The organism is Streptomyces sp. PA03-3a (assembly GCF_033792735.1).
Lineage (GTDB): Bacteria > Actinomycetota > Actinomycetes > Streptomycetales > Streptomycetaceae > Actinacidiphila.
Genome location: NZ_JARAVM010000040.1, coordinates 1 through 57,671 on the forward strand (window position 1 = coordinate 1; position 57,671 = coordinate 57,671).

Genomic DNA, 57,671 nt, shown 5'->3' on the forward strand with positions numbered 1-57,671 from the left:
CAACAACTGGATCGCCGAGTACAACGCCGGCCTGCCGCGCTACAACGAGTACAAGAAGGCCGACGAGAACCACCTGCTGGAGACCACCGGCAAGAAGCTGCGCAAGCTCATGAGCTGGGTCGAGAACGGTGACTGATCCTTCCCTGCGGGTTCCGGCTGCGTACGACCTGAGCCGGGATCCGCGCTTCGCCGCTCTCCTCGTGGGCAGCCACCGCCGTCTGGTGGGCGCCGATCTGTGCCCGCCGGTGTGGGGGTCGGACGCCGAGGCGGCGCGGTGGCTCTACGAGGAGGCGCCCTTCGGGTTGCTGGCGCACGACGGATCGGACGACCCGCTGTTCGTCTACGCCAACCGGACCGCCCAGCGGTGCTTCGAGTACGGTCGGCGCGAATTCATCGGGCTGCCCTCGCGGCTGTCAGCGGAACCAGCCGCCCAGGAGGACCGCGACGCCCTGCTGCACCAGGTCGCCGTCCACCGCCACGTCACCGGATACCAGGGCGTTCGCGTCGCCAAGTCAGGCCGCCGCTTCTGGATTCGGGACGTCACGATGTGGGAGCTCATCGACGACGACACCTTCCATGGCCAGGCAGCCGTCTTCCGCTCCTGGTCAGCCGCCTGACCCGGCGGACCGCCCGCGTGTCGCACTCTATGACGGGCGGGCGGTCCGACCCGCCGGACCGGACACGCTCACCCGCGTGCCGGCGGTGCCCGTGGGCAGTGGGGCCTCGCCCGCGGACTTCGACGCACCGCACCACGACCGACCACCGAGATTGCCGATCACGCACTGAGCCGGCCGGCCGGCCTCCTCCTGCGGCGCGGTTGCCGCCACTGGTGCTCCACACGCCGCGGCGACCGTACTCGCGCTGCCCGGCCTGCGCCCACCGCACCAGGTCCGTCGCGCCGTAGCCTCTGGGGCCGGGCAGGCGGCATTCAGCCGCGGATCCCTGCCACCAGCTGGGGCGGACAGTCGGGAGGTGCCTTCCACCGGATGGATCCCGTCGCCTGGCCGGGCTCAGTCCTGGGAGCCTCGGATCTCCCGGCGAAAGGCCAGCGGGCTCTTGCCGGTGTGTCGATGGAAGAACTTGCTGAAGTCGGTCGCACTCGAGAATCCGAGCTGGGCGGCGATGTGAGCCGCGCTCTGCTCGCTGTGGGCGAGCAACCGCTTGGCCTCCAGCAGGATGCGGCGGTCGATGAACTCCTTCGCGGTCACGCCGTCGGCCGTGAGTGTGGCGCGGGTCAGCGTGCGGGCCGAGTAGCCGAGGGTGCGGGCGTAGTCCTCGACCCGGCGAACTCGCCTGTAGTCGCGGTCCACGGCCCTGAGCTGTCCGTACGGCTCACTGTGGCCTGCGGCCCGGCTGCCCGGGGACTGGATGTGGGCGACGCGCAAGATCAGCGCACCGAGCACTTGGCGCAGGATGAGCACATGGGCTTCCAGCGGCACGCTTCCCCGATCGTGCCATTCGCCTTCCAGATGCGCTGCCGCGGTCCTGAGTGCGACGCGGTCTTCGCCCACTGGTGTGAGGAGGGGGGAGGGGCTGGGCTCGTCCAGGCGGGACAGCGTGACCGTGGGCAGGTCGAGGAAGTCCCGCTCGAAGAGGATCAAGGTGCCTTCGGCTTGTTCGATGTCCCCCCACTGCTGCACCTGGCCGGGGCGCACCCACAGCCACGAGCCCGGTTCGAGGGTGTAGCCGGTGAAGTCGACCATGTGCCGCAGATGGCCTTCGGACAGGGTGAGCAGGTGATGGAAGTCCGGGCGCTGGGGGAGGGTGAGCCGTCCCTTGCCGAGGCGGACCGGCGCCCGCTCGCGCAGGTCCGCCAGGGAGAGCACTTCCACTCCGGCCGGGGTGCCCACAGGGCGGACAAAGCCGACATTGCTGATCGGTTTCCCTGAGGGATGTCCAGTTCCGACCATCATGAGTCGCCAGCGTACCTGGGATGCCCCGACAGTCGCTCTTAGCGTTCTGGGGTAACCGCTGCGCTGTCCCCCCACCCGGTACGGCCGGAACCGAGGGGCCGACCGCGCCCGAACGACAGGACGACGCATCCGATGAACACCGTGAGGCGGGAACACGCATCCGCCCGAGCGCAACTGACCTACGCCTTCGACGCATACTGCGGCTGGTGCTACGGCTTCAGCCTCGCGATGCAGGCATTCACCGAGGCCAACGCCCACCGGATCGAGGTGCGTGTGCTGTCCGGCGGCCTGTTCACCGGTCCACGTGCGCTTCCGGTCGCGGCCTACCCGCACATACCGTCCGCCGACCAGCGCATCGCCCGACTGACCGGCGTGACGTTCGGTGACGGCTACCGGCGAGAGCTGGCCGCAGGGGCCGCCGTCCTGGACTCTTTCGCCGCCGCGACCGGCTTGGTCGCCCTGCGGAGCCAGCCGGGAGCGGACGCCCTCCGTGCCGCGAGGGCCATGCAGCGCGCGTGGTACGTCGAGGGCCGCAGCCTCTCCGACGTTCAGGTGTACCGGGACATCGCCGTGGAACAGGGACTGGATCCCGACAGTGTGTCTTCCGCCTGGGCCTCGCCGGCCAGTCGCGACGAGGCCGAGGCCGACTTCCGCGCGGTGCGTCGACTGGGCGTCGACGGCTATCCGACCCTGCTGCTGCACACTCCCCACGGCACCGATCGCATCGGTGGCCCCGTGTCCTCCGCCGATGCCCTCACCCGGGCCCTGGACCAGCACCTGGCCGCTGCGGTCGACTGATCCGGGAGAACATCTCCGCCTTGGCGACCGCCCCGGCAGGGTGTTCGGGCCGTGCGAGGTGGCATGGCCCGCGTCTTCCGTGATCCGCCGGCTGCTGTACTTGCGGCCGGGCGGGCCGAGGGCCGAGCGCTCCGTGGACGCGGTCCCATCCGCCGCTGGGCGTCCACGCGGCCGAAGCGGGCTGCGAGGGCGACGAGAGTTCTTCGAGTTCCGCGGCTCAGGCGTTCCCGAAGCCCTGCTCGAGTGCCCGGTCCGCCCTCGCGCTCGCCTTTACTGAATATGCGCGCCTCGCGATGAGACGCGAGTGCCACGTTCCGAAGCCTTGGGTGCATTTGCGGTATCCCGTGGCGGGACACTGATGGACAGGGTCGGCTTCGCCCCCCTAAGCTGCGAGGGCGATGGGTGGCGGGTCCCGGAAAGAATTGCGTGTGTCACGAATGGGCAATCATCGCACGCGAGAAAGCTGGGTTTCTCGCGACCACGTAATGTCTTGGCGTACTTGTCGAACCCCGCGACGCCGGTAGCACCCACATAAATGTGGGCGCATTTGTTTCCGATATCCGGCGGGTCGGTTCGCGTTGCCCTCGGTACCCCGATCGACGCTGTCCAAGTCGCGTTGCCGCAGGGTGTCATGGTGGAGCCGTCGCCCACTCGCTGCCCCGGTGAGAGCGGTCCCGGCGGCTCGGGAGAGCCGCCGGAACCGGCCCTTTCGGCGCTTTCGTCAGCAGATTGCGCAGGTCGTGCAGGTGCGGAAACCGGTCTCTCCGGTGATGCCGCTCTCGGTCGCGACGTCCTCGATGGCGGTCTCGGTGAGGTCGATGTCGAACAGGTCCTGCGTCATGTTCTCGGACATGGGATTCCTTTCTGTGTTAACTGTCGAATCGCCGCCGGCGGCGACGGAGACGGAATCTATATACTGGTCGATGAAGCAGTCAAGGGGGTAAGGTTTTCGCGGCTGGTGGGGGATTCCCGCGAAATGAGTCAGCGAAGTTATCGGTTGGTTTCAAGTTCAGGGGCGTGGCAGGGATGAGGCGTGGTCACAGCACGGAACCGTTGTTTCGCTGCGCGGATGGGCTGCTGCTGAGGGCGCCGCTCCTGACCCGGCGGGAGGTCCGCAAAACGTGGGGGGACGGTGCCCGGACCGAGCCGGACGAGACCGGTACGGACCGGGGGGAACCGCGTGCCGACCTGGTGGCGTGGCTCGCCGACGCGCGCTTCCGGGAGGCACTGGAGGTCTCCAGCTCCTCACTCACTCGCACCGTGGACGCCCTTCTCGCCGACATGCCCGTACCCCCAGCCGATCTGCGCAAGGCCCATCGGGCCGTGACCCGCTATCTGCTCAGAGCCGCGTCGCGGCCCACCCCCTTCGGGCTGCTGGCCGGCGTGATGTGGGGCTCCTTCGGCGCGGTCACGAAAGGTGAGCTCACCGGGGCGGGGCACAAGGCTGCACGGCCGGACGCCGGTTGGCTGGCACGCCTGATCACCCAGTGGGAGCGCGAGCCGGCCGTGCACCTGGGGCTGAGTGTCGTGGTGAACGGGCTGTGCTTCGTACGCGGCGGCCGCCTGGTCCTGCCGTTCGCCCCGGCCGGATCAGGTTTCGGCGCCGACACCGCGTCAGGAGGGGCGGAGGAGAAGCGCCCCTCGTCCCGGACGCTCCGCTGCACCCCGGTCGTGCGGGCCGTGGTCGAGGTCGCCGCTCGCCCCGTCCGTTGCGGCGACCTGGTCCGGGAGGTCGAAGCACGTTTTCCCGGCGCGCCCGAAGGCGCGGTGGCCGGCCTCGTCGCTCAGCTGATCGGGGCGGAGGTGCTGCTGACGGAGCTGCGCCCGCCGCTTGATGCTCCCGATCCGCTTGCACACGTCGAGGCGCTGCTCCCGGCCGGCATGCCGGCCGCCCAATGGATCGCCGAACTGCGCGCGACGCTGACCGCCTACAGTCGCACACCACTGGGGGAGGGAAGCGCTGCCTGGCGTACCGTACTCGACTGCGCCGCCGCCGGCCCCGACGCGGTGGTCGCCTCCGGCTCGACCCCAGAGCGCTCGGCAGGCCTGGGCCACGCCGTCCAGGTGGATCTGCGACTGGAAGGCACCGCCACGCTCTCGCGCGTGGTTGCCGAGGAACTGGAGCGCGCCGCCACGGCGTTGTGGCGCCTCTCGCCCCCAGGGCCCGGCCGATTGAACTCCTACCACCAGGAATTCGTGGAGCGGTACGGTCTTGGCCGCTACGTGCCGGTCAAGGAGCTCCTCGACCCCGACGTCGGACTGGGCGCCCCGGCCGGATACCGACTGCCCCGGAGTCACCGCCCGGACTCGGGCCCCGCACCCCTCGGAGGGGCCCGCCAGCGCCTGCTGCTGAGGCTCGCGGCCGAGGCACAGGCTCGTGGGGCACACGAAGTCGTCCTGGACGAAGGGTGGCTGCGCAGGTTCGAGGCGGCAGACCGGGACGAGTCCACCGACACCGTGCGGCCACCGTCGCTCGAACTCGTCGTGCAGATCGCGGCGGAGTCGGCAGCCGCGGTGGACTCCGGTGACTTCACCGTCGTAGTGGGCGGTGCGGCCACCACGTCCGGTGGTCTCATGGGCCGGTTCGCTCATCTCTTCCCGCCCGCACAGACCGATGAGATCCGGCGCACGGTGCAGGCCGCGCGTCGGACCCCGGGCCGGCTGGCCGTCCAGATCCACCACCAGGCGACCAACCACCGGCATGCCAACGTCGCGCAGGTTCCCACCTGGCTCAACGGCCGCCTGGCCATCGGCGTCCACCCCGGCGCCTCCACGCCGGGCATCACCGACCTCACGCTCGACTCGATTGCCGTCTGCGCGGATACCGAGGGCTTCCGCATCTTTTCCACGGAGCTGGGGCGGGAACTGAACCCGTCGGCGCTCCATGTGCTCAACCGGGAACTGACCGCGCCCAACGCGGTGCGCTTCCTCATCGAGGCCGCGGCGTTCAACCGCAGGCAGTGGCAACTGTGGACGTGGGGCGCCGCAGAGGACCTGCCGTTCCTGCCCACCGTGCGCACCGGCCGTACTGTCCTCAGCCCGGCCCGCTGGCGACTGGACGCGACGGATCGTCCCCTCGACGAGTGGCGTGACCTGTGGCGCGTCCCGGACCACGTGCAGCTCAGCATCGGCGACCACCGCATCCCCCTCAACCTCGCCGTCCCGACGCACCAGGACCTCCTGCGCCGAGAGTGCGAGCGCGCGGGCTCCGCCGTCGTCCACGCACTGCCTCGGGGCCGGGACACCGACGGCGGGTGGTTGCACGGGCCAGGCGGAGCCCACGAAGCGGAAGCCGTCGTGACACTGATGCCACGGCAGCCCCACACGGACGAGCCGCCCGCGCGCACCAGGCGGCCGTTCGTGCGGCGCGGCACCGACGAGATCGCACCGGGCGGGCCATGGCTGTATGCAAAGCTGTACACCTCTGCCGAGCGTCAGGACGAGCTCCTGACCGGGCCGCTGCGCCGTTTCCTGACCGAGCTGGATACCGCGTCCGCCCGGCAGGGGGGCGTCGACCGCTGGTTCTTCATCCGATACGCGGATCCCGACCCACACCTGCGGCTGCGCGTGCACGGTGACCCAGGGGTGCTCAACGGCGTCATCCTGCCCCGACTCCACGACACGGCAGGGCAATTGGCAGCCGACGGCCTCGCCCGCGGGCTGTGCCTCGACAGCTATGTCCCGGAGACCGATCGCTACGGCGGCCCGGCGCTGCTGGGCCCGGCCGAGGAACTGTTCCACGCGGACAGCCAACTGGTACTGGAGCGGCTCGCGGCCTCCACCGATGACCGAATCCTGTCGACCGCATACGACGTGGTCGAGCTGATACGGGCCTTCCACCGGGGTTACGGCGGCGACTGGCAGAGCTGGGTCACCCGTACGTACGCCAAGCAGGAGCAGCACCACAAGGCCTTTGCGGCCCGCAGGCGGGCGGCACTCGCGAGGATCACTCCGGATGGTCCGCCCGACCCCGTGGTGCGGCCGCAACTCGCCGTACCGGAACGCTTCGGGCGGTCGGTACGCGAGGTGGAGGAGCGGGGCGCTCTGGGCGTCTCCGCGGACTCGGTGCTCGCCTCACTTGTCCACATGCACTGCAACCGGCGCTTGGGCGCGGACCGTACCGCCGAGGCACAGACCATGGCGGTGGCTCGTGGCGCGGCCCAGGCACACCTCGACCGAGCAAGGGCGCGATCATGACCGAGAACCTCGTGGGACAACTCGCCGAGCGCCTGGCCGACCCGTCAGCGCTGGCCGCACGGGTGACGGCAGCCCAAACCCCCGAGCTGGCCGAGACCCACTCTGTGTGGCACCCCCAGTCCCTAGCGGACGGGCATGCCGGGGTGGCGCTCCTTTTCGGGGCCCTCACTCACGGTGAGCCCGCGTACGGCGGCGCGGCGCACGCCCATCTGTCGGCGGCGGTCACCGGAGTCCGCCGGCACGCGCGGGAGGGACTGTACGCAGGTCTGCCCGCGGTCGCCTTCGCCGCCAGGACTGCCGTCACGCGAGCCGGCGAGTACCAGACGCTCCTCACCCAACTGGACACTCACGTCGCCTCGCTGGCACGGAGACTGGTGGACGAGGACGCCCCCCGGGTGGCGGCCGGAACGGGCGGGGCCAGGATGGCCGGATACGACGTGGTCGCCGGGCTTTCCGGCATCGGCCGCCTGCTCCTGGCGGCTGGGCCCGAGCATCGGAGGACCACCGAGGCGGTACTGACCCACCTCGTCGCGCTCACCCGCCCGGTCGTCGAGCCGGGTGGAAGGACCGTGCCCGGGTGGTGGACCGACGATCCGATCCTGCTCAGCGAGCCGAACGGGCTCCCTGGCGGTCACTTCAATGCCGGTCTGGCCCATGGGATTCCCGGCCCCCTCGCGCTGCTGTCCCTTGCCCACCGTGCGGGCGTCCGCGTACCGGGCCAGCGGCAGGCGATCCGGACGATCACCGAGTGGCTGCTGGCCCGTCGCAGCCCGAACGGCACCGGCTGGCCCAATGTCGTTCCGCTGGAGGCCGAGGTGGCGGCCGCTTCCGGTGCGTGTCCCACACTGGCCGAGGCCCGCACCGGCTGGTGCTACGGCACACCTGGCGTCGCCCGTGCCCTGCAACTGGCCGCGCTGGCCCTGGAGGAACCGGAGTGGAACCGTCAGGCGGTGGCCGCAGTCGCCGCGGTCTGCGACCGGCCGGGTGGAACTCCCGCATTCCATGACCCCACCTTGTGCCACGGTCTGGCGGGGCTGACCACGATCGTGACTTTGATGGCCCGCGAGCCCGGGGGAGCGGAACTGACGGCGCGGATACCGAAACTGGCCGATGCCCTGGCACGGGCGGCCGATCCGGCGCATCCCTTCATCTGGCCTGCCGCCGTACCAGGCGGGCCCGCTGTCGTGCACCGCCCCGGATTCCTCGACGGGGCGGCTGGCTCCGCCCTTGCCCTGCGCTTCGCGACGGACCCGGACGCGCCGCTCGGTAGCCTGCCCTGGCCTGCCGCTCTCCTGCTCTGCTAGCCCTCAACCCCGTTGGTTCCACGAGATCCTGTTGTCGGCACGGCATGGGCCCTTCCCGGTGCCCGGGAGGCGGACCGTTTCGGGCCGGCACGCGATCTCCGCGCACAGGCCACCGTCCGCCTCACCGCGTAGGAGGCGCCCTGCAGGGGTGGCGCGTAGGGGTCGGCAGTCCTGTCGGCATTCCACGAATGACCGCCATAAGGCCAAAGTTGGCACGTGAATTCTATGCAGGCCGGCTTGTGTCGAGTACCTGGAATGCGGCGGTGTCACCTTCCGGAATCCCAAGTGCTCGTGGAATGCGGCGTGTGCAGGGACGGTGTCGCCGGGGTGTGTCCGATCGGTGAACCATGTGATATCAGCGCATGAACTGGTGAGGCCCGGCAACGAGTGCGAAGTACGCTTTCACACGGTGAGCCTGGAGGTCGGCATGAATGACGGAGAGCTTCGGGGAGGCCCGGCGGAATCGCGGTGGCGGTTCGTCCCCAGGGGCCGGTGGGCGGCCGTATGGGGCCTTTTGGCCGGGGCCTTGCTGGTGCTGCAGATGGTGATCGTGCTGATAGCCGGTGATTCCGCCGGGCGTACGGCCTTCGGCGTGGTCCTCGGCCTGGTGGGCTGCGCTCTTCTCATCTCCAGCGCAGTCGGCCTGCGTATGCTGAACCGCCGCGAACGCCGCTGATCTCCCGTCACGCGCGGCTGCAGTTAATTGTGCGGCACAGGCCCCGGGGTGGGGGCGCTTTCGGTATCCACCCCGGTAGCCGTGCAAGTGCACGGGCCAAGTCACGGATTCGGCCTGCGGTTCAACCTCGTCGTGCGGCACGGAGACCCGAGGCGGAGATCGCCGTGTCTTGGGGTTGATTCGTTGGGTGGGACGTATCGCCGTGCGCGACCTGGGCCCGATCCGTTTCATCGAGGGGATGTCCGCCATGGAGAGCATGGGCAATAAAGCCAGGCTCTCTTCGCCGCTCGTTCCCACCGGAATGCAAGGCCGACCGGGCTTCGTCGGATCACCGACCACGACGGCCGGACGCGCCGCGGGCGGGAACGCAGCGCAGTGTGGCCTCTTACGGCACTGCCCTGGGACGGCGAGCGCACGTATACCCCGGTGGCCTACGTGCCGTGGCTCGTGGTCCTCGGGTGCGCCCTTGCGGGCCGCTGGCCATGGGCACGGATCGCCGCGGCCGTGGCCGCGATCAGCGCAGGGGTGTCGGTGCCCGCCGCCTACTGGTCCGGCGGGGCGTCGGGGTTGTCGCAGAATCTTCCGACCCTGGTGGGTCTCGCGCTGGCCGCGGCGGCGGTGCTGGCGGCGCCGCCCGACCTCCCACCGGTCGATCACCGTTCGCGCCGCGCCGCCGCGCTGACCGCGCTGGCTCTGGGTGTACCGATGGTCGTCGGGTCGGTCACCGTGTTCGAGGTACCGGCAGGCGGTCTGGAGCTGACCGCGTCCGCGCGGCCGGACCCGATGTTCCTGCTCGCGATGTTCGCTCCCCTCGTGCTGGCCTTCCCGGCCGCCGTCGGCCTGGCCCGCTTCCGATACGGGGCGTTCCTCGCCGTGGCACTCGGCGCCACCTCGTTCGGCCTGCAGTTGTACCCGTACCCCTTGTACGAGTTCCCGTACGACATGGGCGGGCACATGGCGTGGACCAGGACGATGACGGTTGCCGCCGCACTCGTGATCCGCCTCGGACTGCGCCTACGCCTGGCCTGGCACCGCCGGCAGACGTCCTGAGCAAGCCTGCAGTACGCTGCGCCGGGGTCGGCACGAGAGCGATGCCCGCCCCCGGCGCCGTGTACGCCGGAGTGGTGACCTGCTCCCTGATCCGGAGTCCAGGGATTCCGGCCTGTGCCGTCCGACCCTTCCGGGCGCTTCCTCGCTTCTTTGCGCTGTGCGGCCACGAGTGCCCGTCTCACCAGTGCTTCACCGGCGATTGCCGTCTCCACCCGTCGACATCCGCACGCCGACGCTCGCCAAGCCGCCCGACCTGCCGCCGGTGCCTCCTGGTGAGGCCGGGGCGGGCGGCGGCACCGGGACGGGCGGCGGCGAGCACGGGTTCCCCGCCGATCTGCGGCCTGACCGGGCGAGGCGCGGTGTCGTGGTCTGTCGCCTGCACTGCGACGGCGGACGTCCCCGGTCCGGGGCACATCGGGCGACCGGACGGGATTCGTCCACTCAGCGTGTTTGGAGGGCCGCCCTTTCATGCGCGATGGTGGCCCTTCCGCGGGACGCTCTGGCGGCCCCACTCCCGAAGGGCATCGCATGAAGCGCATCATCGCCGGGGCTTGGCGGCTCATCCGGGGGCCCTTGCAGTGGCGGGTCCTGTGGCTGGCGAACAGCAAGTACATGGTCGGCGTGACCGGCGTCGTCCGCGACAGCGAGGGCCGCGTGCTGCTGCTGCGCCACCGCCTGTGGCCCGAAGGCCGCCAGTGGGGCCTGCCCACCGGTTACGCCAAAGCGGGCGAGGACTTCCGCGACACCGTCGCCCGCGAGGTCCGTGAGGAGACCGGCCTCGACGTCGAGGCCGGAGAGGTGGTCCACCTCAAGAGCGGCTACAAACTGCGCGTTGAGGTGGCGTATGCCGCCAAGCTCGTCGGCGGCTCCCTGAACATCGACTCGTTCGAGGTCCTGGAAGCCAGGTGGGTATGGCCGACCGACCTGCCGCCGGGATTGCAGGAAGCGCACCGACTCCTGATCCTGGGCGGGCCCAACGACTGACCGCCAGGTCGCGTTCGCGCTACAGCCCCGTTGCTCGAGCTGCCGCCTTCGTCGCTGGGGGAGGTGGACCCGCAGCACCTCCCCAGCGACGAAGGCGGGCCGCCCCAGACGCGCCGAGGCGCCGGGCCCGGTGCCGATCGGCAGAGTCTGCGCCTCCGGCGGGGCCGGGGAGCCACCGCCCGGGAGCTGAGCGTGCCCCGGCTCGTACCGGTCCCCGACCTGGAGAAATGAGCGCGACGGCGCGAAGGAGCGGGAATCAATCGTTGCCTTCGAACGCTGGGCATTGGGTGAAGAAGATCGGATTCCTTTCCTTCGGTCATTGGTCGCCCAGCGAGCACTCCCGGGCCCGGTCGGCCGCGGACGTTCTGCGGCAGTCGATCGACCTCGCGGTCGCCGCCGAGGAGATCGGCGTGGACGGTGCGTACTTCCGGGTACACCACTTCGCCCGGCAGGCGGCCAGCCCGTTCCCGCTGCTCGCGGCGATAGGTGCGCGGACCTCGAGGATCGAGATCGGCACCGGCGTGATCGACATGCGCTACGAGAACCCGCTGTACATGGCCGAGGACGCGGGTGCCGCCGACCTCATCTCGGGCGGTCGGCTGCAACTGGGCGTCAGCCGCGGTTCACCGGAGCAGGTGATCGACGGCTGGCGCCTGTTCGGCTACGAACCCGCTCCTGGCGAGTCGGCCGCCGACATGGCCCGCCGCCACACCGAGGCACTGCTCAAGGTCCTCGACGGCGAGGGTTTCGCCCAGCCCAACCCGCGGCCCATGTTCCCCAACCCGCCCGGGCTCCTGCGGATCGAACCGCACTCCGAGGGGCTGCGCGACCGGATCTGGTGGGGCTCCGCATCCAACGCGACCGCGGTCTGGGCCGCCGAGCTGGGGATGAACCTGCAGAGTTCGACGCTCAAGGACGACGAGACGGGCGAGCCGCTGCATGTCCAGCAGCGCAAGCAGATCGAGGCGTACCGCGAGGCGTACAAGAAGGCGGGCCACACCCGGGAGCCCCGGGTGTCGGTCAGCCGCAGCATCTTCGCGCTGACCAACGACCTCGACCGGGCCTACTTCGGCCGCGACCGCAACTCGCGGGACCAGGTCGGCATGATCGACGACACGACCCGGGCCGTCTTCGGGCGCTCCTACGCCGCGGAGCCGGAGGAACTGGTGAAGCTGCTGCGGGACGACGAGGCGATCCAGGCCGCGGACACCCTCCTGCTGACCATCCCGAACCAGCTCGGGGTGGACTACAACACACACGTGCTGGAGAGCATCCTCACCCATGTGGCACCGGAACTCGGCTGGCGCTGAACGCCGATCACCGGGCGGGGGCCGACGGCCCCCGCCCGGGCGGTGCCTCCGCCGGTGCCGGCGTCCCGTCAGGTCAAGGCGGGCCTGGCAGCCGATCTTGCCACCCTGCACCCCCAGTTGGCGGCCTGACGCGGCTGTTGTGCGCATGGTCTCAGCGCCTGCGCGGCGGGGGTTCGCCTGCTCGGGAACCGGGCGCCGCGACCACGCGTCCCCTCACGACAACTCGGGCGCACTTTCCCGGGCCGGGTCCTCGGATGCCTGGTGATCCTGACCGCCTGCCGGGGCGGCGGCACGCAGCGCCGCTTCGACCCGGCGGTTGTTGGTCATGCTCGCCGTGACGGCCGTCATCGCCAGGAGGAGGACGGCCGCGGCGTAGAGCGGGGTGCGGATGTCGTAGGTGGTGGCCAGCCAGCCGCCGAGGAAGGCTCCGACGGGGGCGGCACCCATGGACAGCATGCGGGAGGTGGAGGCGACCCGGCCCATGAGGTGGGCCGGGACGATCGCCTGCCGGAGGGAGGGCCCGAGCACCATCGTGGCGCCCATGCCGGCACCGCAGACGGCGAGCGCCAGCCCGGCCACGTAGGGGTTCGGGGCGGCCGCCAGGCCGAGGATGGCAAGCCCTTCGAGTGCGGCCGTGCAGGTCAGTGCCGTGCCGGTGCCGAGTCGTCGGCCAAGGTGGGAGGCGATGCCCGCACCGAGCAGACCGCCGGTGGCCTCCGCGGTGAGGAGCAGGCCGAAGCCGTAGGTGTCGATGCCGAGGCGGTCGTGCGCGAAGAGGGCGAGCACGGTCTCCACGGCGAGGAACGCGATGTTCCCGACCGCCGGGCGGAGCGCGAGGCCGAGCAGCAGCCTGTCCCGGAAGACGTACGAGGCCCCGGCCCGCGCCTGCCGGAGCAGCGACTCGCGGATCTCCGGAACGGGCCGGGGGGTGGCGGGAAGCGACCGGACGAGCAGTGCGGAGAGCAGGAACGACACAGCGTCGGCGAGCAGCGGAACCGCACGCCCGAGCGCGAGCAGCGCGCTGCCCGCGGGCGGCCCCGCGAAGCCGGACATGGCGGTCTGGGCGCCGCGCAAGCGGGAGTTGGCTCGCTCAAGGAGTGCGGGGTCCCGGCCGAGGAGATCCGGCAGATAGGCCGTGGCGGCGGTGTCGAAGAAGAGTCCGCCGAGGCTGAGCAGGAAGGCGACGGCCGCGAGCAGCGGAATGCTCAGCACGTCGAGCGTTGCCGCTGCCGCCGGTATGGCGAGCAGCACCGCACGCGCCGCGTCCATGACCCACATCGTGCGCCGCCGGTCCCAGCGGTCCACCAGCGCACCGCCGAGCACTCCGAAGAGCAGCCACGGCAGCGTCCCGGCGGCCGTGACGACGGCGAGCGCCATCGGATCCCGCGTCAACGTCAACGCGAGCAGCGGCAGCGCGGCATGGGACACTCCGTCACCGAGCGAGGACACTGTCTGCGCAGTCCACAGCCGTCCGAACCCAGCTGGCAACTTCCCGGTGCGTGAGGTCACTTGGCGCCCCCTTCGGCCTGCTGGCGCGGTGCCGGGTGGAACAGCGCGAAGACGAGTGACGCGTCCGGCAGCGACGGATCGGAAAGCTCCCGGTACTCGTCCGCCAGTGCCTGCAGCCGTGCCCCCAGCTGCGCGAACTGCTCCTCGGTGAGCCGCAGATGCGTCATCCGTACGTGCCGTTCGCCATCCACCGGCGACGCCTCCAGGTCCGCCACCGCATGCCGCATCAGCACATCCGGGCCTCCCTCGCCCGGATCCGGCAGCACGATCCCCTTCGCGGCCATCGCGTAGTACCGCTCGGTGACACCCCGCACCTTGCGCGTCCGTACCACCTTCACCAGGCCGGCACGCTCCAGCAGCCGCACGTGGTAGCTGGAACTCCCCTTCGCGAGGCCCACTCGCTCGGCGATCTGGGTGATCGTCGCCGGTTCGAAGCGGAGTACGGCCATGATCCGGTGGCGCGTGAGATTGGAGACGGCGCGCAGCTGCTCGTCCGTGGTGACGTGAAACGTCTCGGGAAGATCCTCGGTTGGCATGCGAACAATGGTCAACAGTTCTTGACCATTGCGCAAGGGGATTTCGCGCGCGGACCTCCGGCATCCGTGTCCTGCACCTGAGGGCCTGTCAGCCCCCCACCGGCCGCGGTGGACGGCGCCCCGGAGCCTGGAAGGCGGCTCGGTCCGGCTGTACGACTACGGGGTCACGGAAGGCAGATCATCGCGGTGCCGCCGAGCAGATGGACGACGAAGCACCCGGCGACGCAGGAGCGGAAGGGACACCAGGGCGTGGTGACACGGAAGCGGCGGCCGGTCCGCCGCCGGGCCGGGCAGTGCCGTGGCTGCGACCACCGCCCGGCCCGGGGTCAGGTGCGCCGAATGACCAGCACGGCCACATCGTCGAGGTGGTCCACGGCGACGACGGCGTCGAGGATCAAGTCCGCCATGGCCTCGACATCGAGTCGGTCGTGGAGGGCGCGGCCGGCCAGGGTCCCCGCTCGCTCCAGTCCGTCCTCCAGCGTCAGGCCCGGCCCTTCGACCACGCCGTCGGTGACCATGACGAGCGCGGTGCCCTCTTCCAAAATGAAGGTCTCCTCGGGGTAGTCGATATCGGGCAGGACTCCCAGGACCGGCCCACCGGGGAGTGTGCGGATGCGGTGGCTGCCGTCGTCGCGTGCGTGGAGCAGCGGAACGTGGCCGGCACTGGTGCCGATGACCTGACCGTCGCGTGGATCGATGTGCAGCATCGTGCAGCTGGCGAAGCGTGGTGCGTCCATCGTGGTGAGCAACTCGTTGGTGCGTGTCAGCACTGTTCCCGGCTCGGGCTCGTGGGCGGCGATCGCGCGCATCGACGAGCGGACCTGACCCATGAAGACCGCGGCGTCGACGTCGTGCCCCTGGGCGTCGCCGATCTCCAGTGCGACCGCACCGTCGGGCAGGAAGAACGCGTCGTACCAGTCTCCGCCGATGTCCAGGCCGTCCCGGCTGGGCTGGTAGCGGACGGCGACCTCCAGACCCGGGAGGTGCTCGGGCAGTGTGGGGAGCATGCTCTGCTGGACCGCCGTGGACAGCTCGACGTGGGCCTGCTGCAGCCTGATGCGCCTCAAAGCCTGGCCGGCCAGATCGGCCAGAGTGGTCATGAAGGCGAGCTTCTCCAGCGACGGAGGGCGCTTGCTGTCGTACGTCACCGCCCAGGCCCCGAGTGGCCGGTCGCCCGGCGGGCTGAGAGGAGTGATCGACATGGCGACGTCAGGTCCGGGCGGTGCCTGGGCGCCGCTGGTGTCACTCGGCCAACACCGCGAGAGTTCCTCCTGGTTGGCGATGAACTGCGGCTCACCGGTACGGATCGCACGTGGCAGGGGCCGGTCCTCGTCCAGCGGCAGACCGAGCAGGGCGTCGGCCTGCCACATGGGGATCCCGGCGTCCGAGGAGACGCGCAGGCGCCCGTCGTCGACGAGTGCGAAGAGGGCGCCGAAACCGCCGAATGCGGCGGCGAGCCGGGTCAGGACGACCTGCTGCAACTCCTGCTCGGTGGCCGCACTGAACAGGGCCGAGGAGAACGCGGCGATCTCATCGGCGCGTTGCCGCTCAGCACTCACCGCGGCCAGCATGTCCTTCCGGTGCGCCTCCACGGTGGACTCGTCGCGGATCACCCCGAAGACCCGTTCGGGGCCGCCGTATCCCAGCCTGATCCGGCGGGTTTGGCCGGCCAGCATGCGCCAGCCGTCGTGCTCGGTATGGAACCGCGACCTGATCCACGGGGACTGGCCGACGGACGAGCGCACAAGCCGCTGCACGTCCTTCCGGTCATCAGGGTGCACCCGCCGGATCACCATGGGCAGGGACATCGACGCCTGCGGGAAGAGCGTGGCCAGGGCGGGCTCGCCACCCAGCCACTCGATCTGGTGCTCATCGGGTGAACACATGTACAGGCCGAGGCCGGCGGCCTTGGCCGCAAGGTCGAACGGGATCAGCAGGGCACCCAGGTCATGTCGCGCGTCCAACGAGTGCAGCCACACGAGCCGCTCGCCGACTGCTGGGTCGGTTACGGGCCGCGCTTCGACAAGGCAGACCACGGACGCGTCGCCCGACCCGGGGAATTCCAGCACCCGCATGGCGAGCCTCTTCGTCGTGGCCCCGTGTGCCAGCAGGCTTCGAGCCGGGATGCGCTGATCTTCGGAGAGCAGATCAATGAAGCAGCGGCCTACGCACTGTTCCCCGGATGTGCCCAGCGCAACGCCCATCGCGGCGTTGAGACGACGGATGACGCCTTCCAGGGTCAAGAGAGCCGACGGTGTAGCCCTCTGCAGGAGTTCGTCCGAGGCGTCCATCTGCCGCTCCCTGACCGTCATCGAGCGATTTGACCCCGATAGGCGTAACAATCCTATCTGCCGCAGAGCAGGCCGCGCGTCCACTGGGGGCGGGAGCTGAGCAGCGGCCCAGCCGACAGCGGGATTGCCCGTGAGGAGAGCCCCGATGAGGCGGAATCCGTCACCTGCGGTCCCTGGCGTCGTCGAGAGACATGGTCTGCGTGCCCCGAGCGTCGCGCGTCGTCTGCCCGCCATGCGTGTGGCGTCCGGTACCGCCGCGTGCAGGCCTCCCCTGCGGGTTGCAGCGCACTCAAGGGGCGGGCTGGCGCGGACCAAAACTGGACTGTTTCGTCCACTTCTCTTAGACTGGCACGCGCTGCTCCCGAGCCGGGGCGGATGGGTTCCCCCGCCGGTTCGGTCCGGAGTCGGGCCTCCTTCCGGAAGCCGCCGATCGACTTCCGGCAACTTTCCCGCCGAGGGGCTCTCGCGATGGACTGGAGGTCCGAGATGCTTGACGTCATGTTTTCAGACGAGGAATCCTCTGTGGTGGTGAGGAACAACGAGAAGGAGCATCGCTACGAGATATCCGTAGCCGGTCGGACGGCCGGGCACATGGGTTATCGGGTCATTGGCGACCGACGCGTGCTGATGCACACGGTCATCTACGACGCATTTCGAGGGCGCGGCCTCTCCAACGTCCTCATCAAGAGCACATTGGACTTTCTGTGCGCCCGCGGAAGTACTATTTCAAATTATTGTCCGGTCGTCGACAGGTTCATACGCAAGAATCCTGGATACATCAGCCTGATCGACGCGGAACATTCAGGTACCTGGGTCTCGCCCTCATCGAGCTGACCGACGGCCGACCGCCCGCCTGCCCGCCTGCCCGCCTGCCCCGGCACCGAGCCGAGGATTGGGCTCAGTCCACGACGTAGGAGCGTACGTAGTCCAACGCCATCTGCATGGAGATGCGCATCGGCTCGACGTTCCGGGCGGTCTGGGCCAGTAGATAGCCACCCTGCAAGGCGGCCATGACAGCGGTGGCGAGCTGCTCCGGGTCCGCCTCTTCGCGCAGCGAGCCGTTCTCCCGCATACGCTTCAAGCCTGCGGAGATGAGTTCCTGCCACTCGGCGAACGTCTCGGCAAGCTTGTTCCTCGACGTCGGGTCCTGCGCCGCCCGCGCGCTGACGAGGGAGCCCAAGGCGCACCCGTAGGCACCGTCCTGCAAAGAGTTGAGATGGATGAGCTTGTCACTCCATCGCTCGAGCGCGCGAATGGAATTCATCCGCTCCAGCATCTGGCGATCGCGGTTCAGGACCTGATCGGTCCGCAGTTCGATGACACTGTGGACAAGCTGGTCCTTGTCCGCGAAGTGGCGATAAAGCTGGGATTTGCTCGTACCGCTTGATGCCCGTACGTCGTCGAGTGAGACCGCGTTGACGCCCCTCACATAGAAAAGGTCGGCAGCGGCCTGAACAATGCGGTCGCGGGTGACAGCCCCACGCGAGGTCAGGCGCCGCTCTTGCCTGGGAGCATCATCGACGGACATGTGCCCGATATTACTACGCGCGATCACCGGGTCCGCGGGAGAGTCAGAGAGCGGTGCCGACCCGCGCTTGGGGGTATCGGTCGACTGCTCCCCGTCCGCCGGGGCGTCGGGCGTACGAGGTGCGGCCTTCGCAGGTGCGCCTGACGTGCTTGTCACATGGACCACCTCCTCCTCTCACCGGATGCGAACCGTCGGAACCTTCGAATCCGACTCCCGGGCGGCAGCCCCCGCCCGCACGCATCACCTCCCCGTGAGCACGTGAGGGTCCCAGTGGTCGCCACCTTCACAGGCGTCGACCACATGGACTACATGGTCCTCTCGTTTGGGTTATAACGGAAGAGGACCGCGAAATCAGTGCCAAATGGAGTCGATAACCGACGATTTTCGGTGGCGTTCTGGGCGTGGCAACTCTTGCGGTCCGAGGTCCGAGAGGCCGCGCAGTCCGACCGCCTGCCGTTGCGCCGCATCGACGAATGCGCGTCCTGACGGCTCGGCCACCGTGATCGACTCTGTTCCGTAATCGACGCCGGCGCTGTGTGGTCACTACAGAAGGATGCGGACGAAGCAGGGCGACTCGGCTCGACCTGGCAGGCAACAGGTCCGTCGGCGGCATTCTCTGCCCGGCGGCCGGCCGATACGCACTCTCACTCCCGCAGGCACAACCTGGAAAAGGAGTATCACTGATGCGCGCCTCACTCCTGTACGGCGCCGGCGACGTCCGGGTCGAGATCGTGCCCGATTCCGTCATCAAGCACCCGACCGACGCCCTGGTGCGGATCACCGCATCCTGCATCTGCGGCACGGACCTGTGGCCGTACGCCTCGATGAAGCCCGAGGACGGTCCCGCACGGATGGGCCACGAGTTCATCGGCATCGTGGAAGACACCGGCTCTGAGGTGGCCACCGTCCAGCGCGGCGACCTGGTCGTCTCACCCTGGAGCATCTCCGACAACACCTGCGAGTTCTGCCGTCAGGGCCTGCCCAGCTCCTGTATCCACCCGCAGGCGAACTTCTGGGACGACGAGCCGGAGGAAGGCGCTCAGGCCGAGGCCATCCGCGTTCCTCTGGCCGACGGTACCCTGGTCAAGCTCCCCGTCACCGCGGACTCCGCGCTCATTCCCTCCCTGCTGACGCTCTCCGACGTCTTCTGTACCGGTTACCACGCCGCCGTGTCAGGTGGAGTAGACGAGCGCACCCGCGTCACGGTGATCGGCGACGGAGCCGTCGGCCTGATGGCCGTCCTGTCCTGCAAACGGCTGGGCGCCGAGCAGATCGTCCTCATGGGCCGCCATCAGGCGCGCACCGACCTCGGCCTCGAGTTCGGCGCGACCGATGTCGTCTCCGCCCGCGGCGAAGAAGGCGTGGAAGCGGTCCGCGAGCTCACCGGCGGATACGGCCCCCACGCGGTCCTGGAGGCCGTCGGCACCAGGCCCGCCTACGATCAGGCCGTCGGCATCGTCCGGCCGGGCGGGGTCATCAGCCGGGTGGGCGCCCCTCAGTACGAGGAAGCGCCCATCGGTATCGGCAGCCTCTTCCGCCACAACATCCGCCTGGCCGGCGGCCCCTCACCGGCTCGCGCCTACATCGAGGGACTTCTGCCCGACGTCCTGAGCGGCACGATCGAGCCCGGGAAGGTCTTCGACGCCACCACCGACCTCGACGGCGTACCGACCGGCTACCAGGACATGGCAGGCCACAAGAGGCTGAAGGTGCTCATCAAGCCCTGACGCACCCGCCGCGAGTCGGCCTCCGCAGGATTCCCATGGTCGTACGGGCCTCGGTGATCAGCTGCTCGCGCGTCGCCGCCCGCGCCGGGGATGGCGCGGGCGCCCGCGGTGCCGACCGGATCCTGAGTGATGAAGCCGGGTCTCCTGATGGGACCATCCCGACCAGTCTCTAACATGAGTATGCTGTTAGAGTGCAGATCAGAACCAAATTGTGGACTGTTTAGTTCTTTTTCGGGGGCTCATGGCGTCCGTGCGCGGCACGCGGACGACGACGGGTTGCAGGGAGGTACCCGATGAAGGCGGTCGTTGTGACCGAGCAGGCCGCGGGAACGGCCGGAATGAGGCTGGCGGAGCGTCCCAGGCCCGAGGCGGCGGGGAACGATGTGCTGGTCGAGGTTCACGCGTCCGGATTCACCTCGGGGGAGCTGACGTGGCCCTCGAACTGGACGGACCGCCTCGGCCGCGACCGAACACCTTCGATCCCCGGTCATGAGCTCGCCGGAGTGGTCAGCGCCCTCGGCTACGGCACGGCGGGGCTCTCGGTGGGCCGGCGGGTCTTCGGCCTCATGGACTGGGCTCGCGACGGCGCGCTGGCGGAGTGTGCGGCCGTCGAAGCGCGCGGTGAGGTCGTCCAGCAGGTGCGGGGCGGACGGCTGCGCACGGTCATCGGCAATGTCGCGACCCTCGATGACGCTGTGGCGGCGTCAATGCGACCGAGCGGGTCAGAGGAATAGCCGTCATCGGCGTTCGTCCATGAAGGCTCATCAATCCGCCAAGAGGGCGCTCCAGTCCACTCGGTGATCGACAGGGATGCCCCTCATCCAGGCGGGGCCGGCATAGATACAGGAACGGCGATGCCCAAGGTGCTGTGGACTGACGCGAGCGGCTCGATCAGAGTCCTGAAGGACGAAGACAACAGGTTCTACGAGGTTCAAGAAGACGGCACCTACGCAGGGCTGCTCGCCTACGAGCGCAAGGGCACTCACTACAGCCTGACGCACACGTACGTCCAGGAGGGTTACCGTGGCCGCGGCCTGGGGACCGCATTGATCCGCGAGGCGCTATCCGACCTGGAGAAGGAACACGCGGCAGTCACCAACCGCTGCCCGGTCGTGGATCGCTTCATCGACAAGCACCCCCGGTTCCGCGAGTTGCTCGATCTTTCGTCGCGGGTCGTCGACGACGCCGCCCATGACTGAGGCGCCCGCTATGGCGGACAGAGGCGCGGGCAGGTTCACTCGCACCCGGCCGGGCGTTTCACGCTCCCCGGGCGATCAGGTGGTGACGCCGGCGCACGGTGGGCCGGGAGCGGCCGCCGCCGAGCCGGTCTCGGCAGGTGAACCACCGAGGGCCGGCGGGAGAGGGAGTCCGGTGCCGAGGGCATTGACGGCGAGCGCACCCGGATGGCTCAGGGGGCGCCTGCACGACGTTGCCGCGCCCACATAGGTTCGAATCTCTCAGAAGGGGCAGATAATGGCGATCGCCAGCGGAGCTACAGCATGTGTTCGCATAGTCCAGGCCGCCGCAGACCTCTTCTACCTCAAGGGTGTCAACTCGGTGACCCTGGATGACGTGCGGGCGGTGAGCGGGACCAGCCCGTCCCAGTTCCACGGCTATTTTGCGGACAAAGACGAGCTTGTGCACCGTGTGATCGAGTTGCGTGCCCAGCAGATTCTCCACCGCGACCAACAGCACTTGGAGCGGATGAACTCCTTCGAGGCCCTGGAACGCTGGAACGATTCGATCATCCGCCTCAACTCGCTCCAGGACGGAGCCTACGGGTGCGCTCTGGGTGCACTCGTCGGATCCCGCGTACCTCAGGATCCGGCGGCGCGGAACCTGCTCGCCGAGAAGTTCGGTGAGTGGCAGGAGTTGATCGCGGCCGGCCTGCGTCGGATGCAGGAGAACGGCTCGCTCAACGAGGGGGCCGATCCTGCGAAGCTCGCTGTGTCCGTGATGGCCGCACTGCAGGGAAGCTACCTGCTCGCCCAGATGGCACGCGACGTCGAGCCGATGCGCATCGCCATGGACATGGCGCTGGCCCACGTGAAGACGTACACCGTGGGCTGACGCGCGGTGCACGAGCCGGCAAGCGAGGTCTCCCCGCCTCCGTCGTGCCGATCCCGGACCTCTCCTGCCATCCCGGCACGCCGGCAGGGCGGGACAGTTCCTCCGCTTCACCACGCCATGGCCAGGGCCACACGATGCCCGGCAACCGCACCTGCCGGGCCTGGACGTACGGGCCGGCGGCCCGTGCGTGCCACATCTCGCGACCAGTACGGACACCACACGCGCCGTCCGGTCCTTACCCCTCTACCTGACAGACCGCAAAGGAGTCATGACATGAACGACGACGAAGAGCTGTACGACATGGTCGTCTTCGGTGCCGGCAGCGCCGGGTACGCGGCCGCTCTGCGCGGGGCCCAGCTCGGGCTCAGCGTCGCCCTGGTCGAACGCTACAAGCTCGGGGGCACATGCCTCCACAACGGCTGCATCCCGACCAAAGCCATGCTGCACGCGGCGGAATTGGCCGATCAGGCACGCCAGGGCGCCGACGTGGGGGTGCGCTCGTCCTTTCAGGGCATCGACATGGACGCCCTGCACGCTTACAAGAACAGCGTTGTGTCAGGCCTCTGCAACGGGCTCACCGGCCTTGTCGACGCGCGTGGCATCACCTACGGAGAAGGAGAGGGCCGCCTGTCATCGGCGACCTCCGTCGATGTCGGAGGCCGCCGGCTCACGGGCCGCCACGTCGTGCTCGCCACTGGGTCCGTTCCGAGAACCCTGCCCGGACTGGAGATCGACGGACGGAGAGTGATCTCGTCGGACCACGCTCTCACCCTCGACCACGTTCCCGAGTCCGTGATCGTGCTCGGCGGCGGAGTGATCGGCGTCGAGTTCGCCTCCGCGTGGTCGTCGTTCGGAGCCCGGGTCACCGTTCTCGAAGCCCTGCCGCGCCTTGTCCCGACGGAGGACGAGACCGTCTCCAGGCGGTTGGAGGCGGAGTTCCTCGAACGGGGTATCACCCTCCACCTCGGGGTCCCGTTCGACAGCAGCGAATACACGCGGGACGGCATCCGCGTCCGTCTGGCAGACGGCAGGGCGCTTGAGGCGGACCTCCTGCTTGTGGCCGTCGGACGAGGTCCGGTCTCCCAAGGCCTGGGTTTCGAGGAGGCGGGCGTCCTCATGGACAAGGGGCACGTGCTGGTTGACGAGTACATGCGCACCAGCGTCCCCACCATCTCCGCCATCGGAGACCTGGTCCCCACTCCGCAGCTCGCGCACGTCGGCTTCGCCGAGGGCATCCTCGTCGCCGAGCGAGTGGCCGAGAAGGCGCCTGTGCCGATCGACTACGACGGCGTCCCGCGCGTCACGTTCTCCCGCCCTGAGATCGCCTCGGTCGGCCTGACCGAGGCCAAGGCCAAGCTGGTGTACGGGGCCGAGAACGTCGACGTCGTCGTTTACGACCTCGCGGCCAACGCTCGTAGCCGGACGTTGAGAACGGAGGGGCACGTCAAGGTCGTACGGAGGAAGGGCGGGGCCGTCGTGGGTGTTCACATGATCGGCGACCGGATCAGTGAGCAGATCGGGGAAGCGCAGCTCATCTACAACTGGGAAGCGTTTCCTCAGGACGTCGCCCGCCTCGTCCACGCCTACCCGACACAGGGTGAGGCGCTCGGTGAGGCGACTCTGGCGCTGACGGGCAAACCGCTGCACTTGCACGTCTGACCCTGCGAAGCACCGTTCGGCGGCCACGATGCCCGGCAGCCGCGCCCGTCACCCCTCTCTTCGGCCGTCGTTCCGGCGCCGCACAGGCGCTCCTTCTACGAAGAGCTGCATAGTCCATACTCCGCGAGTGCATTCCTGGCCGTAACACGTCTGAGCTGCGCATTTGCCGGGATGTCGTTCGGGTGTCTCCGAATAAAAAGGACTTGACAGTCCCGTTTTCTCTTTGAGAAGCTTGACGCGGGTTCGTCGCGACCAGGGGCCTTCGCTCCGAGCGGGAGCTGCCCGACTCGCACCGAGGGCCCGGGCTCCCAAGAGGCCCGCGGCGCGCGAAAGCCGTCGGTGTCTTCATCCCGCTCGTGACGGCCGCATTCCATGACGAACGTGAGGCATTCCCATTTGCGGTGGTCTCCCCGATTGCCTCGTGCGCCGCGTCGACCACTACCTGATCGACAGGCCGCAGCCGTGTACGCCGGGAGCCGCCTGCACGGCACCGAGAAGACAGCCCACCTTCAGCGAACGCCGTAACACGCACGCAGAGAAGGAACAAGAAAGTGAACGACACCAACACCGAGCAGTCCATCGAAGATCTGAGGATCCTCGAGCAGCTCAACAACGACTACGTCCACGCCGACCAGTTCAACGATGTCCAGCGCTTCAGCGAGCTGCTCGGCGAGGACTTCGTCGTCCAGACGTCGGGTATCACGCGCGACCGTGCCGAGTTCCTCGAATACATCGCCAAGCCGCGGCCCTTCAAGGATCTCGCTGTGCACGACGTCAAGATCCGCATCCTCAGTGATGTCGCCCTGATCCACGCCCGCGCCACTTACACCATGCTCGCCGACGGAGCGGCCCAGGAAGCCCTGTACACGGACACGTACCAGAAGCGTGAGGGTGGCTGGGTCTGTGTCTCGGCCTGCGCGATCGCTCCGGGCACCTGACCCGGTCACGCGCGCGGCTGCTGGTCGCGAGGCACCCCCGGGACGGAGAGGCCGGCGGTCTCGGCTCAGACGCACCCTGGTCGGCTCAGGTGACGAACACGACCGGCGGAACCGGCGTCCGTGCAGCCGCCGGTGCCGTCGGCCGCGCACGCGCCGTGCACGGCCGCGCCCAGACGAACGACTCCCGAGGACTTCGTTCGGGAAGCGAGGCGGGCATCGCGTACTGCGTCGAACTGGCGCGGGCCAGAGCGCCCACGACCGGCATCGGGACCTGACTCACCTACTCATGGAAAGGCACTGCTCGATGCAGGACCTGGCGCCTGTGATCAACCTGACTCGCCGGGGCAGGACGCTCCGACTGGCCTTCTCGTCCGCCGTGGTCGCGCTGGTGGCCTCGTTCGCCGCGTCGGCCGCTCCGATCCCCTTGTTCAACACCTACCGGGCCGAGGACGGGTTCACCAACGCCGGCATCTCGCTGGCCGTCGTCAGCAACGCCGTCGGCACCATCGCCGGACTGTTGGTGCTGGGACGACTGTCCGGTCATCTGGGCCGACGGCGCACCGCGATCGCCAGCCTCGGCCTGCTCCTGCTGGGCTGCCTGCTCCTGCTGAACGTGCACGACATCGGGACCCTGCTGTCCGGCCGGCTGCTGATGGGTGTCGGCACTGGGATGGCCGGCAGCAGCCTCACCTCCTACATCGTGGACGCCGCACCCACCAGACCGGAATGGTTGGCTTCCGTCGCCTCCAGCCAGGCCCCCATGCTCGGCCTCACCCTCGGCGCCATCGCCTCCGGCGCGCTGGTCCAGTTCGCCCCCTGGCCACGCCACCTCATCTATCTGGCGTGCGCCGGTTTCCTCGTGCTGTCGGGCGCACTCATCGCCATCAGCCCGGAAACCGCGAAGCCGACGCCGGGCGCCTGGCGATCACTCATACCCCAGGTCCGCATACCGGTCCGGGTCAGGCATCTGCTCCCTGTCGCCGCCGCGGTGTTCCTGGCGACATGGGCGACCGGGGCCTTCTACCAGGCCTTCGTGCCCGCACTGGTCGCAGATGAATTCCACACCCACAGCCCGCTCACCCTGGGGCTGCTGTTCGCGCTTTACATGGCCCCCAGCGTTCTCGGCGCTCCCGTCGGCGGCCGGTTCACACCAGCGACGGCCCAACGAATCGGCATGGTCGTCTTCCTGGCCGGATGGATCGGCATCATCACATCGATCGCCCTATCCTCACTGGCGCTGTTCATCGCCGCTACCGTCATCGCCGGCACCGGTCAAGGCATCGCCATCAGCTCCGCCACCCGCGGCTTGCTGTACGACAGCACCCTCGCCGACCGGGCGCCGATCTTCAGCGCCATCTACCTCCTCTGCTACAGCGGAGCCGCTTTCCCCAGCCTCATCTCCGGCCAACTCTCGGCCGTCTTCCCGCTGTCGCACATCGCCCTCGGGTACGCCTTACTCGCGGTCGTCGCCACGGTCGTCTGCGTCCTCGCGGCCCGCGACCCGCACACCGACATGACCGGCAACCGGCAGTACGCCGAGTGATCGCGGCGAACGCCGCCGGCACCCGACCCCACCCGCCCATGAGGAGGGCACGGCGACGTGCGCGGGGTGGGTCTCAAGCTCGGTGCGGACGCCTACGAGTCACCAGAGGCCACACCGGTCTCTCCGGACCCACGTATCGGGTCCCACAACAGAAAGTGTGACAATGACGTTCAATTTCGGGGCCGAGGCGTCCGCCCGCGAAGAGAACAACGCTGCGCTCATCGCTGCGTTGAACGAGGCGGACCTCGGCGAGTCGGAGTCCCGCTGGGTGCTGGATCTCGTCCACGACGCAGAGCACGGTCGTTGGATCGCCGCTCTCGGTGATGTAGGGATCGGCGAGCTCTCGTACCGGTTCGTGGGCGGCCGCATCGTGCTGCTGACAACCTGGGTCGACCCCGCGTACCGCAAGAATCGAGTGGCCACGGAGCTCATCTCTCGCGTGCTGGACGAAATTCGCCGGCGCGGGAAGAAGATCACCATCATCTGCCCGGTGGTGGGTGAGTTCATCGACCGCAACCCCGAGTACGCCGACCTCATTGATCCGGTCCATCCCGGCGCCGGCGCCTTCCCCGGGCGGGAGCCCGCGGAGGGCCGCCATGGCGGGCCGCTACGGCCGTGAGCCGAGGACTTCGCAACCTGGCGGGGCATGTGACAAGAAGAGGACTCTCTCGTCCCTTATCTGCTGAGCCTCGACCATCGTAAGTGGGGTGCATATATATGCAAGCCGGACATCAGAGCATGTTGTGACAGGACTATCTGGTCCCAAAGCGAGGCCGATCTGCGGTACGTTGGAGGAAGGCGGTTCCCTGTGGACATGCAAGCAGCTCTCAGCGATCTGTCGGGCCGGCTGCGGGGGGTCAAGCCAGGGCCGGTCAGTCGAGGTGCTGCGACATTCCCGCCGCCCGCTCGGCCGCTGCCCCGACTGATCGCCGGGACCCCCAGTTGGGGCGCGTACGGCCCGTAAACCTTCACCGCACAAAACGATCATTCCGGAAAGGTTCGTCATGCCGGGCTCCGAACTGTATGAGAACTTCATGGCGCTGCACACCCGCGAGGGCGGCCTCGTCATGCCGAACGCATGGGACGGCCTTTCGGCGCTGATGCTCGCCGATGCCGGCTTCGAGGCGATCGCGACGTCATCGGCGGCACTCGCCACCACACTCGGCCGGTCCGACGGGCGTCACGAAGTCACCTGCGGTGAGCACCTCGAGCATGCGCGGCTGCTCGGCCGTCTCACCGGGCTGCCCGTCAACGGGGACTTCGAGGACGGTTACGGCGACACGCCCGAAGACGTCGCTGCGACCGTGGAAGCCGCCGTGGAGTCCGGCCTGGCCGGTATCGGGATCGAAGACACCTCCGGCAATCCCGATCAACCGATCCGCGACTTCGACGAGGCAGTCCACCGCATACGCAGCGCCGTCGAGGCCGCCAAGGGGCGCATCGTCGTCACCGGCCGCACGGACAACTTCATCCAGGGGCGGCCCGATCTCGACGACACCATCCGGCGTCTGACGGCCTTCGCGGAGGTCGCGCGGATGTGCTCTACGCGCCGTACCCACCCGACCTCGACGCACTCGTCGCGATCGTCACCGCTGTCGCGCCGAAACCGGTGAACGTCCTCATCTCGCCGGCGGACGACGTGCTGACCGTCGCCGAGCTGCAAAAGGCCGGGGTCAAGCGGATCAGCGTGGGTCCAGCGCTCTACACCCACGCAATGGAGGCACTCGAGCAGGCCATCAAGGCTCTCGTCGCAGGTGACCTCGCCACCGCGACGACGGGAACCAGCTTCGAGCGCATCAGCGAACTGCTTGCTCGCGGAACGAACGAGCCGCAATCCGCGAATCACCACCCCTCGCCCGCTCATCGCAAGAAAAAGGCAGCCTCACGTGAATCTCGATAAACTCATGAACAAGCATCTCACCAGGTATTTCGATCCCGGCAAGACCATTCCGGGGGAGACCCTTCAGCAGTTGCTGCGGTTCCTGCGTTCCGTGCCGTCATCGGTGAACGTGCAGCCCAACCACTTCTACGTCCTTGCCACTCCCGAAGGCAAGGAGAGGCTCGCGGACAACCTGGGCGAACGGTTCCGGGACAACGCCGAGAAGATCCTCAACGCGTCGCACACCATCATCCTCACCACCCGGGCAGATCTGCCCGACGCCCACCTCGAGGCGGTGTTCGCAAAGGAGAGGGCCGACGGACGGTTCCCCGATCCGTCAAAGCAGGCGCTGTGGGAATCCATGACCCGCAACTTCCTCGACCTTCGCAACTACGGCTACAAGGACCTGAACCACTGGATGGAGAAGCAGACCTACATGGCGGTGGGCCTGACGATGATGGCGGCCGCCGAGCTCGGCGTCGAGGCCACACCGCTGGAGGGGTTCGACCCGACCAGTGTCGACAAGGCGTTCAAGATCCGCGAGAGCGGACACACCACGACGGTGCTGCTGGCCCTCGGCTACCCCGACCCGGAGAGGGTGTACACCACCCCGGTCTCGCGCTTCGACGCGGACCAGCTGTTCACCTTCATCTAAAACCCACTCGAAAACCAGAACCCACCACACCTATCCGGAAGAGCTATTTCGATGAAAGCCATTGTGGTCACCGACCAGGCCGCGGGAACGGCCGGAATGACGCTGACGGAGCGGCCCGAACCGCTCGCAGCGATCAACGACGTCATCGTTCGGATCCATGCGTCGGGCTTCGTCCCGACGGAGATGGAGTGGCCGTCCACCTGGGCCGATCGCGCCGGCCGTGACAAGACACCGTCGATCCCCGGCCACGAGCTGGCGGGAGTGGTCAGCGCTCTCGGCTACGGCACCACGGGACTGTCGGTCGGGCAGCGGGTGTTCGGCCTTGCCGACTGGCACCGGGACGGGACTCTCGCGGAGTACGTGGCGATCGAAGCGCGCAACCTCGCACCGCTGCCAGGCGACGTCGACTTCACGGTAGGCGCGTCCCTCCCGATCTCGGGGCTGACCGCCTGGCAGGGCCTGTTCCAGCACGGTCGCCTCCAGGCCGGCCAGACCGTCCTCGCGCACGGCGCGGCCGGCGCAGTCGGAACGATGGTGACCCAGCTCGCGCGCGAAGCCGGCGCTTACGTCGTCGGCACCGGACGCGCCGCCGACCGTGAGAAGGCGCTCGACTTCGGAGCGCACGAGTTCGTCGACCTCGAGAACGACACGCTGAAGGACGTCGGCGGCGTCGACCTGGTCTTCGATGTCATCGGTGGCGACGTGCAGAAGCAGTCCGCCGCCCTGATCAGGGCCGGGGGAACACTGGTGTCCATCGTCGGCCCGGTCGAAGCACGGCCCGACGACGGCCTGGCCGTCGACTTCGTCGTCGAAGCCGATCGCGCCGGACTCGGTGAGATCGTGCAGCGGGTGCGGGACGGACGGCTGCGGACCAACATCGGTGACGTCGCGAGCCTCGACGATGCCGTCGGCGCCCTCAACCCGACCACGCGACGCCTCGGCAAGACGGTCATCCGCGTCCTCCCGTAGGGGGCGGACGGCCACCGTCCGAGCGCCGGGTCGTGGTCCGGATCCACGTCCCGGCCATCGGCCACCGACCGGCGCAAGGACCCGGACCGACACACACCGGGCACTCGAACCGACACAGGGAGCGGATCACCTTGGACGGACAGGAACTGCAGAAGATCGCGCGCGACCACACCGCGGAACTGCCAGGCACCGATCAGGAGCAACGTTTCCACCCCGACTGGGAGCTCCACAAGGTGGGCGGCAAGGTCTTCATGCTCATGACCGACATGCCTGGACGCCCCGTCCTGATCCTGAAAGCCGATCCGGACGACGCCACAGCTCTGCGTGAGCAGCACGCCGGCATCACCGCCGGCTACCACATGAACAAAAGGCACTGGATCACAGTGGAAGGCGGAGACACCGTCGACGACAAGCTGGTGAGGGAGCTCGTCACCGACTCCTACCGTCTTGTGGTCGGCGGGCTTCCCAAGTCCAGGCAACCCGTTGATCCACACACCTACGACCGCCATGCCTGACCCTCGGCATGCCATCCTGCGACGCAGCGTCGCAGCAGTCATCTGGAGCCTCCCATGCGCGTTTTCGTCACCGGAGCCAGCGGCAGCATCGGCTCAGTCGTCGTTCCCGAGCTCATCGCCGCAGGTCACGATGTTCTCGGCCTCGTCCGCTCCGATGCCGCGGCTACAGCCGTAGCCGCCGCCGGCGGGACGCCGCTCCGCGGCGACCTCACCGACCTCGACAGCCTCCGCGCCGGTGCCACGCAGGCGGACGGTGTCATCAACCTGGCCTTCAGCAACGACTGGAGCAACATCGAGCAGGGCATCGAAGAGGAAGCACGCGCCGTCAAGACCCTCGCGGCCGCACTCGCAGGCAGTGGCAAGCCGTTCGTGCACGCCGGCCTCACGCCGATGCAGCCGGGCCACACCTCCACCGAGGAGGACCCCGACACCACCGACGGTCCGGTCGGCGGCCGCGGCCGCACCTCCCACGAGGTGCTGACCCTGGCCGCCCAGGACATCCGGTCCTCTGTCGTTCGACTGCCGCGTTCCGTGCACCAGCGCGGGATCACATACGGCTTCTGCTCGGTGCTCATCGCCGCCGCACAGGAAACCGGCGTATCCGCATACGTCGGCGACGGCACGCAGCGATGGCCGGCGGTCAACCTGCTCGACGCCGCCACGCTGTTCCGCATCGCGCTCGAGGACGCTGAGCCGGGCACGGTCCTGCACGCGGTGGCCGACGAGGGCGACACCATGAGGTCGCTGGCCGAGGTCATCGGCGGCGTTCTCGCGGTGCCGGTCGCGTCGGTGCCGACCGAGCGTTTCGGCGTCATCGGACGCGTGTTCGCCCTCGACATGCCATCGTCGAGTGCACTGACCCGGGAACGGTACGCCTGGAAGCCCACCCACCCGAGCCTGCTCGACGACCTCGCTGCCGGCGACTACCCCGCCCTGGGCTGAAATCCTCTGGGTACGCCGACGCTCTGACTCCGGGCCACCTTGACAGCGCGAGGGGCGGGTTGGCGATGAATCCCGCCTCGCCGGCTCCCAGGGGCCGACGGCTGTTCGCATGGCGGCGAGGTGGGGGAGAGGTGGCGAGGCGTCCGGACCTCACCGAGTCCATGATCGCCGATATCATCACGCTCGGGGACCACTGGCTCGTGCACAGCCCAGATCTCGACGCCTACCTTCCGGATCGGTTCCGTAGGCGTCTGGCCGCCCGTCGGGACAAGGTCGTGCGGTCCGCGCTCGTCATCCACGCTGCGACCGCACCGCGGGAGATGCCGGAGCAGCTCATCGACGATCCCGATTGGCTTTGTCCACTGGAACGGACAGCAGATGTCCACCACTTCGGGAGGCACTGGAGCCTGCCGAGGATTCGAACGGTGATGCTCAGCGTCGTGGCTGTGCTTCGGCCCCACAGCGACTTGAGAATACGTTGGCCGGTCTGCCGCGGAACTGCGAGGATGCCCCTCTGTTCCCGAGCGGAGGACGTTTGTTCGTTTTCGTGTGTGTGCGGTGTGGCTCCGAGCTGACCGCCCCATTGTCCCAGGTTGCCCTGCCGGCCCACGCCCGCCAGAAGTACGGGAACGGGCTTCAGCTTCCGGTGCTCATGCAATCGGGGACGTTCGCCGTGGAACTGGAGCCCTGGGGGCCGCCGTGGCGAAGGTGGGAGGAGATCGATCCGGGCGAGGCGGCTGCCCGCGGCATCTACGCGCCGGTCCACGCCCTGTCCGAAGCCGCGCCCGGCGCGGTCGTCATCGCACCAGGAGACACCCGTGGCGCCGTGCTGATCCCGGAGAAGCGCGGTGGCGCCTGCTGCGGCTTCGACGGGGGTGACGGCCCCAACATGGCCTGCGCGGCGTGCGGTCTTCCCGTGGCGAGCAGGATCGACGACTGCTCGCTCTGGCAGGCCGTGTGGCTCGCCCCGAACGCCGTGCGCCGCCTTCCCGTCGAAGGCGCCGACGCCGGACCGCTGTCCTGGGCGGACCTGCTCGCGGAGGGGGCGGGCGTGCCCCCGTCCGAGCCGATCGCCCCGTGGGGAGAGCCGTTCCGCGCGAGCGACCGGTGGCACTGGAGTCCCCAGTGGGTGGCGGCAGCCGGGCAGGCGCTCGCCCACCTCCTGGTGGCCTCCGACGGCCGGGCGGTAGCCGTGCCGGACGGCCTGACCGCCATGATGTTCCAACGCGCCCTCGACACCCTGCTGCCAGCCGGCGGGCCGAGGCGGCGCGCCGTCCTGGCCGGACCGGGACAGCCGGCCCACGACGGCGCCGACGTCCTCCTCGTGCCGTCCCACCCACAGACCGGGAAGGCATGGACCCCGGCCACTCCGGCGCGCTTGGTTCCGTTGCCGTTCGGGGTGTGGCTCCGGCTGGTCTTCCCCGAGCCGCAACTGCCCACCCCCTCATCGGGTCCGATACCCGACGGCGTCCTTCGCGACGACCCGCCCACGCCAAACGTCCATGACGTGTTCCGGATCGACTGGGGAGTCTTCCAACGAACCCTAGCCCGGCTGCCGGCCGTCCGCAGCCCGTGGCTACGCGAGATCCACGACAACCTCACCCAGTACATGCGCACCGGCCTCCTCTAGCGGAGTACGTGTGCCAGTACCGATCGAACAGCGCCGGACAGCAGTGCCTCCCGAAGTGGTGAACATCTGCTGTCCGTTCTCATGAACAAAGCCAGACGGGTGGGTGCTGAGCGGCCCGAGGGCGGATGTCGAGGTCGGAGCACACCTCGCCCGAGGCGACGAGTCGGCTGGACGGGCCGCGCCCGATCCCGCCTGTGCTGTGCCATCCGCTCCACCCCTGGCGAGGGCCTCCCGACAGACCGTGCGGCTCCACACATGCCATCGCGCCCGGTTCCCCTTCCCCCAGGGGCTGGGGGAGGGGGACTTTCAGGCGTAGGGCCTCGGCGGGGAGCCGCTTCACACGGTGGCGGTTCACACGGCTGGTGGCGCCGCCGTCTCCTTGAGCGCGCCGTCGGCCAGCCGCAGCCAGCGGTTGATCCCGATCTCGGCCAGGAACCGCTCGTCGTGACTGACCACCATGAAGGCGCCCTGATAGGAGTTGAGCGCGCTCTCCAGCTGCCCCGCACTGACCAGGTCGAGGTTGTTGGTGGGCTCGTCGAGCAGGAGCAGATGCGGTGCCGGCTCCGCGCACAGCACGCAGGCCAGGGTGGCGCGCAGCCGCTCGCCGCCGGAAAGCACACCCACCGGTAGATGGGCACGCGCGCCGCGGAAGAGGAATCGGGCGAGTATGTTCATCCGCTCCGCCTCCGGGCGCTCGGGCGCGAACGCGGCGAAGTTCTCCGCCACGGTGCGGTCCGGGTCCAGCAGGTCCAGACGCTGTGACAGGTAGGCGATCCTCCCGTCATTGCGCTTGATCTCCCCGCTCTGCAGGGCGAGATCACCGGTGACCAGCCGCATCAAAGTGGTCTTGCCGGCCCCGTTGGGTCCGGTCAGCGCGATGCGCTCGGGACCCCGGACACTGAGGTCGACGCCGCCCGCCGCGAACACGTCCTCGTCACCGAGGCGGACCTGCATGCCTTCGCCCAGAAACAGGTTGCGCCCGGCGGGCACCTGGGTGCCGGGCAGCTCCAGCTTGAGTCGCTGTTCGTCGCGCAGGGCCCGTCCGGCCTCGTCGAGGCGAGCCTTGGCCTCACTGACCCGGGAGGCGTGCATCGTGCCGGACCGGCCCGCGGCCTCCTGTGCGCCGCGCTTCATGTTGCCGGCGAAGATCTTGGGCAGACCGGCGTTCTTCAGGTTCTTGGCGGCGTTGCTCGCCCGGCGCTCGGCGCGCTCGCGGGCCTGCTGCATCTCCCGCTTCTCCCGTTTCAGTTCCTGCTCGGCGTTGCGGACGTTCTTCTCGGCGATCTCCTGCTCGGCGCGGACGTCGTCCTCGTACTCGGTGAAGTTGCCTCCGTACATGCGTAGTTCGTCGCTGCCGAGTTCGGCGATGCGTTCCATGCGGTCAAGCAGCGCACGGTCGTGGCTGACCAGGAGCAGACAGCCGTTGAAGTCCGACAGCACGTCGTAGAGCTTGTGCCGGGCCTGGAGGTCGAGGTTGTTGGTCGGCTCGTCGAGCAGCAGGACGTCGGGGCGCTTGAGCAACTGGGCGGCGAGGCCGAGGGAGACCACCTGGCCGCCGCTGAGCGTGCTCAGGCTGCGGTCCAGAGTGAGGTCGGCCAGGCCCAGACGGTCGAGCTGGGCGCGGGTGCGCTCCTCGATGTCCCAGGCGTCACCGATGGTGGCGAAGTGCTTCTCGTCGACGTCCCCGGACTCCACGGCATCCAGGGCGCGGATCACTGCGGCGACGCCGAGCACCTCGGCGACGGTGAGGTCGCCGGTCAGGGGCAGGGTCTGCGGGAGGTAGCCGAGCGTGCCGTTCACCGACACCGAGCCGGCGGCGGGCTTCAGCTCACCGGAGATCAGCTTGAGCAGGGTGCTCTTGCCGGAGCCGTTGGGTGCGACCAGGCCCGTGAGGCCGGGGGTCACGGAGAAGGACAGGTCGTGGAAGACGGGGGTGTCGTCGGGCCAGACGAAGGAGACGTTCGAGCAGACGACAGCAGCGTCGGACATGGGAGAGACCTCGAAGTACTGAGGGCAGAGCGTAGACCTCTGCCCTGGGCAGACGTGGAAGAAAGGGGTACGACGAAACCGACCACCTCGGCGGCGCCTCTGAGCGCAGGCCGGTGGCCGTCAGGTCCGGATCTCACCCGGAGATGTCGTCTTCACCCACCACGTCTATGACTCCTCTGTGTACGTTCTTCGTCCCACCACCATAGCAACCCGCTCCCGACTTCTGTCTCCCGTCGCCCACCGTGATCGCGAAGGGGGCTCCTGCCGCTGCTCGGAGCCGGCCGCGTGTGGCTCTACGCATGTTGCCGAAGCGACGGTTGGTGCACGAGTGGTAGATCGCGGCTGTAGTGTGAGGAGCATGATCGAGGTCGACAGACTCTAGCCGCCGAACTGCCGGTGGCTCAGCCGGGCGGGCAATGGCCCGCAATCGGTGACCAGCCGTCCCTGTCGCGTAGCAGCACGAATCCATCCTTGCGGGGGTGTTGATCGCACTGCGCGTACTTCATCGGCACGTTCGCGCAGTAGCGACCCCGGTCCTGAACCGCACGATCCCGGCTCGCCATGCCTTCGTCCGTCGCCGCACACGTCTGTCTGCTGCCGCAGGGCCCCGGCGTTGCGAGCAGGGGTGTGCGGCGGTGCGGCGTGCCGGAAGTCTCGACGCGTCTCCTCACGGCCCGTGGTCGGTTGTCCCGCCGGCGCCGCCGGCGTCCACAACCCTTCACGAAAGGGCCTCAGGGCATGCAGCAGCGCACCTCCCGCTCCCGGGTCCGTCACCGTCGTGCCCACTGGAAGGCCGCCTCACCGACGCTCGCACCCTGCACGAATCCCCGGTGAGGCAAGCCCACTCCAGCACACCGGGGCAACGAGCGCCGCCCTGACGCGCTCCTGGTCCTGCCCCGGCCCAAGCCCCTGCTGTCGTGTGGCGGGTGCGTGGTGATTCGGTTGCCGTGGGGGTGGCTGCTCCTCTCGACCATCTGGTGAATCATCCCGGTCGGAACAGCTAGCCGAGCACCGAGAGCAGCCGCAGGCTGGTGTGGCTGTCCGTTCCCGGTACCGCGGTGTACACCAGGAGCCGCTGGGACTGGTCGGGGTCGACGAGCGTCTGGCAGTCCAGCTCCAGCAGGCCGACCTGCGGATGATGGAACCGCTTGGGCGCGCAAGAGGGCCCGAGCACCGGGTGCTCGCGCCACAGCCCCGCGAACTCGTCGCTGGCCCGGAGGAGTTCCGCCACGAGTTCGCCGGTGCGGGAGTCGGCTCCGTCGCGGGTGTACGTGCCGTACAGGTCCGCCGCCATCAGCCGGCTCTGCTCCGGGGCGTCGCTTTCGGGGACGAGGCGGGAGGCCGGGTCGGTGAACCAGCGGTAGTGCGCGCTGCGGGCCCAGCCGGTGTGGGCCGTCTGGTCGCCGAGCAGTGCCACGGCCGGGCGGGTCTGCCGCAGCGTCTCGCCCAGGTGGTTCATGACCTGGGCGGGTGTGTCCTCCAGGCGGTCCAGGATCCGCATCATGCCGGGGTTGATGTGGTCGCCGCGGCGCACCCTGCGGGGCAGGGCGTGGCCGGCGAGCCGGAACAGGTGGTCGCGTTCCTCCAGGGAAAGGTGCAGGCCGCGGGCGATCGCGGCGAGCATCTGCTCCGAGGGGTGCGGGCCCCGCGGCTGCTCCAGACGGCTGTAGTAGTCGACCGACATGTCGCACAGGGCCGCCACCTCCTCGCGGCGCAGCCCGCCGGTACGTCTGCGCCGCCCACGCGGGAGCCCGATGTCCTCCGGCTGCAGTGCCTCCCGGCGTGCCCGGAGGAAGGCCGCCAGCTCGGCTCGGTCCGCCACGTGCCTTCCGTCCTCTCGTGTCTGTGCGTCGGGGCTCCGGCCGCTCCGGACCGGCCGCCCGGGGCGCCGTCGCCCAACGTGCAGACTAACTCCGCGCGGGCTGATGCCCCGGGTGACCAGGGGGCCGCGGACGCCCTCCCAGGCAGTCCGCGGCCCCCGGGCCGGGGGTCAGCGGGTGATGGCCTTGGTCTCCAGGAACTCCTCGAGACCGGCCCGGCCCATCTCCCGGCCGTTGCCGGACTGCTTGTAGCCGCCGAAGGGTGCCTGGAAGTTGTGCGGCCCGCCGTTGACGTCGACCTGGCCGACCCGCAGACGCCGGGCGATGGCCATGGCGTGCTCCTCGTCACCCGTGACGGCGGCGTTGAGGCCGTAGATCGTGCCATTGGCGATCTCGACGGCGTGGTCGTCGTCGGTGTACGGGATCACCGCGAGGACAGGGCCGAAGATCTCCTCCTGGGCGATGGCCGAGCCGGGGTCGACGTCGCAGAAGATCGTGGGCCTCACATACGCGCCGCCCTCGAAACCGTCCGGGCGGCCGGGGCCGCCGACGACGAGCGTGGCGCCGTCGGCGATGCCGCGCCGGATGTAGCCGTCCACGCGCTGCCGCTGGGTCTCGGAGGCGAGGGGGCCGATGCGGGTGGCTTCGTCGGCCGGGTCGCCGACGGCGTACCCGGTGGCCGCGGCACGCAGTTTCTCGACGACCGCCTGCTGGAGGTGCTCGGGCACCAGCATCCGCGAGTAGGCGCCGCAGGCCTGGCCGCCGTTCGCCCACGCGTAGCCCAGGCCGCGGTTGACGGCGAAGTCGAGGTCGGCGTCGGCCAGGACGATGTGGGCCGCCTTGCCGCCCAGCTCGAGTGCGACGCGCTTGACGGTCCCGGAGGCCGCCGCCGAGACGCGCCTGCCGGCGGCCGTGGAGCCGGTGAACGACACCATGTCGATCTTCGGATGGCGGGAGATGGCCTCGCCGACCACCGGGCCGGTGCCCTGCACGACGTTCAGCACGCCGTCCGGGAGCCCGGCCTCGGATGCGATCTCCGCGAACATCCGGGCGCTGAGAGGGGAGAGCTCCGACGGCTTGAGGACCACCGTGTTGCCGGCCAGCAGGGCCGGGACGACCTTCGTCACGACCTGCTGGAGGGGGAAGTTCCATGGTGTGATGGCGCCCACGACGCCGATCGGCTCCCGGACGACCAGCGAGTTCTCCACCGTCTCGGTCCACTCGAACCGCTCGGCCGCGACGATCGCGGCCTGGGTCGCCGCCACCGGGAATCCGGCCTGCGCCTGCCGGGAGAAGGAGATCGGGGCGCCCATCTCCACGGTGATCGTCGCCGCGAGCTCCTCGGCGTTCTTCGCCATTCCGTCGGCTACCCGCCGCAGCACGGCGATGCGGTCCTCGGGCGAGGTCGCCGACCAGGCGGGGAAGGCGGCCAGCGCCGCGTCCACCGCCTGGTCGACGTCCTCAGGTGTGCCCTGGGCCAGAGAGGCGAGCACGGAGTCGTCGGCGGGGTTCACGACGTCGAGCAGCGGCCCGGAGCCGGGGACGGCGCCGCCCCCGATCCAGTGCGACGGGGCCGGGAAGGGAGCATCGGAATATTCGTTCATGCCGCCAGGAAACAGCGGCCGCCGCGCGGCAACCATGTCCGGCCATACCCATGATCCAGGTCACTCGACAGGCCCCCGGGGGAGTCCGGCACCGTGACGCTCCCGGCCTCTCGGCCCAGGTGGCTTCGTCGCTCCATGACGGCGCCACCGCGAGGCGGTCTCCGCTGCCACGGCGGGGCAGGCGTCGCCGGGCGTGCGCGGGTCGACGTCGGTGTCCCTGAAGGCGACGCAGGCGGCCATGATCTTGGACATCTCCCCGCGCCGGTTCCCGGCACGGGCGGGGCCCCCCGCGCGAAAGGAGGGCGTAGGACGGAGCAGTGATCAACGTCAGGTACTCCTGGGAAGCTCCCACGGGGTCTCCGTGGCCGCCGGCGCCATGATCTCCTCGGCACCCGCCGGACAGGAGAACCCCCCGCGCAGGGGCTTCGACCCGTCGGGCCCGCCTCCCTTCCGGGGAAGCGGGCCCTCGTTGCACCAGACGGCAGGCGTCAGCTGCAGGTCCGGTAGTTGTAACCGGCGTTCCGCGAAGCGCCGTCCGCGTCGACGAACTGGTAGACGCCGTCCGGGAAGCGATGCAGGATGAAGCTGCGGCCCGCCGAGCCGACGTAGGTGAGATACAGGTCCGACTCAGTGCCCGAGGAGTAGTTGATCCGCCCGGCGGCATAGCTCCAGCTCGCCTTGCCGGCGCTTCCGTCGGCCGTCAGGCCGGAGGCCGACTGCCAGTTGGCGGTCGCGGTTTTGGTCCGGCTTCCGAAGTCGCCGTCGATGTCCGAGGCGGACGAGAGGTAGCCGTTTGCCCACAACACCATCTGCCACAGACAAGTAGCGTTGGAAGTCCTGTTCGTGTTGGTGTCCACGACGCCCTCGTTGCCCCAGTCGTCGCTCCAGGCTCCTGCCCCGTAGACGTATTCGAGGCCGCTGTAGGTTCCGTTCGCCGCGGCCGGGGTGGTGCTCATGGCGAGGACGGCGGCGGTCAGCGCCCCCACCGTGCACGCGCCCCACTTGATGCGCTTGGTGTGCGAACTCACGAAGACTCCCGGATTCGGGCCCCCCTTGGAGCCGGACCGGGCCATTACACAGCCTCCGACAACTGATCCATACGGGTAGTTCACGCCAAAGATGATCACGTTTGCGCCAGCTCGTCGGCTGTGCCGGGGCCTTCTACGACCGGCACCGCGGCGGCCCAGACTGCAACATGCCCGGCGCCACCTGGACCAACGGCCGCTGCCACGTCCTCGCGAGCGGCCCGTGATCGCCGCGTTCGCCCTGTGACCGATCGCCGTATGGCAACTCAGCCCGCGAGCCGTCGCCCGGCTGTTCACCGCCCGCTGACCCGAAAGCCAGCGCGTCGGCGATCATCTGTCCGGCCCCGCAAAAGTACGACATGCCGTGCTGCGACCTCGTTCCGGTCCGACCGGGATCGCGTCTCTGGGAGTGGTGCAACTCCGGGACGGCAAGGTCCCCCGCCGTCCGCCGCCGGCTTATTGCGCGACGGCCGGTGCCCGCACCCTCACGGGGTATGGGCACCGGCCGCTCGCGGGTGCTACTTCAGGCCGAAGGCCCGAGTGACGGTCTGGGTGATACCGCCCCCGTTGTGCTGCTCGGCCGTGACGCGGACGGACACGTAACCGGCCCGGGCCGGCGCGTGGAGCTGCGCCTGCCAGGTGCCCTTGCTCTCCTTCAGGTCCTGCGGCTGCCAGGAGGCGCCGTCGTCGTAGGAGACCTCGAGCTTGACCGAGGAGACCGCGTCCTTGGCGTCGTCACTGCCGAGGACGACCGGCTTGACGGCGAAGTCCGACGTGCGCTTCGCCCGGCCGTCGAGGTCCACCGCCGTCTCGTAGTCGAGCTGGACCAGCGGGATGGCCTGGTTGTCGGCGGTGCCGGACTGGAAACTCCATTCGCTGTGCGTGGTGGAGGAGTAGGGGGTGACGTCGGTGTTCCCCTTCGCGTCGACCACGAGCCGGTAGGGAAGCTTCTGCGGGGCCAGGCCGCTCACCTGGAAGTCGGAGTACGGCCCGGACTGGTACACCTTCCTGTCTCCCTGATAGAGGGCGAAGTCATACGACATCAGGCCGGATTGGCCACCGTGGGCCGATCCTCCGTCGCCGAATGCCGTGATCGTTCCGACCATGACGTCGCCGACACGGTACGGGACCTCGAAGCCGAGCATGCGCGGCCGGATGAGGGGGCTGGACCAGTGCTCGCTCTGCACGCTGCCCGGCCGGTAGCTGACGATGTCGGTGAAGGTGGACAAGCCGTCGGTGACGTCGGTGTACTGCTGCCATTTCACGCCGTCGCCGGCGGAGACCCAGTCGGTGCGGGGACCCGGTGCGACCGGCTCCCTCGGGAACGACGGGAGGCGAGTCGTTGCGCCGGCGTAGGGGTATCCGGCCGGCCAGTACACGTATGACGGACTGTCCTCGCGGCTCTCCTTGATCTGCTTGCCGGTGGACGAGGTGAAGACGTTGTCGATGCGGGCGAGGCTGCCCGGGTCGGTCGCCGCGGAGGGGTCCTCGGGGATGCCGCCCTGGTGATAGTCGGCCAGGTCGTACAGGTACTGCGGCGAGGGATGGGCCTCGACCTTCAGCTTGGTCTTCCCCGGGGACGAGATCTTCTTGATCAGGTCCGCGCCCTCATCGACCGTGAGAGACGCGACCGGCATGAGCCCGGTCGTGCCGTCCGGGTCGCCGTACCAGTCGACCAGGCGCCCGTCGGCGTTGTTGACCACCAGGAGCATCGCCGCTCCCGCGGCGCGCGCGGCTGCCGCCTGGTCTGCCGGGGTCACCCAGGCGTCGGCGCGGACGACCACGGCCTTGCCGCGGGCGGACAGGCCGGCGTAGTCGGCGGACTTGCCGGTGCCGGCGAAGACGGCCTCGACGTGCGAGGTGCCGTCCTGGAACGGTGCGGAGCCAGGCTGCACCAGCACGGTCTCGTCCAGGCTGCGCCCGCCGTAGGCGATCTTCAGCGGGGTCTGCTTGGCCCGGATCCGGGTGGTGAAGACGAAGCTGCCCTTCTTCACCTTGCCCTTGGTGGGAAGCGCCCACAGGCTGTCGTACCCGGGCGAGGGCAGAACCATCTGCTGCAGCGCCTGATGGTCGTTGGGCGTGGGCTGCGACGAGGTGAAGGAGCGGTAGAGGTCGATCCTGCTGGTGGTGACGACCGTGGGCTTGGGGGTGTCCACCTTGATCTGGCGGATGCGCGACGCGTCCAGTTCCACGTCCATGTCGGCCTTCAGGTCCACCTCGGGCGCGGTCAGTACGGCGTAGCCCAGGGAGTGCGGGCCGTTGCGGCCCTCCACATCCATCGTGGAGACGACGGTGTAGGAGCCGGGAGCCCAGCGGCTGGTGAGCTTGCCGTCCGGGGCCCACATAATGGTGGTGGTCCCGTCGGCGCCGGTGATCTCGACCTCACCACCCACGGGCTTGCCGGCCTTGTCCTTCAGGCGGACCGTCAGGTCGTACTTCTCGGCCTCGACGGACATGCCCACCGCCGTGTGCACGACGCCGGCCGCGGAACGCGCGGTGACCTGGCCGGAGTACAGACCCGCCGCGAGACCCTTCGGGTCGGCGACGACCTCGACCGTCGAGGTGCCGCGGGCCGGGACCGTGACACGGTCGGCGCCCAGGGTGAACGCCCCCGCGGGCGAGGCACCGCGGTCCACCGTGAGCCGCAAGGTTACGGCGCTGTCCGTGGTGTTGGTGTAGGTGATCTTCCGCTTGACCGGATCGTGCTTGTGGTCCTTGGTCCAGCGCACCAGCCCCACGTCCACGGACCCGGTCGCGACGACCTGGTCGTGCACGTAGGCGGCGCCGACGTCCAGACGACCGGTGCCCGCCTGGTAGGGAGTGTAGGCGGGGGTCGGCGCGCTGGTACTCATCAGCGCGTCCTTGATCTGCTGCCCCGACCACTCCGGGTGCTTCTGGGCCAGCAGCACCGCCGCCCCGGCGACGTGCGGCGCCGCCATCGAGGTGCCGCTTTCGGTGCGGTAGTAGCCTTCGCCGCCCGTCATGTACTGCGAACGTGCCGCCAGCACCTCGACGCCGGGCGCGGTCAGATCGGGCTTGAGGGCGTCGTCCTTCAACCGCGGCCCGGCCCCTGAGTTGTAGGCGAGGACGTCGGAGGAGTCCACCGAGCCGACGGTGAGCGCGGCGTCCGCGGTGCCCGGGGCGCTCACGCTGTAGGGGTCGGTGCCCTCGTTGCCCGCGGCGATGACGAACAGCGCGCCCGTCTCGGCGGTCAGCTTGTTCACGGCCTGGCTCATGGGATCGTCCTGGGTGTGGTATATCCCTATCCCCAGGCTCATGTTGATCACCTTGGCATGCTCGGTCCGCGCCGCCCACTCCATGCCCGCGATGATCCCCGAGTTGGGACCGGAGTTGTCGTCTCCGAGGACCTTCCCCACGATCAGGTCCGCGCCGGGGGCGACTCCCTGTTCCTTCCCGCCGGAGGCGGCGCCGGTACCGGCGACGGTGGAGGCGGTGTGGGTGCCGTGGCCGTTGCGGTCGACCACCTCCTGGCCCTCTACGAAACTGCGGGACGCCACGACGCGCTTGACCAGGTCCGGGTGGGTGGGGTCCACTCCGCTGTCCAGAACGGCGACCCGGACTCCGGCTCCCGTGCCACCGGCCTTCCTCGCCTCAGGAGTGCCGATCTGGGCGTTCGACTCCGCCATGGTCGCCTTCGCCTTGGCGTCGAGCCACACTTCGTCCACGCCGGCGGCGAACGCGGGGGCACCCGTATCGTCCGCGCTTCCGGCGATCCGTGCCGCCGACCGCGCGACGTCCTGGCCGCTGGTGTCGGTGAGCGCCGACCAGAAGGTGGCGGCCTTCGACCGCTGGGCCTTGACGGCCGCTCCGTTGATGGACGGCAGCTGGAGGGTGGCCTTCGCCCCGGGCAGACTCGCACCGGACGGCAGTGCGTCCTTCGCGGCAGCGCTCTTGCGAGCGACGGCGCCTTCGGACTGAGTGACGATCAGCGGCAGCGCGTTGACGTGGGCGTCGTCGTAGCCCTGGGCAACCAATTGCGTAACATTGAAGAGCTGCTTGTCCAGCCGACCAGTGGCGATGTAGGGCATCGCCTCATCGGGGTACACGTAGGTGTCGCCGTTCTCGACGGCGACACGCACCGAACCCTTGGCACCCGCCGCACGCTGGACGTCGTCCACCGACACCGCACCACCGGGCTCCTGAGCCGCCTTCACCTTGTCACCGGTGATCAGCGTCACCGAGACCGGCACCCGCTGCGCGCTGCCCTGTCCGGCTGCGGCGGCATACGACGGTAGGGAAGACGTGGCGCCGGACGCGGTCGGAGAGACTATGAGGCCGGCAACGACAGCCGCGGCAAGGGACACCGCAGATCTTCGGGGAGATGGAACTCGCAACAAACCCTCCATGATCAGTGTTCGGAGCGCATCTGACCATCGATGACGAGGATTTGTAAAGTCATTGAACTTATGGCTGCCAGTCGATAGCCTGCGAGGCTTTCGCGCCCCTCGTCAAGGGGCCGGCGACGGCCGTGTGCCGGAGGCCGGCCGCGATGTCCGCCCCGCGACGGCACGCGAAAGAGAGGCTGTTGTGACCCCTTTCGGGGGATGGTGAACGTTTCGGTACGTCACCCGACCGGAGGCCGTCCTGCTTTCCACGGCCTTCTTACACAGGCGAAACATCGCGGTATCACCGCCTTCACGCAGTCCCTGTTGCATCGGCGTCTGGAAACACGCGCAATGGCCCCACGACGTGAAGATCTCGCTCCGCCGAGGCAGGCGATCATCCATGAGCACCGGGCTGCGCTGCGCGCGGGTGCCGACCACAGTGCGGCGGCTCGCACCCGTGGGGACGGCGTGCGCTCCGCTGCTTTCGGTGGGCGCCGTGCGCATCGGGCGCCGGCTTCCCCCGCACCGCCCGGCTCGACCCGCCGGCGGCTTCCGGTCGGCAGACCGCTTTCCTGCGGCGCGCCCACCGGCGCTACTGACTTCGGCTGGTCAGGGTGACGTTGGGATGTCGAGGGTCGGGCCGGTGCCGGCTATGAAGCCGTCGAGTCTCTCTGCTGGACAGTCCCTACCTGATCGAGGAATGAGGTCTTCTCGCGCCTGCCGTGCTCCTCTCAGGCGGCGGGCACTACTGGATTGCGCTCGACTACCGGGCATCCGGCCGACACGGGGAACCATGGGTGACGTGGTTCGACATCGACCGTAATGAAGAGCTCGCCCTCGCCCCGGACTTCCGATCCTTCGTCGAGGGCCTTACCTCCGCCGGTGACTTCGACACCGAAGACATACCCGACTGACGTGTGACCGAGGCATTGCCCATCGGCACACAGTATTAGCTCAGCCATCACAGCACGGCGAACGTTGCCTGATGCGGCATAGCCGTGTAGGACACGGTCTTACTCGCCTAAGCGCCTGGTTCGTGTGGGACTTGGGTTGCCGTCGGCAAGGTAATGGCGCGACAGAATTGACGGACGTGTGTCACGCAGTCGAAGCGTCGCCGGTCTGAGTGGGCATGAGTCAATCCCTTGAATCGAAGACCGGTGTCGACGGCCCGGTGACCGTCATCAAGAGCTACATCGTGCCGGCGGACGAAGCCGACCACTTCACGGAGGCGTATCAGGAGAACGCCAGGATCATGTCCACCCAGCCCGGCTTCGTCCGCTCCCGCCTGCACCGTCCGCTGGCCGATGCGCCCGAGACGCGGTTCCTCCACATCGCCGAGTGGACCTCGGGCACCGCTCTCGACGAAGCGACCGCGAACCCCGAGTGGCATGCCGCGCTGCAGCGCCTCTTCGACGATCCGCGCCTTCACATCACCTCGGAACCCGCCAGTTACCGCGTTGTTGTCGAGCTCAACGCTTCCTGAGAACACGCCGGTAGCACCAGCCGGTCAATATCCATGGGTCATGCTCACGCCGCGCGTACGGTGTCGTGAGTCCGAAGACGGCACCAGGGATGAAGCCCCCGACTGGCGCGGTGAGGCCTGCACCGGGTGTGGTCCCTGCTACTGCTGACTTCGCAGTCCCAGGAACGTACGCGCCATGCGCAGGTGCAACCGCTTGCCGCGGGGGTCGGATCCGTCCTGTGTGACCCGGCCCGCGCGGAATCCGCGTTCCGGCAGGATAGGCGCATGCATCTCGATGTCCTGCGAATCCGTGACGACTTCCCCGCGCTGAAGGAAAAGGTGGCCCACTTCGACGGGCCGGGCGGCTCACAGGTGCCCCGCCAGGTCGCCGAGGCGATGGCCGCGGTGATGTGCTCGGGCATCTCCAACCGGGGCTCGGTGACGGCAGCCGAGCGCCGTGCCGAGCAGGTCGTGCAGGAGGCGCGGCAGGCCATGGCGGACCTTCTCGGCTGCGAGCCGCGCGGCGTCGTCTTCACCCGGTCGGCGACGCAGGCGGCGTACGACGTCTCCCGTGCCCTGGCGCGGCAGTGGACAGCCGGTGACGAGGTGGTCGTCACCCGTCTGGACCACGATGCCAACATCCGGCCGTGGATCCAGGCCGCGGAATCCGCCGGTGCGGCGGTGCGGTGGGCCGCGTTCGATCCCGCGAGCGGCGAGTTGAGCGTCGACGCCCTGCGGGAACAGCTGTCCGGCCGGACCCGGCTGGTGGCGGTCACCGGGGCGTCGAACCTGCTGGGCACGCGCCCCGACGTGGCGGCGATCGCCGCGGCCGTCCACGAGCTCGGAGCCCTGCTGTACGTGGACGGGGTACACCTGACGCCGCACGCGCCGGTCGACGTGGCCACCCTGGGCGCCGACTTCTTCTCGTGTTCGCCGTACAAGTTCTTCGGCCCCCACCATGGTGTCGTGGTGGCCGATCCGGGACTGTGGGAGGAATTGCGACCGGACAAGCTGCTGCCTTCCAGCGATGCCGTGCCGGAACGCTTCGAGCTGGGCACTCTGCCGTACGAGATGCTCGCGGGCACCACCGCGGCCGTGGACTACATCGCCTCACTTGCGTCCTCCGCGGGCGACCGGCGCAGCCGGGTGCTGGAGTCGATGCGAGCGGTCGAGGCATACGAGCAGAAGCTGCTGAGGCGGCTGCTGGAGGGGCTGTCGGGCATCGGCAGGGTGCGGCTGTACGGTGCGCCGGCACGCCGTACGCCGACGGTGTTCTTCTCCGTGGAGGGAGTGCCCGGCCGGGAGGTCTACGAGCGGCTGGCGCGGCGCGGTGTGAACGCTCCCGCGGGCAACTTCTACGCGCTGGAGGCATCGCGGCTGCTGGGGCTCGGCGACACCGGCGCGGTGCGTGCCGGGCTCGCCCCGTACGTCGACGACGAGGACGTGCAGCGGCTGATCGACGGTGTCGCGGAGGTGGCCGGGTGACCCGCGGAGTACTGGTCACGGGTGCGTCCCGGGGCACCGGTCCGGCCGCTGCCGCGGCGCTCGCGTGGGCCGGGGACCAGCAGGCCGCTCTGGACCTCGATGATGCACCGCCTTCGCGCTGCGACCGTGGCGCGCCCGACTCCGCCGTCCCCGTTGACCCGGCCATGTAGCGGTTTCGCGAAGCACTCCGGGTCTGCGGCCCGATGATCAAGGAACTCATTCACGTGCGCTTCGGCGACGGCACCATGAGCGCCGTCGACTGCCGTTCGGACGTCCGGCGCGTTCCCGATCGGGCAGGCGAACGGTCGGTGGTCGTCTTCGACGGCGAGTTCCCGCCTTTCGCGTGGTCTGGCCGATCCTCGGAGGGCGGCCCGGCCCTCGCTGAACGGTGCCGGGACCAGGCGCGAGCCTCCCGGGGGAGCCCCGTCACGTGCCGTCATGTCCGGGGTCCTGTACGCCCAGGGGGGGCGCGCCGTCAGGCCGGCGCCCGGTACAGGTCGCCGGGTTAGACTCGCGCCCCGGACGCGAGAAGGAGCGGGCACGTGAGCGCAGCACCCATACGGTTCGGCATCGTGGGCAGTGGCTGGCGGGCTGAGTTCTTCGCCCGGCTGGCGAAGGCGCTGCCCGAACGGCTGGCGGTGGCCGGCGTGGTGACGCGCTCGGCCGAACGAGCCGCCCGGGTGGAGGCGGAGTGGGGGGTGCCCGCCCACCGGACGGTCGCTGAACTGTGCGGTAGTGACGCGGAGTTCGTGATCCCGTCGGTGCCGTGGGAGGTGACGCCGCAGGTCGTACGGGAACTCGTCGAGCACGAGGTGCCGGTCCTCGCGGAGACACCGCCGGCGCCCGACGTGAGCGGGCTTCGGAATCTTTGGGACGCCGTGGGAGGGGCGACGCGCGCCGGGGGTGGCGCACTCGTCCAGGTCGCGGAGCAGTACACGCTGATGCCGGGCCACGCCGCTCGTATCGCACTCGTACGAGAGGGGGTGATCGGCGAGGTGACGTCGGTCCAGGTGTCCTCGACGCACATGTACCACGCGATGTCGCTGATCCGGCACACGCTGGATGTCGGTTGCGGGCCCGTGACGGTGTCGGCCCGGGCCTTCACCGCCCCGCTCGCCGACCCGCTGTCCCCAGGCGGCTGGTCGGACGACCTCACGCCCAAGGACGCCGTCACCACTCTGGCTCTCATGGACTTCGGCGGGGCCCGCACCGCCCTGTACGACTTCACCGACAACCAGTGGTGGAATCCGCTGCGCGCCCGCCGGATCGTGGTGCGCGGCTCGCTCGGCGAGATCGTGGACGACACGGTGGTGCGGATGGCCGATCCGCGCACACCGGTGGAGTCCCCGCTGGTGCGTCGCCGCACGGGCACCGACCTCAACCTCGAAGGTGCGGAGGTGCACCACATCTCGTTCGACGGACGGGTGGTGTGGCGCAACGACTATCTGGGCGCGAGCCTGTCCGAGGACGACCTGGCCGTGGTGGACCTGCTGTGCCGTACGGGCGCATGGGTCCGGGACACCGGCCCGGAACCGTATCCGCTGGCCGAGGGCTGCCAGGACCATCTGCTGGCGTTGGCCGTCGAGGAGTCGGCGCTCACCGGGGCGCCGGTGACGACCTCGGTGGAGGCGTGGGCGGCCCGCTGACCCGCCGTCCGCCCGGCCCCCTTCGTGCCCGCCCGCGGCCTCGCCGCCGCCATCCGCTGCTGCGAACGGCTCGTCCGCCCGACCACACGGGACACGGTCGTGGCGGGCTCACCCGGCCGACGCACGGGGGGTTCGCGTCACGGCACGGGGCTGTGCCCGCATCCGCAGATCGCGTGGCCTCAAGGTCATGGCGAGGGCGGGGCGGGTTCTGTGGCCGGGCAGGTGTGCCAGACGCCAGCGGGCGGCGATGGTCGCAAGGGCGAGGGTGGCCTCGGTCGTGGCGCAGCGGGTCCATCGCTGATTTCCGCCCTGCTCATGCCGCGGCCGCGTAATTGCCGCGGATGAGGCAGGTCAGGTTGGACAGATACGGCACCCGGCCGAGACGGGGCCTGTCCTGAATCTGGTCGGCCTGTACCAGGCCCGGCCCGGATGCACCCAGCAGGACGCCCGGAGGCAGGCTGTCGCCCTGCGCGACCGTATTCTGGCCCGCTTCATCGAGGTTCGTGACATCGGGGGCGCGGCAGGTGGCAGGCAGCAACCTCACAGCACTGCGAAGTGGCCGCATGACCGACCTGCAGGGCTTCCGTGCGCACCGGTCCGCCGGCTTGTGGAGCGCATCGACTGGCAGGGCTCTGCGGAGCCGAGGACCGCAGATGACCGTAGGCACTGATGCCGTGGCACATCGTGGCCGTGGAGCCTCGCGCCGGTCGGCGAGCGTGGTCGTGATCGCGCCGACCTCGGACGTGGCTTGCCGACGGCGCACGGATCCGACGTCGCCGACGGGTTCGGCGGCCAGGCCCACACCGGCCTGCCGGTACGACGGCGCTCTCTCCGGCCGCTGCGAGCGACCCGCCTCGTCGGTCGAGGCATGTCACCAGATGAAGGACGGGTTGCGTGTCAGGGCCGTCATTGGACGGGCGGTTAACGGACGCCGGGGATGTGAACAGTGCGGCTGGACCGTAACGGCTGATCAGCGGCTGAGGTCCAGCCTCGGTACCCGCGATAGCCGTATAAAAGCCCACCAACTCGCGGAGTGGTCATGTCATTTGACCGCCCCCGTCGCAGGGCGGGAAGTTCACCTGTGACCGCGAGCATCTGCGGCCATGAGCAACCTCAGTCGCCGCATCTTCATCCTAGGCGGGCTCACCACCGCGAGCGTCGCAGCGCTCCAACTAGGGGCGATGGCCCAGCCGTCGGCCGCCGCCACCCCTCCCTTCCCCTTCACGCTCGGTGTCGCCTCCGGCGAACCGGACGACAACAGCGTGGTTCTCTGGACGCGTCTGGCGCCCGCACCGACCAACGCGGACGGTCAGGGCGGCATGCCCAACGCCGACGTCACCGTCGACTGGCAGGTGTCGACCAACCAGAACTTCACCAACCTCGTCAGCTCCGGTACCTCCACCGCGCGCTACGCACAGGCCCACGCGGTGCACGTGCTGGCCGGCGGACTCGCCCCGGACTCGGAGTACTACTACCGGTTCCGGGCCCAGGGATTCATCTCCCCGGTGGGCCGGACCCGCACCGCGCCGGCTCCGAGCACGGTCGGGCGAGACTTCACGATGGCCTTCGCCTCGTGCGCCCACTACGAGCAGGGCTACTACACCGCCTACCGACGCATGGCCGACGACCGCCCCGACCTGATCCTGCACCTGGGCGACTACATCTACGAGGGCGGCGCCACCTCCGGCGCCGTGCGCCAGCACCTCGGCAGCGAGATCGTGTCGCTGGCCGACTACCGCCGTCGCTACGCGCTCTACCGCAGCGACCCCGACCTGCAGGCCGCGCACGCGATCGCGCCGTGGCCGGTCGTGCCGGACGACCACGAGGTGGAGAACAACTACGCCAACATGGTCCGCGCCGACAGCAGCCCCGCGTTGACGGCGGCCCAGTGGACCGCGCGACGCACCGCCGCGTACCAGGCCTACTTCGAGAACATGCCGCTGCGGGCCGCCGCGGCCCCCTCCGGCAACAGCATCCAGCTCTACCGCCGGGTCCGCTGGGGCACCCTCGCCACGTTCCACATGCTCGACACCCGCCAGTTCCGCGACGACCAGGCCTGCGGCGACGGGACGAAGGTCTGCGCCGACGCCGATCTGCCGTCCCGTTCCATCACCGGCGCGGCTCAGGAGGCATGGCTGCTCGACGGACTGGGCCGGCGTCTGGGCACCTGGGACCTCATAGGCCAGCAGGTCTTCTTCGCCCGCAACGTGAACTCGGCGGGTGCGATGAACATGGATGCCTGGGACGGGTACCGGGGCAGCCGGGCGCGGATCCAGCAGGGCATCATCGACCGCGGCGTACGCAACCCGGTGGTCCTCACCGGTGACGTGCACGCGTCGTGGGGCAACGACCTCAAGGCCGACTACGCCGATCCGTCGTCGGCGACGATCGGCTCCGAGCTCGTCTGCACCTCCATCACCAGCACCGGCAACGGGAGCGCCACCACGACGATCCCCAACGGATCCCTCAACCCGCATCTGCGCTTCTACTCCGAACGCCGCGGCTACGTCCGCACACGCATCACGCCGTCGCAGCTCACAGCCGACTTCCGGTCGGTGGCGACGGTGACCGAACACGGCGCGCCGGCGACCACCGCCCGGACCTTTGTCATCCACGACGGAAAGCCGGGGTTGGCCGATGCGTAAGCTCTCCGTACTCGGCGCGGCCATAGCCGGCCTGGTCGCCGTCCTCGCCACGGTCGCCCCGGCCTCGGCGGCCGGTCCCTCGTCCTGGGCGACCGCGAACAGCGACTCCGCCGGTGACCAGGACACCCCCTCGATCGCGGCCAACCGCCTCGGCGACACCGCGGTGGTGTGGGAGGACGACCGCGACTCGACCAACCCGGGCGACAACGCGCACAGCGACGTGTGGGTGCGGATGTACCGCAACGGCGTCTCCGCCTACGAGAAGAAGCTCTCGGCCGGCGGGACCTCGGGGGTGGCCTGGCGGCATCTCCAGCCCGACGTGGGACTCGACGACCGGGGCAACGCCGTCGTCGTGTGGGCGGAGGACCCGGACGGCAACGGGTTCTACAACGTCACCTACCGTGTGCTCTCCCCGGCCGGGGCGCTCCTCGGCTCCGGCCAGGCCAACGCGAGCGCCGACGGCCAGCAGATCCATCCGCGCGTCGCCGTCGATCCGGACGGCGCGCCCAACAGCACCACGGCGGTCGCGTTCTCCGTGGTGTGGGAGGACATCCAGGGCACGGCGGCGGCGACGGTGAAGGCAGCCGGATTCACCGGGACCACGACCAAGGCCTACGAGGTGACCGTCAACGCGGCCGGCGGCGCGCACCACAACCCCGACGTCGCGACCTCCGCCTCGGGCGACGCCGTCGTCGTCTGGGACGAGGACACCGACAACGACGGCGTCTACCAGATCGGTCTGGTGAAGCTGGCCAAGGCGAACGGGGCGGTCGCACTCAGCCGCCGCAGTGCCAACAGCCTCGGCGACAGGCAGCAGCAGCGCCCGGCCGTGGCCGCCGACTTCAACGGCGACTTCGCCGTGGCGTGGGAGTCCGATCACACCGGGACCCGTGGCGTCTGGGCCCGATCGTTCACCGCGACCGGCACCGCCGGCTCGGCCGAGGTCGAGGTCTCCGGCGGAGCCGGAGCGGGCAACCCCACCGTCGGCATCGACGACCAGCGCGACGCCGTGGTCGGCTGGAGCGTCGCAGGCACCGATCCGGCGGTCTGGGCCCGGGGCCTCAACCCTGACGGCACCTTCGCGGGCCGGTTGCCGGCCCAGTCCGTCAGCCAGGTCACGCCCGGTCGCCAGGAGCAGCTCTCGCTGGCTTCCTCCCCGTTCGGCGCACTGTCCATGGCGTACACCGATGACAACGACGGCAACACCTTCGACCAGGTCCTGCTGAGTCTGGGGGCGGCCAACTCGGACTGGTGACGTCCTCTCGGGCTGCCCCGGGTGGGGAGAGATCCGGCAGTCGGTACCGGAACCGCGCGAGCACGCGGTCCTCCGGCACCGCTGTCGGATCACCGCCGTGGGGCAGCCCGGAATCGCTCGTGCCCGTCGCGGCCTTCAGGAGTCAGCCGAGGCCCTCCCGCCCATGCACGCGGTTCCCGTCCAGATGAGGACGCGGTCATCGATGGCTTCCGCAGCAGCGGTGACGTGATCAGGTCCGTCGACCGACGGGGTGAGAGCGCGCGGTGGTCGGCCCTGTGCGGCCTGACTTCTGGACGGGCGGGGGAGAGCCGCGGGATCGGGTCGGCGTAAGGGCTGTGCCGCGCCGCCGACGACGTCACTCCTCCCGAGGTCGGTGCCGGGGACGCTGAGCCGTCCGGCGCCGAGATGTCCCGGTGCCGTCCCCACAGGCGGTTTCGCCGTGGTCTCCGCCCCACCGGACATCACCGCCCTCCGGACGGGCGGAGGCAGCCAGGCGGAGTATGCGGGACGAGAAGACGCTTTCGTCCACATGTCCGAGGTCGCCACCCCCGCCGAAGGGGCATCCACCTGCAGGGGAGGCGTGCCCTCTCCCATCAAGAGGGGACTGTTTGGTCCCAAAAATCGGTCCGATCTGCGGTATCTTTGGGGGGCGGTCCCAGGCGGACAGCCGAGCAGCGAAGTCGCACAAGGATCTCCAGGGCGGTAGGCACTATGCACGCAGGCGTCGAGTTCTCAGTGCTCGGCCCGGTCCGGGTGTACAAAGAGGGGGTCGAGGCCGGAGCCGGCCAGCCGAGGCAGTGCGCCGTGCTCGCTGCGCTGCTGTTCCGGGCGGGCAGGCCCGTAAGCCTCTCGAGGCTGGTGGAGGACGTGTGGGGCGACGACGCCCCACCGTCGGCGGTGGGCTCCGTGCGCACGTACGTCTACCGGATCAGGCAGGCACTGGGGGAGCACAGCGACAGCTCCGTGAGCCTGGTCGACGGGGGCTACCTGCTGCGCATCCGACCGGACGCCCTGGACCTGAGCAGGTTCAAGGAGAAGACGGCGAGGGCCAGGGAGGCCCGAGGCGCCGGCGACCTGGCGTCCGCGGCGAGCCTGCTGACCGAGAGCCTCGAGATGTGGAAAGGAGTGCCCCTCGCGGGGGTTCCCGGGCCGTTCGCGGAGCAGCAGCGCGGCGTCCTCGGAGAGCTGCGCCTCGCCTGTGCGGAGGAGCGGCTCGCCTGCGACGTCGACAGAGGGCACTACATCGAGGCCGTCACAGAACTGTCCGCCCTGCATGTGGAGCATCCACTTCGGGAGCGTATATGCGGCCTGCTGATGACCGCGCTCTACGGTGCCGGGCGGCAGTCCGAGGCCTTGACGATCTACCACTCGACCAGTCACCTGCTGCGTCAGAGCCTCGGCGTCAGCCCGTCGCAGGATCTGCAGCAGGTCCACGAGCGCATCCTCTCGGGCCGATTTCAGCTGCCACCGAGCGCCGAGCACTCGAAGGGCGCGCCACGGACGCCTCGGCTTCACGTGCCGGCTCAGCTTCCAGCCGCCCTGCCGAGCCTCGTCGGTCGCGAGAGCGAGCAGGAGCAGGTCGAACGCTTGTTCACCGATGCGGAGGCGTCTTCCTCCGTGGCCATCTGCACGGTCGGCGGACTGGCCGGAGTGGGAAAGACAGCTTTCGCCGTCACCGCCGCCCATCGCCTGGCCGACCGCTTCCCCGACGGCCAGCTCTTCGCGGACCTGCAGGGAGCCGGACCGGAGGCCGAGCCGCGGGACCCCGCGCACGTGCTGGAGGGCTTCCTGCGGTCCTTGGGTGTCCGGCTCGAGGACATGCCCGAGACCGCGCAGGCACGAGGGCTCATGTTCCGCGGCTTGCAGGCCGACCGGCGAGTGCTCGTCGTCCTCGACAACGCATGGTGCACGGACCAGCTGAAGCATCTCCTTCCCGGAAGCGCCGGCTCCATGGCCCTTGTCACCAGCCGCATGCAGCTGCACGCGCTCGTTGCCGCGTACCAGGCGCTTCCCTTGACACTCGGGCCCCTGAGCCTGAGCGACGCACGCACCCTCCTCGAACGCCGGCTCGGCGCGGCGAGGACGGCGGCTGAACCAGAGGCCGTCGACCGCATCATCCGGCTGGCCGGGCAGCTGCCTCTGGCGCTGGCCAACGTCGCCGCCCGCGCGGCGTATCGGCCGCAGCTGCGCCTGGCGGGCCTGGCCGACGAGTACGAGGCGCCGGAGCGCAGCATCCTGGACGCCTTCGCGAGCGAGGAGGACCGGGCGCTCGACGTCCGCGAGTCCATCACCCGCTCGTACCGCCTGCTCGACACGGAGACAGCCGCGCTTTTCCGCGACCTGAGCGCCTGTCCGGACCCTGTGTTCGCGGCATCGCAGATCGCGAACCTGGCTGGAAGGCCCGAGGGCCGGGTCCGCCAGGTCTTGTCGCGCCTGACCCGAGCGCACCTCGTCTCGGAGGTCGGCCCGGGTCGGTACAGCTGGAACCGGCTTGTGGCCGCGTACGCAGTGGAGAAGGCGGGGCGAGGGTCATTCGACCGGGCGGCCGGCCCGTTTGCAGCGCGGGCGGAGGCCGGCATCGATGCTGTTGTCACAGGGGGCACCCTGCGGAGACGACGCCACGGCCGGTAGCCGAGACCGGGCGGTTCCCGAAGCGGGCGCGTGCCCTATCGGGCGGCGCCGTCATGCGCCGCCCGGCAGGCGGTGTGCGCGCGTGTGTGCGGCGGCGTCCGGGGCTCGGAGCGGGCGCTGCCTTGGTTGCATCAGACCGTACAGCGGATCTACGCATTTTCCGCACGGTAGTTGACGGAAGACCAGAGGTGGCAAGGAGGACGGGTCTGCGCAGCTCCCGTTGCCGGACCGCGGGGCCGCTGCGATCGGTGCCGTAGATGCCTCGTAGAGCCGCTGTAGATCCTGCGGTGGCAGGCTCGAGTGCACACAGGCAAGCACACAGGCAAGTTGTGTTCGCCGTTCAGTGGAGAGTGATTCGTATGGCCACGGACTTCGAAGGTAAGAAGCTCGTCGTGATCGGCGGCGCCAGCGGCATGGGCCTCAAGGCCGCCGAGGACGTGATCGCGGCGGGTGGCAGCGCGGTGATCGTCGGCCGCCCGGGCCGGAAGCTCGACGACGCCGTCGCAGGCCTGTCGCGCTCTGGCAGCGCATGGTCGATCGAGGCCGACCTGGCAGACCGGGACCAGGTCGTAGAGGCTCAGAAGCAGTTGGCGGAGGACCACCCCGACGCCACCCTCCTCGTCAACTCGGCGGGGTTCTTCCTGCCCAAGCTGTTCCTCGACTACGAGGTCGCGGACTACGACTCCTATCACGACCTCAACAGGGCGACGTTCTTCCTGACTCAGACCGTCGTCCGGGCCATGGTCGCGGGCGGTCAGGGCGGCGCCATCGTGAACGTGGGGAGCATGTGGGCGCACCAGGCCATCGCCGTGACACCGTCATCGGCCTATTCGATGGCCAAGGCCGGGCTGCACGCCCTCACGCACAACCTGGCCATCGAGCTCGCCAGCGAGGGCATCCGTGTGAACGCCGTGGCTCCCGCCGTCACCAGGACGCCCCTGTTCGAGAAGGTCTTTCCTCCGGACCAGTTGGACGATGCGATGGAGCAGCTGAGCGGCCTGCACCCGCTCGGCCGGGTCGGCACCCCGCAGGACGTGGCCTCGGCGATCGTCTTCCTGCTTTCGTCGGCCTCGAGCTGGACCACAGGCGCCATCCTCAACGTCGACGGCGGAGTCATGGCAGGCCGCTACTAGAGGTATCTCTCACGCCCCGCCCGGGGCGGTCACCCCGGGCGGGGCAGCCAATAGGCGTCGATGAAGGCTGCCCGCGCACCAACGAGCCCGTGTGGCAGGCCACCTGAGAAGCGACGCACCCAAGGGGCCCGCAAGGGCCCCGCTGGACGAACAAGGACGGCGACGAGCATGGCGTTGATATCGCGCGGCTTTCACGGCAGAAGGCCGTCGGCCGGCACGAAGCTGCCGCCCGGGCAGTACGAGACGACTGGCTTCCCGGTGCTGTCCGCCGGGCCCACTCCCCGCATCCGGCAGGACGATTGGAAGCTGTCCGTGACCACGGAGGCCGGGGCGCAGCAGGTGTGGGACTGGGCAGGCCTGATGGCACTGCCGGCAGAGTCCCCGACCGTCGATCTGCACTGCGTGACGAAGTGGTCGAAGTTCGGCACCGAATGGCGGGGCGTGTCGCTGGACGTTCTGCTCGCGGACGTGGAGACGGCCGCGGAGCACGTTCTCGTCACCTCGTACGGCGGCTACACCACGAACATCCCCCTCGCCGATCTGGTCGACGGCAAGGCGTGGATCGTCTACGGCTACAGAGGCGGGGACCTGTCCCCCGAACACGGTGGCCCCGCCCGGCTGCTGGTCCCGCACCTGTACCTGTGGAAGTCCGCCAAGTGGGTCCGCGAGATCCAGCTGCGGAGAAGCGACATGCCCGGCTTCTGGGAGAGCGCCGGGTACCACAACTACGGAGACCCATGGCGAGAGCAGCGGTACCAGGGAGACTAGGCGACCGGCTCCGGTGGCGGACCGCCGAGGTGACGGGCCGGCGCGTGGAGTCGGCGACGGCGGTCCCCCTGACACTGGATCCGCCGGACTGGCCCGGGCACCTGGCCGGCCAGCATGTGGACGTCAGGCTGACCGCTGAAGACGGCTACAGCACCCAGCGCAGCTACTCGATCGCCTCGGCCGCCAACGGCCGGATCCTCGAGCTGACGGTCCAGCGCACACCCGGCGGGGAAGTGTCGCCCTACCTCGTGGACGAGCTCGTGCCCGGGGACCGGCTGGAGCTGCGCGGGCCTGTCGGCGGCTGGTTCATCTGGAGGCCGCAGCAGACGGAGCCGGTTCTGCTGGTGGCGGGCGGATCAGGAATCGTGCCTCTCATGTGCATGATCCGCGCGCGGGAGGCGGCCGGCAGCCGGACCCCTTTCCGGTTGCTGTACGCGGCGCGGACCCCGTCGGACCTGCTGTACCGCTCGGAGCTCCACCAGGGGGCGCCGGGGCTGGATACGACGTACCTCTACAGCAGGGAGGCCCCGAAGAACTCACCACGCCCGCCGGGGCGCATCACCCCCGAGGACTTGGTCCGCGGAGGCTGGCCCCCCGACTTCGAGCCGACCTGCTATGTCTGCGGGCCCACCGCGTTCGTCGAGAAGACGGCTGCCTACCTGGTGCTCCTCGGGCATTCACCTGAGCGCGTACGCACCGAGCGCTTCGGTGGAGGCTGAGACGGCTTCCTGGAGGCCAGCGACCCAGATGTCGACGACACCGACGCCATGTCGACGGCAACGCGCTGGCAGAGCCCTGCTCGAGGCTTCGCCGTTGCTGTGACGCCGCGACGAGTTCTGGCCCGCTGCCCGCCTGCCTCGTCCGGGGGTTGCAAGACGGCCCGGGTGCCGGCCGGCCTCGGGACACACCAGGGGGCTCTTAGATCAGAGGTGTCATACATGCGCTTATCGCCTGCACGTCAGGTAGACGGCCCTGCCGGCACCGATGCGGCATCGACTCGCACGCGTGGGACGACTCGGCGGCCATCTGCCCGTCGGGGCGTCCCGCGGCACATTTCACGAGGGACTCATGACTTTCGACGATCCGTTCCCACCCGTGTCGGCTGCGGAGGCGGCCGAACTCGCATCGCTGGTGGGCGGTCCGGTCCTGCTGCCCGGCGATGAGGGTTACGACGCCGAGTGCCGGCTTTTCAACCTCAGCGTCCGCCTTGAACCGGCGCTCGCGGTCGGTGCCGCGGAC

At 69.4% G+C, this 57,671-nt stretch carries 47 protein-coding genes and 3 pseudogenes (1 of these 50 running past the window's edge); 38 read left to right on the forward strand and 12 right to left on the reverse strand.

The window, feature by feature from the left end:
• Positions 1-136: pseudogene (locus PV342_RS34185) on the forward strand (ketol-acid reductoisomerase); the annotation flags it as partial.
• Entirely contained in the window at positions 129-617 is a 489-nt protein-coding gene (locus PV342_RS34190; RefSeq protein ID WP_500320077.1) for an MEKHLA domain-containing protein, read from the forward strand. The pseudogene PV342_RS34185 and the gene PV342_RS34190, both read left to right, overlap by 8 nt.
• Before the next feature lie 393 nt (positions 618-1,010).
• Here the strand turns inward: PV342_RS34190 and PV342_RS34195 are convergent, their stop codons facing one another.
• The gene (locus tag PV342_RS34195) at positions 1,011-1,832 is read right to left on the reverse strand and encodes a helix-turn-helix domain-containing protein (RefSeq protein ID WP_500320079.1); all 822 of its coding nucleotides are present in this window, start codon (positions 1,830-1,832) and stop codon (positions 1,011-1,013) included.
• A gap of 213 nt (positions 1,833-2,045) precedes the next feature.
• Here PV342_RS34195 and PV342_RS34200 point away from each other — a divergent pair, with 213 nt between their 5' ends.
• Complete coding sequence (locus PV342_RS34200) at positions 2,046-2,711, forward strand: DsbA family protein (RefSeq protein WP_400809630.1); 666 nt, start codon at positions 2,046-2,048, stop codon at positions 2,709-2,711.
• A 721-nt stretch (positions 2,712-3,432) separates the two neighbouring features.
• Here the strand turns inward: PV342_RS34200 and PV342_RS34205 are convergent.
• Positions 3,433-3,564: a hypothetical protein gene (locus PV342_RS34205; RefSeq protein ID WP_361008422.1), complete on the reverse strand. Its 132-nt coding sequence runs from the start codon at positions 3,562-3,564 to the stop codon at positions 3,433-3,435.
• 173 nt (positions 3,565-3,737) lie between these two features.
• On the opposite strand from PV342_RS34205, the gene PV342_RS34210 reads away from it, so the two are divergent.
• The 6 genes from PV342_RS34210 to PV342_RS34235 all read left to right on the forward strand — a co-directional run bounded on the left by PV342_RS34210 (position 3,738) and on the right by PV342_RS34235 (position 12,232).
• Positions 3,738-6,908, forward strand: coding sequence for a lantibiotic dehydratase (locus PV342_RS34210; protein ID WP_500320081.1), 3,171 nt, complete (start codon positions 3,738-3,740; stop codon positions 6,906-6,908).
• Positions 6,905-8,212, forward strand: a complete 1,308-nt coding sequence (locus PV342_RS34215; RefSeq protein WP_500320082.1) for a lanthionine synthetase C family protein — start codon at positions 6,905-6,907, stop codon at positions 8,210-8,212. Before PV342_RS34210 ends, PV342_RS34215 begins: the two co-directional genes overlap by 4 nt.
• Positions 8,213-8,621: 409 nt before the next feature.
• Positions 8,622-8,888, forward strand: a complete 267-nt coding sequence (locus PV342_RS34220; protein WP_500320084.1) for a hypothetical protein — start codon at positions 8,622-8,624, stop codon at positions 8,886-8,888.
• Between the two features lie 375 nt (positions 8,889-9,263).
• A complete protein-coding gene (locus PV342_RS34225) occupies positions 9,264-9,938 on the forward strand; it encodes a hypothetical protein (protein ID WP_500320085.1) in 675 nt (224 codons plus the stop codon).
• Positions 9,939-10,466: 528 nt separating this feature from the next.
• Positions 10,467-10,922: an NUDIX domain-containing protein gene (locus PV342_RS34230; RefSeq protein ID WP_500320087.1), complete on the forward strand. Its 456-nt coding sequence runs from the start codon at positions 10,467-10,469 to the stop codon at positions 10,920-10,922.
• 287 nt (positions 10,923-11,209) lie between these two features.
• Positions 11,210-12,232 (forward strand): LLM class flavin-dependent oxidoreductase, encoded by a 1,023-nt coding sequence (locus PV342_RS34235; protein ID WP_392618014.1) that lies wholly within the window; start codon positions 11,210-11,212, stop codon positions 12,230-12,232.
• A 213-nt stretch (positions 12,233-12,445) separates the two neighbouring features.
• Here the strand turns inward: PV342_RS34235 and PV342_RS34240 are convergent, their stop codons facing one another.
• The 3 genes from PV342_RS34240 to PV342_RS34250 form a co-directional block, all read right to left on the reverse strand.
• Positions 12,446-13,720, reverse strand: coding sequence for an MFS transporter (locus PV342_RS34240; protein WP_500320149.1), 1,275 nt, complete (start codon positions 13,718-13,720; stop codon positions 12,446-12,448).
• A gap of 17 nt (positions 13,721-13,737) precedes the next feature.
• A complete protein-coding gene (locus tag PV342_RS34245) occupies positions 13,738-14,277 on the reverse strand; it encodes an ArsR/SmtB family transcription factor (protein WP_400804527.1) in 540 nt (179 codons plus the stop codon).
• Between the two features lie 326 nt (positions 14,278-14,603).
• Positions 14,604-16,652: a SpoIIE family protein phosphatase gene (locus tag PV342_RS34250; protein ID WP_500320090.1), complete on the reverse strand. Its 2,049-nt coding sequence runs from the start codon at positions 16,650-16,652 to the stop codon at positions 14,604-14,606.
• 402 nt (positions 16,653-17,054) lie between these two features.
• On the opposite strand from PV342_RS34250, the gene PV342_RS34255 reads away from it, so the two are divergent.
• On the forward strand, positions 17,055-17,402 hold the full coding sequence (locus PV342_RS34255) for a GNAT family N-acetyltransferase (RefSeq protein WP_386998208.1): 348 nt from the start codon (positions 17,055-17,057) through the stop codon (positions 17,400-17,402).
• 64 nt (positions 17,403-17,466) lie between these two features.
• Here PV342_RS34255 and PV342_RS34260 read toward each other — a convergent pair whose 3' ends face one another.
• Complete coding sequence (locus tag PV342_RS34260) at positions 17,467-18,096, reverse strand: TetR/AcrR family transcriptional regulator (RefSeq protein ID WP_400804533.1); 630 nt, start codon at positions 18,094-18,096, stop codon at positions 17,467-17,469.
• Between the two features lie 683 nt (positions 18,097-18,779).
• On the opposite strand from PV342_RS34260, the gene PV342_RS34265 reads away from it, so the two are divergent.
• From PV342_RS34265 to PV342_RS34335, 15 genes and pseudogenes are all read left to right on the forward strand, one after another.
• On the forward strand, positions 18,780-19,823 hold the full coding sequence (locus tag PV342_RS34265) for a zinc-binding dehydrogenase (RefSeq protein ID WP_500320093.1): 1,044 nt from the start codon (positions 18,780-18,782) through the stop codon (positions 19,821-19,823).
• A 293-nt stretch (positions 19,824-20,116) separates the two neighbouring features.
• Positions 20,117-20,443 (forward strand): annotated as a pseudogene (locus PV342_RS34270) (alcohol dehydrogenase catalytic domain-containing protein); the annotation flags it as partial.
• 234 nt (positions 20,444-20,677) lie between these two features.
• Complete coding sequence (locus tag PV342_RS34275) at positions 20,678-21,022, forward strand: GNAT family N-acetyltransferase (protein WP_406274396.1); 345 nt, start codon at positions 20,678-20,680, stop codon at positions 21,020-21,022.
• 274 nt (positions 21,023-21,296) lie between these two features.
• Complete coding sequence (locus tag PV342_RS34280) at positions 21,297-21,893, forward strand: TetR/AcrR family transcriptional regulator (RefSeq protein WP_500320096.1); 597 nt, start codon at positions 21,297-21,299, stop codon at positions 21,891-21,893.
• Between the two features lie 273 nt (positions 21,894-22,166).
• A complete protein-coding gene (gene lpdA / locus PV342_RS34285; RefSeq protein WP_500320098.1) occupies positions 22,167-23,552 on the forward strand; it encodes a dihydrolipoyl dehydrogenase in 1,386 nt (461 codons plus the stop codon).
• Between the two features lie 551 nt (positions 23,553-24,103).
• Complete coding sequence (locus PV342_RS34290) at positions 24,104-24,490, forward strand: nuclear transport factor 2 family protein (RefSeq protein ID WP_500320099.1); 387 nt, start codon at positions 24,104-24,106, stop codon at positions 24,488-24,490.
• Positions 24,491-24,812: 322 nt separating this feature from the next.
• Positions 24,813-26,033 (forward strand): MFS transporter, encoded by a 1,221-nt coding sequence (locus PV342_RS34295; protein ID WP_500320100.1) that lies wholly within the window; start codon positions 24,813-24,815, stop codon positions 26,031-26,033.
• Positions 26,034-26,196: 163 nt separating this feature from the next.
• Positions 26,197-26,652 (forward strand): GNAT family N-acetyltransferase, encoded by a 456-nt coding sequence (locus tag PV342_RS34300; RefSeq protein ID WP_400804549.1) that lies wholly within the window; start codon positions 26,197-26,199, stop codon positions 26,650-26,652.
• Positions 26,653-27,037: 385 nt separating this feature from the next.
• Entirely contained in the window at positions 27,038-27,646 is a 609-nt protein-coding gene (locus tag PV342_RS34305; RefSeq protein WP_500320102.1) for an isocitrate lyase/PEP mutase family protein, read from the forward strand.
• Complete coding sequence (locus tag PV342_RS34310; protein ID WP_500320104.1) at positions 27,571-27,933, forward strand: isocitrate lyase/phosphoenolpyruvate mutase family protein; 363 nt, start codon at positions 27,571-27,573, stop codon at positions 27,931-27,933. The genes PV342_RS34305 and PV342_RS34310 overlap by 76 nt, the downstream gene beginning before the upstream one ends.
• 4 nt (positions 27,934-27,937) lie before the next feature.
• A complete protein-coding gene (locus PV342_RS34315; protein WP_361008384.1) occupies positions 27,938-28,567 on the forward strand; it encodes a nitroreductase family protein in 630 nt (209 codons plus the stop codon).
• Positions 28,568-28,618: 51 nt separating this feature from the next.
• Positions 28,619-29,536 carry an NADP-dependent oxidoreductase gene (locus tag PV342_RS34320; protein ID WP_400804555.1) on the forward strand — a complete coding sequence of 306 codons (918 nt, stop codon included), beginning with the start codon at positions 28,619-28,621 and terminating at the stop codon, positions 29,534-29,536.
• 131 nt (positions 29,537-29,667) lie between these two features.
• Entirely contained in the window at positions 29,668-30,051 is a 384-nt protein-coding gene (locus tag PV342_RS34325) for an MmcQ/YjbR family DNA-binding protein (RefSeq protein ID WP_500320106.1), read from the forward strand.
• 54 nt (positions 30,052-30,105) lie between these two features.
• On the forward strand, positions 30,106-30,993 hold the full coding sequence (locus PV342_RS34330) for an SDR family oxidoreductase (protein ID WP_500320107.1): 888 nt from the start codon (positions 30,106-30,108) through the stop codon (positions 30,991-30,993).
• Positions 30,994-31,528: 535 nt separating this feature from the next.
• Positions 31,529-32,623, forward strand: a complete 1,095-nt coding sequence (locus tag PV342_RS34335) for a hypothetical protein (RefSeq protein ID WP_500320108.1) — start codon at positions 31,529-31,531, stop codon at positions 32,621-32,623.
• A gap of 351 nt (positions 32,624-32,974) precedes the next feature.
• Here PV342_RS34335 and PV342_RS34340 read toward each other — a convergent pair whose 3' ends face one another.
• A complete protein-coding gene (locus tag PV342_RS34340) occupies positions 32,975-34,612 on the reverse strand; it encodes an ABC-F family ATP-binding cassette domain-containing protein (protein ID WP_500320109.1) in 1,638 nt (545 codons plus the stop codon).
• Between the two features lie 738 nt (positions 34,613-35,350).
• Between PV342_RS34340 and rpmF the strand changes: the two genes are divergently transcribed.
• Positions 35,351-35,446, forward strand: coding sequence for a 50S ribosomal protein L32 (gene rpmF, locus PV342_RS34345; protein ID WP_391580543.1), 96 nt, complete (start codon positions 35,351-35,353; stop codon positions 35,444-35,446).
• A gap of 166 nt (positions 35,447-35,612) precedes the next feature.
• Here rpmF and PV342_RS34350 read toward each other — a convergent pair whose 3' ends face one another.
• From PV342_RS34350 to PV342_RS34360, 3 genes are all read right to left on the reverse strand, one after another.
• Positions 35,613-36,434 carry a helix-turn-helix transcriptional regulator gene (locus tag PV342_RS34350; RefSeq protein WP_500320111.1) on the reverse strand — a complete coding sequence of 274 codons (822 nt, stop codon included), beginning with the start codon at positions 36,432-36,434 and terminating at the stop codon, positions 35,613-35,615.
• A gap of 168 nt (positions 36,435-36,602) precedes the next feature.
• Positions 36,603-38,036, reverse strand: a complete 1,434-nt coding sequence (locus PV342_RS34355) for an aldehyde dehydrogenase family protein (RefSeq protein ID WP_400804572.1) — start codon at positions 38,034-38,036, stop codon at positions 36,603-36,605.
• A 488-nt stretch (positions 38,037-38,524) separates the two neighbouring features.
• Positions 38,525-39,064: a peptidoglycan-binding domain-containing protein gene (locus tag PV342_RS34360; RefSeq protein ID WP_400804575.1), complete on the reverse strand. Its 540-nt coding sequence runs from the start codon at positions 39,062-39,064 to the stop codon at positions 38,525-38,527.
• A gap of 101 nt (positions 39,065-39,165) precedes the next feature.
• On the opposite strand from PV342_RS34360, the gene PV342_RS34365 reads away from it, so the two are divergent.
• Positions 39,166-39,288 carry a hypothetical protein gene (locus tag PV342_RS34365; RefSeq protein ID WP_500320113.1) on the forward strand — a complete coding sequence of 41 codons (123 nt, stop codon included), beginning with the start codon at positions 39,166-39,168 and terminating at the stop codon, positions 39,286-39,288.
• A gap of 291 nt (positions 39,289-39,579) precedes the next feature.
• On the opposite strand, the gene PV342_RS34370 is transcribed toward PV342_RS34365, so the two are convergent.
• A complete protein-coding gene (locus PV342_RS34370; RefSeq protein ID WP_500320115.1) occupies positions 39,580-43,260 on the reverse strand; it encodes a S8 family serine peptidase in 3,681 nt (1,226 codons plus the stop codon).
• 1,318 nt (positions 43,261-44,578) lie between these two features.
• Between PV342_RS34370 and PV342_RS34375 the strand changes: the two genes are divergently transcribed.
• From PV342_RS34375 to PV342_RS34390, 4 genes and pseudogenes are all read left to right on the forward strand, one after another.
• Positions 44,579-44,890 carry an antibiotic biosynthesis monooxygenase family protein gene (locus tag PV342_RS34375; protein WP_400804582.1) on the forward strand — a complete coding sequence of 104 codons (312 nt, stop codon included), beginning with the start codon at positions 44,579-44,581 and terminating at the stop codon, positions 44,888-44,890.
• Between the two features lie 264 nt (positions 44,891-45,154).
• On the forward strand, positions 45,155-46,354 hold the full coding sequence (locus tag PV342_RS34380) for a cysteine desulfurase-like protein (protein WP_500320117.1): 1,200 nt from the start codon (positions 45,155-45,157) through the stop codon (positions 46,352-46,354).
• A gap of 182 nt (positions 46,355-46,536) precedes the next feature.
• Positions 46,537-46,863, forward strand: a pseudogene (locus PV342_RS34385) (cyanase); the annotation flags it as partial.
• A gap of 33 nt (positions 46,864-46,896) precedes the next feature.
• The gene (locus PV342_RS34390) at positions 46,897-48,000 is read left to right on the forward strand and encodes a Gfo/Idh/MocA family protein (protein ID WP_500320119.1); all 1,104 of its coding nucleotides are present in this window, start codon (positions 46,897-46,899) and stop codon (positions 47,998-48,000) included.
• A gap of 313 nt (positions 48,001-48,313) precedes the next feature.
• Here the strand turns inward: PV342_RS34390 and PV342_RS34395 are convergent, their stop codons facing one another.
• A complete protein-coding gene (locus tag PV342_RS34395; protein WP_500320121.1) occupies positions 48,314-48,538 on the reverse strand; it encodes a hypothetical protein in 225 nt (74 codons plus the stop codon).
• Between the two features lie 565 nt (positions 48,539-49,103).
• On the opposite strand from PV342_RS34395, the gene PV342_RS34400 reads away from it, so the two are divergent.
• The 7 genes from PV342_RS34400 to PV342_RS34430 all read left to right on the forward strand — a co-directional run.
• Entirely contained in the window at positions 49,104-50,645 is a 1,542-nt protein-coding gene (locus PV342_RS34400) for an alkaline phosphatase D family protein (RefSeq protein ID WP_500320123.1), read from the forward strand.
• Positions 50,638-51,900, forward strand: coding sequence for a hypothetical protein (locus PV342_RS34405; RefSeq protein ID WP_500320125.1), 1,263 nt, complete (start codon positions 50,638-50,640; stop codon positions 51,898-51,900). Before PV342_RS34400 ends, PV342_RS34405 begins: the two co-directional genes overlap by 8 nt.
• 711 nt (positions 51,901-52,611) lie before the next feature.
• Positions 52,612-54,531 carry an AfsR/SARP family transcriptional regulator gene (locus PV342_RS34410; protein ID WP_500320127.1) on the forward strand — a complete coding sequence of 640 codons (1,920 nt, stop codon included), beginning with the start codon at positions 52,612-52,614 and terminating at the stop codon, positions 54,529-54,531.
• 359 nt (positions 54,532-54,890) lie between these two features.
• Positions 54,891-55,664, forward strand: a complete 774-nt coding sequence (locus PV342_RS34415) for an SDR family NAD(P)-dependent oxidoreductase (protein ID WP_400804598.1) — start codon at positions 54,891-54,893, stop codon at positions 55,662-55,664.
• A gap of 168 nt (positions 55,665-55,832) precedes the next feature.
• Positions 55,833-56,432, forward strand: a complete 600-nt coding sequence (locus tag PV342_RS34420) for a molybdopterin-dependent oxidoreductase (protein ID WP_500320129.1) — start codon at positions 55,833-55,835, stop codon at positions 56,430-56,432.
• Positions 56,402-57,151, forward strand: a complete 750-nt coding sequence (locus PV342_RS34425) for a ferredoxin reductase (RefSeq protein ID WP_500320130.1) — start codon at positions 56,402-56,404, stop codon at positions 57,149-57,151. The genes PV342_RS34420 and PV342_RS34425 overlap by 31 nt, the downstream gene beginning before the upstream one ends.
• A gap of 349 nt (positions 57,152-57,500) precedes the next feature.
• Positions 57,501-57,671, forward strand: partial view of an FAD-binding oxidoreductase gene (locus PV342_RS34430; protein WP_500320132.1) — the beginning only. 1,227 nt of this gene lie beyond the right edge of the window; the window shows 171 of its 1,398 coding nt (coding positions 1-171); it begins with the start codon at positions 57,501-57,503; its stop codon lies beyond the right edge, outside the window.

Bases quoted from the DNA above. Each gene is read 5' to 3' on its own strand.
- PV342_RS34300 (WP_400804549.1), top strand. From the start codon at position 26,197: ATGACGTTCAATTTCGGGGCCGAGGCGTCCGCCCGCGAAGAGAACAAC.
- PV342_RS34200 (WP_400809630.1), top strand. From the start codon at position 2,046: ATGAACACCGTGAGGCGGGAACACGCATCCGCCCGAGCGCAACTGACC.
- PV342_RS34320 (WP_400804555.1), top strand. From the start codon at position 28,619: ATGAAAGCCATTGTGGTCACCGACCAGGCCGCGGGAACGGCCGGAATG.
- PV342_RS34340 (WP_500320109.1), bottom strand. From the start codon at position 34,612: ATGTCCGACGCTGCTGTCGTCTGCTCGAACGTCTCCTTCGTCTGGCCC.
- PV342_RS34305 (WP_500320102.1), top strand. From the start codon at position 27,038: ATGCCGGGCTCCGAACTGTATGAGAACTTCATGGCGCTGCACACCCGC.
- PV342_RS34245 (WP_400804527.1), bottom strand. From the start codon at position 14,277: ATGCCAACCGAGGATCTTCCCGAGACGTTTCACGTCACCACGGACGAG.
- PV342_RS34280 (WP_500320096.1), top strand. From the start codon at position 21,297: ATGGCGATCGCCAGCGGAGCTACAGCATGTGTTCGCATAGTCCAGGCC.
- PV342_RS34400 (WP_500320123.1), top strand. From the start codon at position 49,104: ATGAGCAACCTCAGTCGCCGCATCTTCATCCTAGGCGGGCTCACCACC.
- PV342_RS34380 (WP_500320117.1), top strand. From the start codon at position 45,155: ATGCATCTCGATGTCCTGCGAATCCGTGACGACTTCCCCGCGCTGAAG.
- PV342_RS34415 (WP_400804598.1), top strand. From the start codon at position 54,891: ATGGCCACGGACTTCGAAGGTAAGAAGCTCGTCGTGATCGGCGGCGCC.
- PV342_RS34255 (WP_386998208.1), top strand. From the start codon at position 17,055: ATGCTTGACGTCATGTTTTCAGACGAGGAATCCTCTGTGGTGGTGAGG.
- PV342_RS34420 (WP_500320129.1), top strand. From the start codon at position 55,833: ATGGCGTTGATATCGCGCGGCTTTCACGGCAGAAGGCCGTCGGCCGGC.
- PV342_RS34210 (WP_500320081.1), top strand. From the start codon at position 3,738: ATGAGGCGTGGTCACAGCACGGAACCGTTGTTTCGCTGCGCGGATGGG.
- rpmF (WP_391580543.1), top strand. From the start codon at position 35,351: ATGCAGCAGCGCACCTCCCGCTCCCGGGTCCGTCACCGTCGTGCCCAC.
- PV342_RS34265 (WP_500320093.1), top strand. From the start codon at position 18,780: ATGCGCGCCTCACTCCTGTACGGCGCCGGCGACGTCCGGGTCGAGATC.
- PV342_RS34215 (WP_500320082.1), top strand. From the start codon at position 6,905: ATGACCGAGAACCTCGTGGGACAACTCGCCGAGCGCCTGGCCGACCCG.
- PV342_RS34425 (WP_500320130.1), top strand. From the start codon at position 56,402: ATGGCGAGAGCAGCGGTACCAGGGAGACTAGGCGACCGGCTCCGGTGG.
- PV342_RS34275 (WP_406274396.1), top strand. From the start codon at position 20,678: ATGCCCAAGGTGCTGTGGACTGACGCGAGCGGCTCGATCAGAGTCCTG.
- PV342_RS34410 (WP_500320127.1), top strand. From the start codon at position 52,612: ATGCACGCAGGCGTCGAGTTCTCAGTGCTCGGCCCGGTCCGGGTGTAC.
- PV342_RS34315 (WP_361008384.1), top strand. From the start codon at position 27,938: ATGAACAAGCATCTCACCAGGTATTTCGATCCCGGCAAGACCATTCCG.
- PV342_RS34330 (WP_500320107.1), top strand. From the start codon at position 30,106: ATGCGCGTTTTCGTCACCGGAGCCAGCGGCAGCATCGGCTCAGTCGTC.
- lpdA (WP_500320098.1), top strand. From the start codon at position 22,167: ATGAACGACGACGAAGAGCTGTACGACATGGTCGTCTTCGGTGCCGGC.
- PV342_RS34260 (WP_400804533.1), bottom strand. From the start codon at position 18,096: ATGTCCGTCGATGATGCTCCCAGGCAAGAGCGGCGCCTGACCTCGCGT.
- PV342_RS34230 (WP_500320087.1), top strand. From the start codon at position 10,467: ATGAAGCGCATCATCGCCGGGGCTTGGCGGCTCATCCGGGGGCCCTTG.
- PV342_RS34205 (WP_361008422.1), bottom strand. From the start codon at position 3,564: ATGTCCGAGAACATGACGCAGGACCTGTTCGACATCGACCTCACCGAG.
- PV342_RS34355 (WP_400804572.1), bottom strand. From the start codon at position 38,036: ATGAACGAATATTCCGATGCTCCCTTCCCGGCCCCGTCGCACTGGATC.
- PV342_RS34405 (WP_500320125.1), top strand. From the start codon at position 50,638: ATGCGTAAGCTCTCCGTACTCGGCGCGGCCATAGCCGGCCTGGTCGCC.